The following is a 57,671-nucleotide window of genomic DNA, read 5'->3' on the forward strand; positions in this document are numbered from 1 at the left end:
TACAGTTAAAATACTGACTTACAGATATTAATATTCTTAAACTTTAAGATTGGTGAATAATTCGGGTTAAGTCCTGTATTAGACAATACAAAGAAGAACACTTTCACTTTTATTTAAACTAAATGTTTATTAAAAACTACTCAAAGAGTGGACAAGCGCTTTTTGAACGTGGACCTCTTCTACATCCGCTAAACTGTAATGAGATTTCATGTGTATGGTAATTCCCACCTCGAATGTCTGATGTTATAAAGTCGAAGCTATATCCTAATGTGAACTGTTTAATATTCACTTTCAGGAATCCAATAAATGCATCTACATTTCGATAGCCAATACCCAGCATGAATTTGTTTTTAAAATCAAACATAGCATTAATATCAAAACTAACTGGACCTGCGGGAGGAATGCGTATTAATAAACCTGGAAGTATTGAATTGTCATTTTCGAATGTAAACTTTGTTCCTGTTTGTATTTTGGTATGTAATCTAAACCGGGAAGCAAAACCAACATCTTCCCATTTGTTTTTGGCAATTTGATCTACCGCAGCACCAAAATAAAAATGATTAGAATTGTACCAACCTCCTAGTCCTAGCAATGGAAACATCATTTGATTACTTGATTGTGCAACGGCTGGATCTGCTTCAATTGTGGTGGCTACGGTATGGTCAAATCCAAACTGTTGAAGTCCGGCTGAAACTCCAAAACTTAGGCGTTGATCTCTACCAATTGGAAAATGTAAAGCATAAGCCATACTGATGGAGAAATTACTGAACGCGCCAAAGGCATCTCTTTCAATTTTACCTCCTAATCCATGAAATGAAGCGTTCAATCTCTTTTTTTTCTTATTTAATGGAGCGTTAATGGTAAATAAACCTGAAACGGGTGCATTTTCGAAGCCAGTCCATTGTGAACGAACAGCTGTACGTACATCCAAACATCTTTTAACGCCTGCTAAAGCCGGATTAATTGCAAATTGGTTAAAAGACCATTGGGAATATTGTGCTATCTGCTGTCCAAATCCCGAAAAGGAAACAAAGATTAATATTATGGTTATTAAATTTCTCATCTGATTAATGATACTGTTCCTTTTATGGGTTTCTCGTAGGCATCGTCTCTTAGATTAATCACATAATAATATGCACCTGAGGCCATTTTTTTACCCGATTTTGATTCACCGTTCCACCTTTTATCTTTTGAATAACCTGTTGTTTGGTATACCAATTGTCCCCAACGTGTGTAAATTTGAATATTACAATCTGGAAATTTCTCTATGCCTAAAATTTCCCATGTATCATTAATATTATCTCCATTAGGTGAGAATGTATTCGGAATCTCTAAACCATCTTCAACAAACACAGTTACTTCGTCTGTTCGGGTACATGTTCCATTATCGGCCGTTAAATAGTAGGTAGTTGTTTGTTCTGGATTAACCACAGGGTTAATCACATTTGGGTCACTCATATTATAACTAGGTGACCATTCAAAGTTTGCTTCACTGGTCTGTCCATCAAGGTTGGCACTTTCTCCTTTTTGAAGACTAAAGTTTTCGCCTGCATCAACTAAAAAATCGAGAACGGTTAAAGATACGGAATTACTAACTAGGGTGTCAGCACATTGTGAAAAACAACTTACTTTAGCCGTTACGACATCTCCTTGTTCAAAATTTGGATAAATAAAAACAGAATCGACTGTTGTTCCAATTAAATTCCCGTTGGCAAACCAATCAATTTTACCTTGGTCGTCACATCCGATAGTTGATGCATAGAAAGTAGTGCTATTTCCCTTGCATATTGTATTTGAATTGGTACCTATTGATAAACTTGCATTGCGATCAACCGCACTTCCATTTAACAATACATCAAAAGAAGCTTCTGCATTATCTGTCGTTCCCATTGCGCCATTAACTACAACATAATAAGTTGTGTTGGGAGGAAGTGCTGTGGCAGTTAATGAAAACATACCTGTTCCGTTAGCAATACAATTAGAAATTAGTGAATAGGAAGAGGAAACACATGGTACATTTACTTCAAGAATTGCAGCCTCTAATTGATTTCCTTGACCGGTTAAATTTTCAAATGTAATATTGCTGAAGTTAATTAAAGCATCACCGCCTATATCATTCGTTGTGAATGTCATCCAGATTGTGTTTTCTCCAGAGAAACAAAAGGTAAAATCATCTTCGCAATTACTGCATACAGTTGCATTAGCAGAAATATTATTGAGGTTGACTGTTTTATTTGGGCATAATTCAAACGCATCCGCACAGTTATTATACACTTCCTGACTAAATAGTGCAGGGTAGTGAAAAATAGAAATGGTGAAGAAAAGAATCAAAATTCTCATCATTGAATGTGCGTTAGTTTTAATAACAACGAATATAAAATTAATTTATGTTATAGACCTTACTATCTATCAACGAATTTTAAATGGATAAATTACTTGGCGATCAGTTAAACTTAAAATTTATTTGCCACCTGCTCTGGAAATATCGCTAAAGAACATATCTTTTCATTAAGCTTTTAATACAATAAAGATTATTCAGTAGTCTATCTATCACAAACTGAAATCTTATCAAAAGAATGCTTAAATTTGAAGAACAAAAGAATTGAATTACTTTTGTGAAAAAAAATGGTATTCAAGTTTGGCATAAAATCTGTCTTTGATTTTATCAAACGAAAAATTCACTGCTATGATTAGAAAATTACTTATTTCATTTTTTATTTTAAGTTTGACTTTCGGAAGTCAAGCCCAAAGGTTTGATTATGATAGTAACTCAAAACTATTTTTTGGATTAAACATTGGTAGAACCTGGCATAGTTCAGATGTGAAAAACGTAACGAAGCGTTTCCCTTTAGGAGCAGGATTCATTCTTGGAGGCTCTGTTAATCAGGATTACGGTAAAGCAGTTTCTTTTGATATTCGTTTGCGCTATTTAGGTGGAAACTGGTACGGACAAGATACAGATACAACTTCATCAATTCAAGATAATCAAGCGGTTAATGCTTTGTATGATACGTTAGGATATACCGTACAGAATTTTAAAGCTACTCAGCATCGTTTGGCGTTAGAACTTTCTATTCATGCGAACCGATTTAAGGAAAATACAGGGTTTGATCCATATATTTTCGCTGGAATTGGTATTACTGGTACACGAACTAAAGCTGATTTGTTACAAAAAACGGATCTTCTTGGTGGAACGGCTATTTATCCATATCAAGAAACACCAAATGGAAATATTATTGATCAAGAGTATAATTCGTTTTTAGACAAAAATGAGGCGGGTGATCCCTATCAAGAAGAACAATTCGAGACTAATATTATGCCGAGTTTAGGTGTGGGAATTGGCTATTATTTTAATAGTCGTTTTTCTTTGGGAATTGAACATAAATCAACTTTCTTCATGGGAGATTATTTTGACGGAACAACACTCAACCAAGAAGGAGGGAAGAGTAGTTTTTCTGAAAACGATATTTATCACTATTCTGGAATTTATCTTAAGTGGTATTTAAAATCTAGTAAGGACCGAACTACCCTACGAACAGATAATGATGTTCAAGTTCCCAACCAACCTGTCACAGAAGATCGTCCGAATACAGGAGCTACAGGTCGTAAGAACCCACCGGTTGTGAAGTTTACTAATCCATCTAGTACGCCCACAACAACGAGCAGGACATCTTTTACGATTAGAGCGAGAACAGAACACGTAAGTAAAGCAAGTGATTTAACATTTACGAGAAATGGAGTGGTTCATAACACTTTTATTTTTAACCCGATGAGCAGAAGCTTTGAAAGTAAAGTTCAATTAGAAAGGGGTGAAAACGTCTTTAAATTAGTGGGTAAAAATGAAATCGGTACTGATGAAGATCAGGTGGTGATTATTTATAAAGAAAGAGAAGCAAATGAAATTCAACCACCAATTGTTAATGTGGTAGATCCTGCTGTAAGACCAAAAACAGTAAATCAATTGAATTATATTGTTCGTGCGGATATTCAAAACATTCAAAATAGAAGTCAACTTCAAGTGTATTTGAATGATGAGGTATTCACCAATTATAGTTTTACACCTAACAAGAGCATCAATTTTAGTGCGAATATCACCTTGAAGTCAGGTTTAAATACACTTAAGATTACCGGTACAAATCAGGCGGGTCAAGATACCGACGATGCTGTTTTGGTTTATTCAAGAGCTGCAAATGAAGATACTGGATATCCGCCAACGGTTAACATTCTTCGTCCGCGAACAAATCCATTTACGAGTAATGAGCGTATGCAAATGGTAACTGCAAAAGTTGAGCATGTACAATCTAAACAGGAAATAAACGTAAGTGTAAATGGTGTTAACACAACCAATTTCACCTATTCAAATGCATCAAAACGTGTTGAATTTAATGCCAATTTGACTGCAGGAAGTAATGAAATAGAAGTGAAAGCGTATAATTCATTTGGAAATGCAAAAGATAAAACGATAATTGTTTACAAACGAAATGGACAATCTGAAACAACAGACTTACCTCCGCAAGTGAAGATTTTAACACCTGCTAGAGATCCGTATCGTTCTAGTGATAATACAATCAATGTTATTGCAGAGACCAAACATATTACGCAGAAAAATCAGATTGATGTGCGTATTAATGGTGTACCAACACAAACTTTTACATTTAATCCAGGAACGCGATTGATACAGTTTAACCCTAACTTAGTCGCAGGTAATAATATAATTGCAATCAATGCGACCAATAATTTTGGTGTAGCAAATGATCAAACTACAGTTGTTTATAGACGAAATGGTGATGGTTTAGGAGATGATAGCAAAGAATTACCAAAGGTGGAGATAACTACCCCAAACAGTAATCCTTATTCTTCTAGAAATGCTGTGGTAAATGTGGTTGCTGATATTAAAAATATTAGTAACGCGTCTCAAATTGATGTAAAAGTAAATGGTCAACGTACTTCTAATTTTTATTACAATGGTATGACAAAAAAGGTTAATCTAAACGTTAACTTGCGTCAAGGTAGTAATGAAGTAAGCATCAAAGCAACTAATAATTATGGAAACGATATAGAGTCGGTTCAAATTATTTATCGTAAAGAAGAATCCGATCAAGGAGAACGAACACCGCCAAAGGTGAGGTTTGTACATCCTCATAAAAATCCATTTACAACGGGTGAACATTCAATTGACTTTATTGCGGAAACAGAGCATATTGAACAAGCGAATCAAATTGAGGTAAAAGTAAATGGCGCATTAATATCGAATTTTAATTATACTACAACTAATCAGCGTATACAATTCAACTCTCCACTTATTTTGGGGAATAATGTTGTTAGCATTAAAGTGAGGAATGCCTATGGATATGATACTGCTGAGACCCATGTTGTTTACCGTAAAAAAATGGAAGGTAACCCGCCAAAGGTAAACTTTATCGCACCAGTAAATCATCCTCAGGTAAAGTCTGAAAATTATACAATGATTGCCAAAGTTGAGGGTGTAAATGATGTCTCTCAGATTGATGTGTATCTTAATAATCAAAACGTTGCCAAAACAGAGTTAAGCTACAATAGACAAACACAAACACTTCAATATTTGAGTCGTTTAAAATTAGGTGATAATACATTCCGTATAAATGTTAGAAACAATTTTGGTGCACATCAAGCAATGGCAAGAGTTAAATTCGTACTAGCTTCGATTGATACGGATCATGACGTTACCCCTAAGCCTTGTCCTCCTCCTAAAATTAGAATTACTCAGCCTAGTGAAGTTGATGTTGTTTCAACAAAAGAGACTTTTTCAATTAGTGCAATGCTAGAAAATGTAAGAGACAGAAATGATATTGAAGTTTTTATAAACGGAAAGTCTAATTCTTCTTTTGTATTTAACTTATCGAAAGCATCTTTTTTACATAAAATACAGCTTCAAAAAGGTAAGAATTTTTACAAGATTGTTGTGAAGACTTTATGTGGTAGAATTGAAAGAAAAATAACAATCAACTATACACCTGTAGATAAATGTGGTGTTGAAATAGATTTAGGATCTTCAGAAACTGATTTCTGTTTTACAACAGATAAAGGAACCATGTCTCAAAGACTATTGACTTCAAATACCAATTTTAACTACTATGGAAAAGCTTCGTCAATATATTTTAAAGCAAAAAAGAAAGGTAATGCGACAGTGGGAGGAAATTTGTATCCCATTATTGCTGGAAATTATTATCACTTCAAAGGGAACTTAACGGTGAACTTAAAAATGAGAAATGGTGAATGGGTATTATGTGTTGATGCTGATACTTCACCTTTGTTTGGAATAGGTCGATCGAAACCAAGAAGTCCATGTAAGACTTCAGAAGGTGGGAAAGGAATTGTTTCCCCTCAGACCAAGCCAAAACCTGAGGTTGGAAGTGGAAAAACCCCAAAAATCAATACACGTCCTAAACCTTCAAGTAGAAAGCCAGGAAGACAGAAAAGCACACGTCCTTCTAACTCGCGAACAAAGCCTGAAGGAAGATAATACAGAATTATGAATGAGGTATAAATAATTCTATATAGGGTGAATCGTGTTTTATTCACGTTAGTCTTAGGTTTGCCTATTTGCGATTTCACATTTTGATTGCTTACATATACGGAGATAGATGATCTAAACAATTGAATTTCCATATTGAAAATGTAATGTGACATACAAGGCTGTAGCTGCGAAGGTGTCGATGGTCAGTTTCCAAATGAAATCGCATTTTTATGCAAAATAACTTCCGTGTAGCGTGATTATTTCGGCGAATTAATGAATTGCATGGGTGTTATTAAAGCGCATTACTTTAAGAAAAATGTAGTGGTTAATCGGAAGGCTTGGGATTCTACAACGGTAATTCGCTATTTCACCATTCGTCATTCCCTTATCTCTTTCAATTAAAATGCTTAAATTTGCAAACTGCAAAATAAAGGCAAATTATGAGCGTAAAATATCCAGAATATAAAGGGTTGAACTTACCCGAATCAGCAAAGAAAGTTGCTGAAAAGTGGAAACAAGAAAATGTTTTTCAAGCTTCCATTGATTCGAAAGATGATGACAAGACATTCGTATTTTTTGAAGGTCCACCTTCAGCTAACGGATTGCCTGGCATTCACCACGTAATGGCACGTTCCATTAAAGATATATTTTGTCGCTATAAAACACTAAAAGGTTATAAAGTTAACCGAAAAGCAGGTTGGGATACGCACGGTTTACCCGTTGAATTAAGCGTTGAAAAAAAACTTGGAATTACCAAAGAAGATATCGGAGATAAAATTTCTGTGGAAGATTATAACGCTGCGTGTAAGAAAACAGTAATGCGTTATACCGATGTTTGGAATAACCTTACCGAAAAAATGGGGTATTGGGTAGACATGGAAAATCCATACATTACTTATGAATCAAAATACATGGAAAGTGTATGGTGGTTGCTGGGTCAATTGTATGAGAAAAACATGATTTACAAAGGTTATACAATTCAACCCTACTCTCCAAAAGCGGGAACAGGTTTATCTTCTCACGAAATTAATCAACCTGGATGTTACCAAGATGTAAAAGACACTTCTTGTGTAGCTCAGTTTAAAGTGATTAAAGATGAAAAGTCGTCACACATCCCCCTTTGGAGGGGGAACGAGGGGGAGGATATTCACTTCCTCGCTTGGACAACCACTCCATGGACTTTGCCTTCTAACACAGCTTTAACAGTTGGTCCAAAAATCGAATATGTTGTCGTAAAATCTTTTAACCAATATACTTTTGAACCAATTAATGTTGTTGTTGCGAAGCCTTTATTGAAAAAGCAATTCAACAAAAAGTTTAAGCAAGTTGAATCGGTTGAAGACCTAAAAACATACAAAGCAGGAGACAAAAAGATACCATTTTTCGTAGGAGAAACTTTTACAGGAAAAGATTTAGCGGGAATCCGTTATGAGCAGTTATTGCCTTATGCTCAACCAATGGAAAATCCAGAAAATGCGTTTCAGGTAATCTTAGGAGATTTCGTTACAACGGAAGACGGTACTGGAATCGTGCATACTGCGCCAACTTTTGGTGCTGATGATGCCATGGTGGCAAAGCAAGCAAAGGTTCCAGGAATGTTGGTAGCCGATGAAAATGGAAACCCTGTTCCTTTAGTAGATTTACAAGGTAAGTTCCGTCCAGAAATGGGTGAGTTTGCTGGAATGTATGTTAAAAATGAATATTATGACGAAGGAGAAGCTCCAGAGAAGTCTGTTGATGTTCAAATTTCGATTAAACTAAAAGAAGAAAATAAGGCTTTTCGTGTTGAGAAATACGAGCACAGTTACCCACATTGTTGGAGAACAGATAAACCGATTTTATATTATCCATTAGACTCTTGGTTCGTGAAAGTAACGGACAAAAAAGACAGAATGATGGAATTGAATAAAACCATTAACTGGCAGCCAGAATCTACAGGAACAGGTCGTTTTGGGAAATGGTTGGAGAACTTAAACGATTGGAATCTTTCTCGATCACGTTATTGGGGAATTCCTATTCCAATTTGGAGAACAGAAGAAGGTGAAGAATCTATTTGTATTTCTTCAATCAAACAACTGAAAGAAGAATGTCAAAAAGCCGTTGAAGCAGGAGTAATGGATGCAAACCCTTTAGCTGATTTCGATGTAAACGACATGTCGAAAGAGAACTACGATAAAGTAGACTTACATAAAAATTACGTTGATGAAATCACCTTGGTTTCTGCATCAGGAAAGCCAATGAAGAGAGAAGCAGACCTTATTGATGTTTGGTTCGATTCAGGCTCTATGCCTTATGCACAATGGCATTATCCTTTTGAAAATAAAGAATTAATCGACGAAGGAAAGGCTTTTCCTGGAGATTTTATTGCTGAAGGAGTAGACCAAACAAGAGGTTGGTTCTATACTTTGCATGCTATTGGAACCACTGTTTTTGATTCAGTAGCTTATAAAAATGTTATTTCCAACGGACTTGTTTTAGATAAAAACGGACAGAAAATGTCTAAAAGTAAAGGAAATACGGTTGATCCATTTGAAACGATAGAAAAATTCGGACCGGATGCAACACGTTGGTATATGGTAACCAATGCTGCACCTTGGGATAACTTGAAATTTGATACTGAAGGAATTAAAGAAACACAACGTAAGTTCTTCGGAACACTTTACAATACCTATTCCTTCTTCTCTTTATATGCGAATATTGATGGATTTGCTTACAACGAAGATAGAATCGCAACGAAAGAAAGACCTGAAATTGACCGATGGATTATTTCGAAATTGAATTCTTTGATTCAGGATGTGGATCATGCATTTGATACTTATGAACCCACAAAAGCAGGTCGTTTAATTCAAAGTTTTGTAAACGATCAGCTGTCAAATTGGTATGTACGTTTATGTAGAAGACGTTTCTGGAAAGGAGATTATTCGGCAGATAAAATTTCAGCTTATCAAACTTTGTACGAATGTTTGGAAGCTGTCGCGATTTTAAGTGCGCCAATTGCACCGTTCTATACAGACGAATTATTCTCTGACCTAAACAAGATTTCTGGTCGTCATGCGGCAACTTCTGTTCATTTAGCAGATTTCCCAACGGTTTGTGAGGAAGACATCGACAAAGAACTGGAAGCACAAATGGAAATTGCACAACAAGTTTCTTCTATGGCTTTGAGTTTACGTAAGAAAGAGCGCATTAGAGTACGTCAGCCTTTACAAAAAATCATGGTTCCTATTTTAGATCCAAGTTTCAAATCTAGAATTGAACACGTAAAAGATTTGATTCTTTCTGAAATCAACGTGAAGGAATTGCTTCTATTAGAAGATACAACAGGCGTTTTAACGAAGAAAATCAAACCGAATTTCAAAACCATTGGACCGAAGTACGGAAAACAAATGAAATCTATCGCCGGAATGGTAAAAGATTGGGGCGATGAAGAAATTGCTGCTGTTGAAGCCAATGCTGGATGGAAAGGTGAGGTAAACGGTGAAAACATCGAATTAGAACTCAATGATTTTGAAATCGCTACCGATGATATCCCTGGCTGGTTGTTGACTTCGGAAGGCGGAATTACCGTTGCCATGGACATCACTATTTCTCCAGAACTAAAGCAAGAAGGAATTGCCAGAGAATTGGTGAATCGTATTCAGAATTTTAGAAAAGAAGCAGATTTTGAAGTAACAGATAAAATTGAAGTAACTATAGAAACAACTGAAGAAATTCAAAAAGCAATCTTGGAAAACAAAGCATATATAGCCGCCGAAGTTTTGGCAAAAGACATTGTCATGAGCGAAGCCAAAGGACATGTTTATGATGCAGACATTGTTGAAGAAGGTGATGCGAAGATAGGTTTGGAGAAGATTAGTTAGGATTTTTCAGGAAATTACATATTTAATAAACCAAATAGAATATGTATTTTTGACACATGACTAAATTTAAAGTAGCTTTTCAATCTTTTGTTATCATTGCTTTTATAATCGCTTTTCTAACAAATTGTGAATCAAATTCCGTAGAAAAAGAGGTTAAAACGAATGAGAAACTGACTAAAAAAGAAGAAAAGGTTTCTATTGAGAAGATAGAAGAGGGTATAAAATCATATATCGATAAAACAACTGCGAAAGCTGGAGGTACTTTTCGTATAAAAGATGATTCTTTAGATCTAGATTTGAGATTAGTGCGTGTGCATACAGAATACTTATCGCATTTAGGCCCGGGGAGTTATTTTGCATGTGTAGATTTAGCAGATGAAAAGGGCGACATATATGATGTTGATTTCTTTTTGGAAGGTACAGCAGACAGCATGGATGTAGTTCGTACGAATATTCATAAGTTGAATGGACGACCCTTTTATACATGGAAGCAAAATAAGGAAGACAAAACTTGGTATCGAGTTCCTATCGAAGATGCGGGAGATGAATTGTTAGGTGTGATTGAAGGTAAGGATGAATTTGAATTTTATTATCAAGTTGAGCTTCCAGAAATTGATGGAGAAGGAGAAGTATGGATTCCAATTGCAGAAAGCAATGATTTTCAAGAGGTCGAACTTTTAGCTGTTAATTCTCCTGTTAAAGAACAGTATATTACCGATGATCAGTTTGGAAACAAGGCTTTGTATCTTAAATTAAATAAAACACATAGTGGTGAGCCCATTCACCTTTCATATCACGTTCAACGAAAAGAAAAGAAACCATATTTAGCTGATGCAGAAGAAGATTTGAAACAATATTTAGGCTCAAACACCCTTATACCTGTCGGAGAAAGATTTAAAAAGATTGCTTTAGAAGCGATTGGTAATAAAACCAAAGATGATCCTTTAATTAAAGCACGTGCCTTATACGATTATGTTATCGATAATATGAAATATATTAAAAATGAGGAAGGTTCATACGGGACTGGAGATGCTGTTTATGCTTGTGATGCACAAAGTGGTAACTGCAGTGAATTTCATTCTTATTTTATTGCATTAGCTCGATCTGTGGATATTCCCGCGCGTTTTGCCATTGGTGCTTCCATTCCATCTGACCGTGATGAAGGTGGTATAAACGGGTATCACTGTTGGGCTGAGTTTTTTGCAGAAGGTAAATGGTGGCCAGTTGATATCAGTGAAGCGAACAAATATACTGCATTGGCTACATATTACTTTGGACATCATGGTGCAAATCGTGTAGAATTATCTAAGGGAAGAGATATAAAGTTCAATCCTGGACCAGCCTCTGGTGCAATTAATTTTCTAGCTTATCCAGTATTGGAAATTGATGGATTCGTAGTTCGTCCAAAAACAACTTTTACTTTTGAAAGAAAAGTTACCTCATAAGTTTTTATGAATTAAGGTTATATATTTCCATTCATTTTTGATTAATAACTAATGAATCAGCTTTTAATTAGCCCGGATTCCAAAACAGGGTCTTTTGTAACATAAAATAGCTAACTTCATCGATTAAGTCGGATTTTTTAGATTGAATTACACCTGACGCTGAAGGTGTCAAGTAATTATAGCCCCGTGTAAGCAAAGCGCAATGCGGGGCTATAAATATCGGTATAATTCTTTTGGCGGCATTTTTGTCGCGTAGCAAAACAAAAATGATGACAAAAAAAATCGTGAATCAAAATATTACCTGTATTCTAAAGTAGCGGGGCTTTTGTGATATAAAATAGCTGATTTTAGTAACTTAGTCAATTTGTTAATAATACGGGTTAGATCATAAGAAATGACATTTCTAGTTTTGCAGCTGCATATTTAGTTTTAAAAAGATAAGCTTTTGATATGCTATAAAAAAACGGTCTCCATGTAGATTACATAAAGACCGTTCTAAAAAAAGCTAAAATATTTTATTGCACCTCTTCCGAAGCTTAAAAAATTCTATTCTTAGTTTGAAGGATGTTCTTCGCTTGCTTCTTCTGCAGCAGCAGGGTGCTCCTCTGTTTCTTCTTCCGCAGCAGGATCAGGATGTTCAACTGAATCTACCATTGCTCCTTCCTCTGCAGCAGGATGTTCTTCTGTAGTAGGATGCTCCTCTACTTCTGTTTCAGTCTCTTCTTCAACAACCACTTCTTCAGTTTGAGCTTCCTCTTTTTCTGTTGCTTCTGCTTCAGTACATGCTGTTAAACCAGCTGTTAAACCTAAAGCCATTGTTGCCATTAACATGGTCTTTACTTTTCTCATCGTTAGTTTCATAATAATAATTTTCTATAAAAATAATGTTTCAAAATATTTAAAGAAGGTTTTTTCTGTTTTTTTAATTCATTATTTTCTTTAACAAGGTATTCACCTTTTCGGAAAAAGCTTCTGCATTGTTTATTTTCCCTTGAATAACTGTTGCTTCAGCAGTCTTTCCTTCAGCTTCTAATTGCTCACTTTCCTTTGTTAACGCAACAATAGTTTGGTCAACTCCTTTTTTAAGATTCATAACACTCATGGGTAATACCGCCATAATGTAAGCACCTCCATTTTGAGATAACTGATTAAAGACATGAAAATACCCTTCTTGGGTTTTAATATCCTGTTGCTTAACAGCCGCTGTAAAGTTAAGTAAAGCCCCAATGGCATCATATCCAGAAATATCACCACTGAGAATTGCATTTGCCATAAAATCGAGATGTGTAGCATCTCCATGGTTTTTATACATTCCGATAATTTGTCCTTTTAAAGCCGAAGAACGTTCTTTTTCTAACGTTTTTGCCAACTTAAGTGCTGTGTTTATATCTGATGGCTTACCTTTGGTTAAGCCGTTTAAACCACGAGCAATTGCAAAATATGAACTGTCCTTTTCAATAGTTTGTAATAAAGTGGACCTAGTTTTATCTTCGAACTCTCCTTTAAAATAGTCTTTAGATAATTTAGACAAAGCCGCTCCTCGTACCTTAGAATTAGCATCGGTTTTCGCTAAATTTACTAGGTGGTCAAATACCATTTGTTTCTGATCTGAACCTAATTTATCTAACTTAGAGATAGCTAGCTTTCGTATATACCAAAAATCATCGGCCAAAGCATCTACAATCATTTTTCTACCTGCCTCTGTTCGCAATCTTGATCCGTAAACAATAGCTTGTTCTCTGTCTTTATAACGTGGCGCATTATAATATTGATGAACATACCATTCACGAGGTTTGTCATGACTAAATTTCCCTAAAATTGTTCGGTCTTCATCCACAACAATGTTTTCTAACTCCCCATTATATTTAAAGGTAAAAGTGTTTATGTTTTTATCTACAACAACCTGGTAGGTTTCTTTTTCTCCTCCACTATACACTCCAATTTTTAGTGGTAGCTTATATAAAGGTGTTTTTTCTAAATCCTGATTTTGAGAAATTCGAATGGTAACTTCATTATTTTCGAAAGTTTGTGAAATTTTAATTTCTGGATGTCTTGAAGAAAGAAACCATTGATTAAAAAACCAATTTAGGTCTTCTCCAGAAACTTCTTCAAAAGCTAGGCGTAAATGATGAATTTCCGCTGCTGTATATGCGTTGTCGTTAAGGTATTTTCTCAATCCTGTATAGAATGCATCATCGCCTAAATAATAGCGCAACATGTGTAATATTCGACCACCTTTGTTGTAAGAATGCGCATCAAACATGTCTTCTTTTTCATCATAATCATACCATATCATATCATGGTGCCCTCTTTGGGCAGAGGATTGAAAATATCCTTCAGCTTCTTTTTCTGCAACATAATCTGCATGATCACGACCATTGTAATGTTCATCCCACAAATATTGTGAATAGTTAGCGAAAGCTTCATTCAAAGGTAGGTTTGCCCAACTTTCACAGGTCACTAAATTTCCAAACCAATGATGAAATAACTCATGCGCTATAATTGAATGATCATCAGCGTCAATTAATTCACGTTTCGTCTTGTAAACGAAATCGCCAAATACGACAGCTCCTGTATTTTCCATTGCTCCAGAAACATATTCTCTGACTACAACTTGGTGGTATTTATCCCATTTATAATCTACACCTAATAAATCAGAGAAAAAGGTAATCATTTCAGGTGTTTCCCCAAAAATTGCTTGTGCGTGTTCCTCCCATTCTGGTTCTACATAATAATGTACTGGAATAACTGTTCCGTCTGGCTTTGTATATGTGTCCTTAACAACAGCAAACTCTCCAATTGCCATCATAAAAAGATAAGGTACATGTTTTAATTCTTGTTTCCAATAATCTGTTCGGGTACCATCTTCATTGTGTGTTGATGAAACAAATTTTCCATTGGAAAGTGTTTTGTATTTATCTTCTACGGTTATGTATATTTCCTGTGTTGTTTTTTGATTTGGTCGGTCGATAGTAGGAAACCAAACTGAACTAGCTTCGGTTTCACCTTGTGTCCATATATGTGGCATTTGATTTTCATTTTCTCCTTTTGGATTAATAAAATACAAGCCCTTATCGCTACTTATGGCGCTAGACCCACCAATTTCTTTCTCTTCTGGTTTCGCGATGTAGTCAATTACTACAGTATATTCTTCATCTCTTGTATATTTTTTATCAAGTTTAATTCTCAAGAATTTAGCATCATTGTATTTGTATTGTAGTTTCTTACCATTGAGTTGAACAGATTTTATTTCCATCGCTTTTGCATCTAAAATAAGACTATCGGTAGGATAGAAATGTGGAGAACAGGTAAGTGTAGCGAGTCCTTTTAATTGAGATTTATCCCAGTCAAAACTTACTTCTAACTTGGTGTGTATTAGTCCAGTTTTAATTGTAGCCGAAGGGTTGTAGTTTGGACGGGTTATGATTTCTTCAACTTCTTCCTGAACTGGATCATTTTCCTTAATTACACCTTCTTTCACCGTTGCTGATGATTGTTCTTCTTTTGTTTCGCTCACCTGATCCTTTGATTGTTGATCTTTCGTGGTTCCACAAGCGCAAAATAAACCTAAAGAAAATATAATTGTAAACAGTCGCTTCATAACTAAAAATGTTTTTTTGAATAACAAAAATGGGAATTTTATTCGAATTATATATCAATTTATTCGTTTATGCTAGAAATGTATGCTTGAGTTGTTTACTCATTTCATTTAGAAAAACTATATTTGTGGCGATTACTCATTTTAATAAAAGTAAAATTTACCATGGCGGAAGCAAAGTTTTTGATTGACGGAGAAGCAAGTAAAGGTGAGCAGGGAATAAGTTCAGTTGAATGGATAGATGATACTTATTTCACTTTATTCTTCATGGGTAAAGAATTCCATGGTGAAGTTGTTGCGTCAAATACTGAAGATCAGAAAATGACCATTAAGATTAATCACCGAACTTTTGAAATTAAAAAGGATCGTCCAATTGATGCATTAATTCGCGAAATGGGGCTTGACAAGAAAAAAGTGAGAAAATTACACCAATTAAAATCACCAATGCCAGGACGCATACTTAGTTTTGCGGTTGAAGTTGGAGATGAGGTTACATTAGGATCTCCCTTACTTACCTTAGAAGCCATGAAAATGGAAAATGTTATTAAAGCTGAAGGAGAAGGAAAAGTGAAATCAATCACAAAAGCTAAAGAAACGGTTGTTGAAAAAGGCGAGCTGATAATTGAGTTTGAATAAACTTCACTTTATTAATTGTCTTGAAGATATATTTCCGCCAATACGCTACTTTCGTGTTCCCAGTTCTCAAGATTAGCTGCTTTTTTACAATTTTCTTTTAATTCATTTAACAAAATCTTATTATCCAATACTTCATTTATTGTTTTTGCAATTACCGAAGGTTCATGTGATTTTATTATTCTGCCTACATTATGTCGTTCGATAACCCTCTTTAATTCTATTAAATTAGAACTTATGATGGGTGTGGTTGTATGTAAATAATCAAAAATTTTGTTGGGTAAGGAATACTTATAATTAGAATTGGTATCCTTATCTAAACTTAAACCTAAATCGGCATGATACGTATAATTCATCATTTCATCATAGGGGACTCTTCCAATAAATCTCACTTTTGCAGATAATTTTTCTTGCAATACTTGTTTTTTTAGGTCGGGAATTACATCGCCACTACCCACAATTAGAAAAAGTGTATTTTCAATGTCTTTCATTGCCATTACAGCCTCTTCCGCACCTCGATCTACATTGATTCCTGCACCTTGAAGTATGATAATGTTTTGATTTTCAGGCAAACCTAATTCTTTCTTTGTCTTAATTGCTTTTGGTTTCCAAAGTGGAGATACGTTTCTAACCACTTTTACTTCCTTATTGTATTTTTTTTCATAGATCGAAGCAATTGATTTGTTTACTGTATAGACGGTTTTTACTTTTGGAAAAATCCATTCTTCTATTTTTAACCAGACTTTTCTTACCCGTGGTCTACTGGTTAACTCGGGTACTTCAGTGAAAAGTTCGTGGGTATCATAAACCAATCTTCGCTTGCCTTTTAGTTGGTTTGCACAATAATTTCCCAATAATGTATCTAAATCATTACTAAGTAAAACATCATATTTTTGAAAAAGTAAAAAAATAAATAATCGCAAATTAAAGAAAGCATAAAACAATGCTCCTTGTGTAAAAACGATTTTAAAACGTTTTATTTCGTATTTCCTGTCGTTTATTGGCTTGCTATTTTTGAGTAATCTTCCTACCAGTAAAACGTTATATCCGTTTTCATGTAAAAAAGAACAAACTTTATGTACACGCTGATCGGTATACAAGTCGTTAGTGACAGAAACGATTATTTTTTTGATTTCATGGCTTACAAAAATAGCATTATTCTTTCATTTGATATTAAAATTGATGTGTGGAACAGACAAAATATAATCTATAATGATTATAGGTTAAAAAAGGAAGACTTTTCGTATTTTTGAACAAAATTTTTAACTATGAGAATTATTTTAACACTTATAACCCTCTTATTTTTTGCAACTTCAGCTTTCGTTCAATCTCAAGATCTTGAATTAGAAAAAGGACTTTACGCAAAAATAACGACCCAAAAAGGAGAGATTATCCTTGAGTTGTTTCCTGAAAAAGCACCATTAACAGTGGCTAACTTTGTCGGTTTAGCACAAGGGAAACTAAAAATAGGAGATTCAATTCGATACAAGGAACCCTATTACGATGGGCTGGTTTTTCACCGTGTTATAGATAATTTTATGATTCAAGGCGGTGATCCTTCCGGAAATGGTTCTGGTGGGCCTGGTTATCGTTTTTGGGATGAGGCTGATAATGGTGTAAATCATCAAAAAGGAAGCTTGTCAATGGCCAATGCAGGTCCACATACCAATGGCAGTCAATTCTTCATTACACACGTTGCAACACCTCATTTGAACGGAAAACATACTGTTTTCGGTCAGGTTTTAGCAGGTCAATCAGTTGTTGATGAAATATCACAGGGCGACACCATGCAACAGGTAGAGATTATTGAAAAAGGATTAAAATACAAATGGTTATATAATCCATCAAAAACATTTAAAAAAGAATATGCACGATTAGCTGTTGTAGTAGAGCAGAAACGTTTAGCTGAAGAAAAAAGAAAAGCCGAAGAAAAGGTAAGGAGAATAGAAGCAAAAGCTAAAACTGAAAATGAATATAAGGAGTATTTTTATGATTTGGTTAAAAAGAAAGCACCTAATGCTGTTCAAACACCGTCAGGATTAGTATATGTTCTTCATGAAGAAGGTGAGGGTGAAACGGCACAAAAAGGTGACACTGTGAAATTACATTATAAAGGAACATTTGTTACTGGAGGCAAGTTTGATTCGTCTTATGATCGTGGTCAGCCTTTTGAATTTCAATACTTAATTAATAACCTTATCCCCGGATTTAACGAAGGTGTCGGTTTAAGTAAAAAAGGAACGAAAATCGATTTATATGTTCCATATTTTTTAGCCTATGGCGTTTCAGGAAGAGGCAGACAAATACCCCCTTATTCGGATTTATTATTTGAAATAGAAGTTTTAAACCTCGGAAAATAAAATGAAAACTACACTACTATTTACAACACTTCTTTTTGTTCATTTTTTCGTGAGCAGTCAAAAGACAACTGTTCAAGTTCTTGATGTAACCTCAGAGAATCCCATTGCTTTTGCTAAGGTAAATGACGGAAAAAGTCTTTCTTTACTTACTGATATTGATGGTAAAGCAACGATTAATATCGTGAAAGAAAACATGTATTCTTTTCGCTTTTTGATTACAACGACACCCTCGTTTCAGGTGCGGAATTAATTAATAATCCGATTGTTTACATGTCTTCCAATGCTCAAGTTTTTGATGAAGTTGTCATTACACCAGGAGAGAATCCTGCGCATCGGATTATTCAAAATGTGATGGATAATAAAAAACAAAACGATCCATTACGCAATAATTCTTTCGAATATGACTCGTATTCTAAACTATATTTAACAGGAGAATTACCAGAAGGGGTAAATAGAGATACGATTACTGATACCACCATGATCAATGCTTTTGAATTGCTCGATAGACAGTATCTTTTCTTAACCGAAACGGAGGCAACGCGAACTTTTAATCCACCCAACTACGATAAAGAGGTTGTAACAGCCTATAATGTTTCTGGATTTAAAGATCCGATGTTTGCTACCTTTGTTAATCAATTTCAATCATTTTCTTTTTATGATAACAATTTCGTTTTAAACCAAAAGGAATATATCAATCCCATTGCACCTGGAGGACTTAGGCGTTACCTTTTTATATTAGAGGATACATTATTCCATAAAGAAACCCAGGATACTACCTATACGATAAAATTTAGACCACGAAAAGGGAAAAATTTTGAAGGTGTAGAAGGTTACCTTTATATACATTCTAAGGAATGGGCCATTGAGCGAGTGATTGCATCCCCTCATAATCAACCGGGATCCTTGGTTTCCCCACGAATTATTCAAGAGTACGAAATAACCAATGGCAAAAAATGGTTTCCTAAAAAAATCAGTACGGAATTAGATTTTGCCATTGATTTTAATGGATATGTCAATATCATTGGCCGAAGTTCCTTGTATATTAAAAACGTTCAATTTGATATTGAAAGTAAAAAAGGTTTTAACCCTGTTTCGGTAGAAGTACAGGAAGATGCTTTGGCGGATTCTTCTAGCATTAATGAAATTCGTGGAAATACATATACAGGTAAAGAAGGTCGAACTTATGCGAAAGTCGACAGTGTAGTAGAAGAAAATAATTTAGACCGTTTACTTGATGTTTTTAAAATCGCTTCTACAGGAAAAATTCCAATTGGTGTTTTTAGTGTTCCAGTTCAAGAAATTGTTTACTTTAATCGACAAGAAGGGGTTAGACTTGGTTTGGGATTAGAAACGAACCGAAGACTAAGCAAGATTTTTCAAATAGGTGGTTATTTTGCTTACGGTTTAAGAGATCATAAATGGAAGTGGGGGGGAGACCTTAATTTCACATTGAACCAAGCCCGTTTAATACGCTTAAATCTACATTATAGTGACGATGTTTATGAACGCGGTAGCACTGATATGTATGATGATAATTTCAATTTAGTTAATCAAGGAATTTATAGAGATTTCTTTATTAATTTAATGGATAGACAACGTTTTGCTGGGGTAAACTTAAGTGGTTTAATTCGTCAAAATATGAAGTTGCAATTATTCGGTAACTATAAGCGATTTACATTTGTTGATGATTATCAATACACACCTTTATTTACTTCAAATGGAACCGCAGAGCAGTTTGATATTGCTGAGGTTGGATTTATATTTAACTGGAATATCAGAGAAAAAGTAATGATGCTTGAAAATAATCGTGTTTCTTTAGGTACGAAATGGCCAAAATTAACACTTAAAGCAACGCGAGGACTTGGAGGTGTTTTTGAATCAAACTATGATTATTATCGTTTAAAATTCACCGTGCATCAAACCTTTAAGATTCGAGGAGCAGGAAGTATCAGTTTGGTAAGTAAAAGTGGATTAACCATAGGTAACGTACCATTAACATTAAGTCATGTGCAAGAAGGAACAGGGATTAATTTTTTGTTATCGGTTGCCAATACTTTTGAGACCATGCAACCAGCTGAGTTTTTTAGTGATCAGCAAAGTTCTTTGTTTTTTAGATATACATTTTTACCGATTAAAACAGGTGAGGACTGGACAGAGCCGACTTTTGTGATTCATAGTGCAGCTGCATTTGGCACCATGAAAAATAGAGTCGACCATACAGGATTTTCTTTTAAAACACCAGAAAAAGGTTATTATGAATCAGGTTTAATTGTAGATCGGTTAATTGTTAGTAATAATATTCTTGGACTTGGTGCTGGTATGTTTTATCGATACGGCCCCTATGAACTGCCAAAGACCAAGGATAACTTTTTCTATAAAGTCTCTGTACGATTAAATTTCTAAATGTCTATTGTTTTTGTTTGTCTTCCATTACCTTTGCTTTGGCATGTGGAAAGACCAATTAAACATATTACAAAAGCTTTCACTTAAACGAATTTTAAATATTTCGCTTCTATATGGCTCCTATTTTTTAGCTAAATATTTTAAGCGCTTCATGGTTCGGGGAATGCCTTATGCCGCTAGTATAGAGCCAACAACAGCGTGTAACTTAGGTTGTCCGGAATGTCCTAGTGGACTCAAACAATTTACCCGGCCAACAGGAAAACTGGATTTGGATCTACATAGAAAAATGCTCGATGAATTAGGTAGCCAGTTATTTTACATTAATTACTATTTCCAAGGAGAACCATTTTTGCACCCACAATTTCTCTCACTAATTAAGGAAGCCAATCAACGTAAAATATATACTGCTACTTCAACAAACGCTCATTTTATAAATGAAAATACAGCTGAAAAGATTGTGAATTCAGGATTAGATCGATTGATAATTTCTATTGATGGACTAAGTCAGGAAACGTACGAACAATACCGTAGGAAAGGAGAGTTAACTAAAGTTATAAAAGGAACAAAACATTTAATTGCGGCAAAAGAGAAGTTAAACCGTACAACACCCCATTTAATATTTCAATTTTTAGTGGTAAAGCCCAATGAACATGAGGTAGATGATGTTTTTTTACTCGGTAAGCAACTAGGTGTTGACGAAGTGAGATTAAAAACAGCACAATTATATGATTATAAAAATGGGAATCCATTGATGCCTAGCAATGAGAAATATGCCCGTTACAAAAGACAGAAAGACGGTACATATAAAAGTAAATACACTATTCAAGACCATTGTTGGAGAATGTGGTCTTCAACTGTTTTAACTTGGGATGGAAAGATTGTACCCTGTTGTTTTGATAAAGACGCAAAACATGTTTTGGGCACATTAGGGAATAGTACCTCTTTCACTGATATATGGTACGATCAACGATACCAAAACTTCCGTAAACAAGTATTTACAGATCGTTCACAAATTGATATTTGTAAAAATTGTTCCGAAGGTGCAAAAGTATGGACATAAACTGCTTTGTTTCTGTTTGTATTTAAGTTGTATTATTAACTTCGTTGCGAGCTCATTTCGGTAAGCTCAATCCATCACAACGCAATTAATATTTCGGATTAGTTTGAACATTAGTTTCTGCTTATGCGGTGTTAAAAAGGTTAAGCCCGCTATACCTAAAGGAGATACTTGTATTTTAGTTCTCGAAAATGAAAAGAATAAAACTAAAACACATTGTATTTTTGATTAGTTCTGCGCTAATTGTGCTTGTGTTTTTGCAGCTATATCAGGCTTTTCAGCTGTATGAGAAAAAATCAGAGGAGCTCAACAATCACATTGAAAATGTTCTTTCTAAGGTTGCTATTCGACATGAGAAAGCTTCTGATCTTCAAAGATATACTTCATTTTTTGGAAGTGACTTTAGTGGACAATATAAAAAGGCACTAAAACAAGAATTTCAAAATCTAGTTCCCGTAAGAGAATCTGTTTCCATTACAGACACCATCATTTATGAAAATGGTACAGCAGTTAAGTATCTTCAAATTACGGGCGACTCCTACGACTCTTTATCTCATGTTTCAGCAAAACACAGTGTGCTCGCGCGTGATATTAGTGAGTTATCTTCTTACATAAAAAAAGGAACAAAAAATCAATCTAAAGACAAGGACGGGGATAATGATTTAGCTTTTCAGTTAGACAAACGAGTAATCAACAGTTTGTTTAAGAAGTCAAAATACATTAATGATTTAATGATAAATGCATTCAGGAGTAGTGGAAATATTACTCCCACAGATCGTGTTAACCTTGCATTTTTAGACTCAATGATTACCAAAACTTTTGAAATTGAGGATTTGGCAACGAAGTTTAATTACGCAATTTTTGATGAACAGGGTGATGTGGTCGAATTCCCAACCTATACAGATCGATATAATCTGAATATTGATACGCAATCCTCTAAGCAGGTAAGAATGTTTCCAGGTAATATTTTTGATAAAGAATTGACTTTACATGTCTCATTTCCCCAAACGAATATTGTTCTGTTTAATGAAATGTGGCTTACTTTACTTGTAAGTGTATTGTTGATTAGTTTGGTTGTTCTATCATTTTATGTCATGTTTAAAACCATCTTGAATCAAAAGCATTTAGCAGAGGTAAAAAGTGATTTTATTTCGAATATGACCCATGAGTTTAAAACACCAATAAGTACAATATCTTTGGCTTGTGAGGCTATGTCGGATTCCGATATGAACCAAACTGAAGCAAGTAACTTGAGTCCTTTTATTAAAATGATTGACGAAGAAAATAAAAGATTAGGTGGCCTTGTGGAGCAAATACTAAAGAGCGCAGTTTTAGATAAAGGAGATATTAAGATGAAACGCGATGAATTAGAATTAAATGAAATTGTTTCTCAAGTTGTTGGTAAAGCTAAAATTCGTATCAGTAATGGTGAGATTCAACTTGATCAAGCAGTTGGTTTACTTCCTTTTATCGGTGATCCTGTTCACACAAATAATTTGATTTCTAATTTAGTAGATAATGCTATTAAGTATAGCAAAGAGGAGGTTTTAATTAAAATTAAAACAGAGAAACTGAAAAATGGAGATTATAAATTTATAATCAGCGATAAAGGCATCGGAATTAAAAATGATCATTTAGATAAAATATTTGATAAGCTTTATCGTGTTCCTACTGGAAATGTACACGATGTTAAAGGTTATGGTTTAGGACTTAATTATGTAAAAGCAATTGTTGATCTTCAAGGTTGGAAAATCAACGTCAAAAGTAAATACGGAGAAGGAACAACCTTCACATTAATCATTAAAAACACACAAGATCATGAGTAAGAGTATAAAAATTTTATTGGCAGAAGATGATAATAACCTTGGTTTATTATTGGAGTCATTTATAAAAGCTAAAGGCTTTAAGGTTGATTTAGCAAGAGATGGTAAACAAGCATTAGAAAAATTTAATCAAGACACATACCATTTTGTTATTCTAGATGTTATGATGCCAGAAATGGATGGATTTACAGTAGCAAAAGAAATTCGAGAAATTGATAGCCAAATTCCTATTCTCTTCCTTACCGCAAAAAGCATGAAAGAAGACAAATTAGAAGGCTTTTCAATAGGTGCTGATGATTATCTTACAAAGCCTTTTAGTATGGAAGAGCTTGTCGCTAGAATTGAAGCTATTCTGAAAAGGTCACAAGGAGAAGACACACCTTTAGATGACACATTCACTATTGGTAGATTCAAATTTGACCCGCTAACTAGGGTAATTGATATCGATGGAGAAGAGAATAAACTAACAACAAAAGAAAGTCAGTTGTTAAAGTTACTAGCCAAGAATAAAAACCAAGTACTCGATAGACAAGCTGCTTTAAGAGCAATTTGGGGAGATGACAATTACTTTAATGGTAGAAGTATGGATGTTTATATCGCAAAATTGCGTAAAATTCTCAAAGCTGACGAAGATATTGAAATTATGAATATACACGGGAAAGGATTCAAGCTGATTGATCAATAGGCTTCGGCTTACTTTTAGGTGTTGCTTTAAGAGGAAAGAAAAAGTACATTTCTTACCTTAAACTTAGGGAAAACCCTTGTTATTTATAGTTAACAAATATTTACATTTACGACTTGCTAGGATAACCATTAAATAGACATTTTAAATCTCAAAACTAAAGTGTTTAATTGCAGTTTTTAGTTATACCTTTTTGCAGAGTCGCTTAATAAGTGATGATTTTCATAATGTAAAACCTCTTGGATTTAACCGAGAGGTTTTTTTATTTCCATATAACGGTCGCCTATACTTTACGGCAGAAACTACAGTCGGGAATACAGAACTGTATGAGTCTGATGGTACAGCTGCTGGAACTAAGAAGATATCTCCCGCTATAGCTCCAATTCTAGATCCATACTACGGTTCTACTCAATTTTATAATTATGATGATGCCTTGTATTTTAAAGCAAATTTTACAAGCAATGGTTATGATATGAATTATATAGGGTGAGAGACACTACTCTTTTTATTGACAAAGAAGCTCAATTAATAAATTTTCGAGCTTATCCGAACCCAACAAGTGATAGAATAATTATCACCACAGAGGAAAACACTTCATTTTCTCTACTTGATTTAACAGGAAAAGTTTTAAAATCATTTGAAGTAAACCAAGAAAAAGAAATTTCGATCGCTGAATTAAATAGTGGAGTTTATATCTTAAAAGAGCAAAATTTTGGGACGTGTTTAAAAATTGTGAAAGAGTAACATCTACGTGTTTATGTGTTAAATATTAATCTAATAAAAAGAATTTTTTTGATAAAAACTGAAGGTTTTCTGTTTTCATCCTTCAAAAATATACCACTGTTAAAACCAACATTTTTATGGTTGTAAAATATTGAAAGGCTAAATTACTAAAACGTTAAAAAAACCTACCGAAAAACTAATGTAAGGAGTTGAAGGCTATGGATTTGCTTAAATCTATTGATGTTTAGTTAATGGCTTTTTTTGATTTCATCTCATCAGATTTTTTTTCTTATCTATATTTTTGTTAACTTGGTCGTAAACATAAATACTACTAATGTCAAAATTTGAAAGATTTGACAAAAAGACATCTTATGAAATACACAATGTTAACATCTATAAAATCCATTCTTATTTTTGGGTTTGTTTTTGGGGCAAATTTGACGACCAATGCACAGCAAGGTGATATTATACCTCCAGCATGTGCAAACGATACATATACTTTAGATCCAGGTACAACTATTCACTTTTATGATGATGGTGGTCCTGGCGGAGATTGTAATAATGGAGGAAATGTATCGGATGGTAACTTTTCAAACGCCAACTGTGAAACGATAACAACGATATGTCCAGCGGCTTGTGAGTCTTTAGATATCGAATTTCTAACTTTTTCTATGTACAATACATCGTCAGGATGGGATTGGATGGTAATCTATGAAGGAACAGGAACTAGCGGCAACATTATTTTTGACAATAGATCTGGAAGTCCAGATAATCCGAGAGGAACAGATTGTGACTTTGTTAACAATAATGATGTTCTTGATATTATTTCCGCTCAAGATCAATGTATAACTTTTCGGTTTTTTGCAACCAGTGTGGTTAATAGAGAAGGATGGGATGCCAGAGTGACCTCAGTTGCGGTTCCAGGTGCAGGAGTCGTGGATATTGATGTTACAGCTCCTACCTGTACCGCTGATGGAAGTGCTGTTATTTCGAATTATGACAACAGCTCAACATATACTTTTACACCCACAGGACCTTCAGTAGGAACTGGAGGGGTTATTACTGGTGCTACTTTCGGTCAAAGTTATTCCGTAGAAGAAAACGCTGCGGGTTGTCCTACTAGTTTTCAAATCGATGCGCAAGTTCTACCTCCAGATGTGCCAAGTTTTAATATTACAGCGCCCACTTGTTCTGCCGATGGTTCTGCCGAGATAACAAATTACCTTTCAGGGGCAACATACACATTTACTCCACTTGGTCCTTCGGTTAATACGTCTGGTGCAATTACAGGAGCTAACTTTGGGCAAAGTTATACAGTGGAAGTAGAAAACGGAGGATGTACCGAGACGGCAACTTTCCAAATTGAAGAACAATTAGTATCTCCAGCAATACCGAACTTTAATATTACAGCACCAACTTGTTTAGCGGATGGTTCTGCTGAGTTGACAAATTATGATAATACAATGTCTTATACATTTACACCTGCTGGACCTTCAATTGGAAGTTCTGGAGAGATTACAGGTGAGACCACTGGGCAAAGTTATACATTAGAGGTTGATAACGGGAGTTGTACCGAAACAGCTGTCTTTCAGACTGACGAACAACTGGAAACCCCCGATGAACCTGTCTTTAACATTATAGACCCTACTTGTCAGGCTGATGGTTCGGCGGAGATATCAAATTACGATGCTACTTTAACATATACATTCACTCCGGCAGGACCTACATTAGGTAGTTTAGGCGAAATAACAGGAGTAAGTTTCGGGCAAAACTATAATGTAGAAGTTGATAACGGAGGTTGTAGTGCAACTTCTGATTTTCAAGTCGAGACACAACTAGAAACTCCAGTTCCAAATATTTTTGCTGATACAACAATTGGTTGTACACCTCAAACAATAACTTTTGTTGACACTTCAGGATATGTTAACGTAACTTGTTCATGGGATTTTGGTGATGGAAGTACTAGTGAAATATGCGATACTGTTGAACATGTGTATGATGAGGAAGGTATTTATGATGTAACATTAACATTAGAAAGTGCTGAAGGTTGTGTTGGTGATACAACTTTATATAGTTATATTGAAATTGTGGAAAGTCCAATTGCCGATTTTACAGCCAATCCTATGATAACTGATTTTAATAACACCCAAATAATTTTTACAAATGAATCTATGAATGACACAACTTATGTTTGGGATTTTGATGATACATCTTCACAAGTTAGTAATGTTGATCCAATTCATACGTATCCAATTGGAATAGCTGATGATTATAACGTTATGCTTTATGCATTCGGAGATTTTGGGTGTGTTGATTCAACAAGTTTAACGATAGTTGTAAATAATCCTGATGTTGAAATATCTGTTCCAAATATATTTACTCCTAATGGAGATAATGAAAATGATTTTTTTGAATTAATCAACGTTGATAATATTGAAGATTTAGACCTTATTATTTTAAATCGTTGGGGTAATGTTGTTTTTGAAAGTAACGACCCAAACTTTAAATGGAACGGATCAATTCAGAACAATGGAGCAGAATGTACTGACGGAACTTATTTCTATAAAATTAAAGTGAAAGACTTGATGGGAGAAGAAATCTTGAAGCATGGCTTTGTCCAATTAGCGAGAGGAAAATAATATCAGTTTAAACGCTATTTCTGTTTAGCTGATTACTTTTCTGTGTATGTCTTATAACATCAGCTTAATAAGCAATTTATTGATAATGGCTAACTAAAGTAACGTTGAAATGTTCTTTAAATTGGGATTATCCAGCGTTTGCCGAAATGTCACCACTACAAAGTCGAGTTTGTGTAGCTTTTTAACTCCTATTTTTTATAATCATATCATCTCTTCGGGAATAATAGAAATTCAACTTGATAAGCAAATAAAACAGTATTAATCTCTCCCCAACTTTGAGACTAACCCATAATTAATTTATGGGCTTCAATGAAAGTTTAAGGTTTTTGTTCAATCTTTTATTAAATCCCTTCTTGGGTGTAAGTTAGTATACTTTATAAATAAAAGATGGTATAACTACTTTTAAAAGACTTGGAACACCGAAAGTGAAGCATTTATTCCAATAGAATACTGACTAAATCACAAAACCTTCTAAGATCTGAATAAACGTTAAATTATTCCTCTGTATCTTGATCTTTCCGTACTGTTGTTATCTTAAATCTGTTAATTGTGTAACCTGTAGCTGAAGCGATCTCTTTAAAATTTTCTTCAGTATATGATATTTTTGAGTCGATATAAAAAACACCTTCTTTTATATATTGGTCTGATTCCTCTATGTGTTGAGTAAAATCAGATAATACTTGTTTTGGAGAATTGTTATTAAATGATGATACCTCAAAAGAATAAGTGTATTGTGAAAATGATACAAAAGAAGCACCAATAAAAAATGAGGTAATAATGAAGTTTTTTAAGTTCATAATGAATAGTTTCTAATATTGTTTACTAATTTAATAAAAAAAATACGTTTTTGATATTTTGCCAGTCAATATAACTTATCTAATAAGTTTTGAATTCTTCCTGATGTTTTTCGATTGGATTCAACGGTAACCCGGTATTGTTAAATTCGTTGAGATGTGTTGAGTCTATCATAATGGGATCAAAAGCCTAGTTCATGAGATTATTTTTGAGATTAGATGAGGTTCACAATTTACAGATAATGGTAAACAACCTGTTTCAGAAAATTAACTTGCTTGTTTGAACTTAAAAAAATTATCTTTGCCCTTTCAAAAACCAAACAGCAAGAAGCATGAGTTACGATTTTAACGCAATAGAGAAAAAGTGGAGAAAACACTGGCAGGAAAACAATACTTACCAAACTAAAGTTGAAACTGACCAACCAAAATATTATGGTTTAACAATGTTTCCTTATCCTTCTGGAGCTGGACTGCACGTTGGACATCCGCTAGGGTATATCGCATCGGATATTTATGCACGTTATAAAAAATTGAAAGGCTACAATGTTTTGCACCCAATGGGATACGATTCTTTTGGATTGCCTGCTGAACAGTATGCTATTCAAACTGGACAACATCCTGCTGTAACCACAGAAGAAAACTTAAAACGATACCGAGAGCAACTCGATAAAATTGGATTTTCATTTGACTGGTCACGAGAAGTTCGAACTTCAGATCCGCAATATTACAAATGGACACAGTGGATTTTTAAACAATTATTTGCTGCTTACTATTGTAATGATGCCGATAAAGCTTTGCCAATTGAAAATCTAATTGCTGTTTTTGAAAAAGAAGGAAATTCAAATGTAAACGCTGTTAATGCTTGCGAAATTGAGTTTTCTGCTGAAGAATGGAAGGCTTTTGATGCCAAAAAACAAGCAGATATCTTAATGGATTATCGCTTAACCTATTTGGCTGATTCATGGGTGAATTGGTGTCCAGCTTTGGGAACTGTTTTGGCCAATGATGAAATCGTAAATGGAGTTTCTGAGCGTGGCGGACATCCTGTAGAACAAAAGTTAATGCGCCAATGGTCCATGAGAATTACGGCTTATGCTGAACGTTTGTTGAAAGGTTTAGACAAGCTCGATTGGTCAGATGCTGTAAAAGACATCCAACGCAATTGGATAGGCAAATCTGTTGGAGCATCGCTCCACTTCCCCCTATGGAGGGGGGTTGAGGGGGAGGATATTGACCCTAAAATCTCAGATGATACAACAATCGAAGTTTTTACAACTCGTCCCGATACAATTTACGGCGTTTCTTTCATGGTTTTAGCACCAGAACACGACTTAGTAAATCAAATTACAACAGACGAATATAAAGATGAGGTGGCTGCATATCAGCAAAAAGCTGGATTGAAATCTGAGCGCGACCGTATGGCAGATACCAAAACAATTTCTGGTCAATTCACAGGAGCTTACGCTGTACATCCTTTGAGTGGAGAGAAAATTCAAATTTGGATTGGAGATTACGTACTGGCTTCTTACGGAACAGGTGCTGTAATGGCGGTTCCTTGCGGAGACCAGCGTGATTGGGATTTTGCTAAGCATTTCGAAATTCCAATTAAGAATATTTTCGCTGACGTTTCGATTGAAGAAGGCGCCTACACAGAAAAGAAAGGGAAAATCGCTAATTCTGACTTTTTAAACGGATTAGAGGTTGATGAAGCCATCAAAAAAGCAATTGAAGTACTAGAAGACAAGAAAATTGGAAAAGCAAAAACAAATTACCGTTTAAGAGACGCTGTTTTTTCTCGTCAACGTTATTGGGGAGAGCCGTTCCCTGTATATTATGATAAGGGAATTGCTAAAACAATTGATGATCAATATTTACCTATTGAATTACCTGAAGTAGATAAGTATTTACCTACCGAAGATGGTCAGCCGCCACTCGGAAACGCATACAATTGGTTTTGGGACAGTGAAAAAAACGAATTAGTTGGAAAAGATAAATCGGAAGAAGAAAACGTTCATCCGATGGAATTGAACACCATGCCAGGTTGGGCAGGAAGTTCTTGGTATTTCTTGCGCTACATGGATCCGCATAACGACAAAGCATTTGTTGCTAAAGAAAAAGTGGAGTATTGGAACAATGTAGATTTATACATCGGAGGAGCAGAACACGCTACGGGGCATTTATTATACGCTCGTTTTTGGTCCATGTTCTTGCATGATTTTGGACATATTCCTTTCGAAGAGCCTTTCAAAAAGATGATTAACCAAGGAATGATCTTGGGGAGAAGTAATTTTGTTTACCGCGATAAAGAAAGTGGGAAGTTTGTAAGTTTCGGAAAACGAAAAGAATATAAAACGTCGAGAATTCACGTTGACATCAACATAGTAGACAACGATATTCTTGATACATCGGCGTTCAAATCTTCACGAGAAGAATATGCCAATGCAGAATTCATTTTGGAAGACGACGGAACTTATCTCTGCGGACACGAAGTTGAAAAGATGTCTAAATCGAAATTTAATGTTCAAAATCCAGATGATTTAGTTGAAAAATACGGTGCGGATACCTTGAGGATGTACGAGATGTTCTTAGGTCCAATCGAGCAAGCAAAACCTTGGGATATCAAAGGAATTAACGGAGTAAATAATTTCTTACGTAAACTATGGAGGTTGTTTCATGACCAAGACGGAAAAGTTGTACTTTCCGATGAAAAACCAACTGCAGATGCTTTAAAAACCTTGCATAAGACCATCAAGAAAGCCCAAGAAGACATGGATCGTTACGTGTTCAACACTTCTGTTTCTGCAATGATGATTTGTGTAAATGAATTAACAGAGCAAAAATGTAACAACAAAACAATTCTTCAAGATTTAGTGGTGTTGTTAGCGCCTTATGCTCCGCATATTTCAGAAGAACTTTGGACAATTTTAGGCAATGAAGCAGGAACTGTTTCTGAGGCAAAATATCCTGTTTGTAACGAAGATTATTTAGTTGAAGACACTTTTGAATATCCAGTGAGTTTTAACGGAAAAATGCGTTTCAAAGCAGAATTAGCCAATGATTTATCAAAAGATGAGATAGAAAAAGAAGTTCTTGGCATGGAGAAATCACAAAAGTATTTAGAAGGAAAAACACCGAAAAAAGTGATTGTTGTTCCTGGAAGGATAGTCAATATTGTGGTTTAGAAGTTTATGATTGGAGTACTTCCCGAAATAGTTTAGACATTTTTAAATATATGTTTTGAGCAAGAAGTAAAGTCTATATATACTGTTCGTTTTTAATAAATAATACCATGAGTAAGTTACAATCCTTTTTGAATGACTTATCTCATGCTGAGTTGGTCAGTTTTTAGACTTATCGCTAAGAACAAAAATTAAAGTATAAAAAAATAGGCTTAATGTAAAGAACGGTATGTAAAAAATCTATTTTTGTTTATATAAACATTTATTAAAACCTTATGTACTATGAGAACTACAATTTTTATTTTAATCTTTTTACCTATTCATTTTTTATTTGCGCAAAACAGTATTCCTTTGGAAAGCAAGCACCAGAATAACTTTGGGTTATCATTCGACTTAGGTGGAGGTATGGAAAAAGCCAATGATATAAATACTACAATGAATTTTGAGTCAATCGGGGGGTATGCTAACCCCATTGGAAAACCAAACTTAGGCTTGAATATATTTTGGGATCATCAGTGGAGTTTTTATAAAAAACATGGTTTGACTTTTGGCTTAGGTGTATCATTCACAACCTTTAGTTATGATGTTGCATTTAAAAATATTGAATTTGATGAGAATAAAACTAGAGAACATATACTAGGTAATGGATTTAGAAGTAGTTTTTTTAGTTTGGATTTACCACTTTATTATACCTATACTTTTAAAACTAAACACGGGAATATTAACCCAATTATAGGTATAAATATTCGAGAGTTATCTTATATGTTTAATTCAGGAAGAAATAGTGGTGGCGTTAGTGGGAGTTCATCAGAGCTTTCAGGAAATGATACAATTTATTATAATAATTACAACTTTAAATTTGGTACTCAAAGCATGGAACCAATTCTCATGCCATCAATAGGTGTTAAATACAGTAAAATAATGTCGAATGACGACATAATTACTTTTCATCTTACAGGTAAGTTACATTTAAATACTTCAAATAGTCCTGAGGTTTACTTAAATGATTTTGACAATACAGAGAATGGAATTAAATACAATTATTATATAGTCGAGAATGAGAATGGAGCGTCGATGAATAATTCATCAAATTCAATATATTACCGTATAAATATGTCGAGTATAAATCTCGGTATTTCATATTCTTTCAAATAAACTTAGCCATTCTGTGGAATAGTTAGTTTTAATGTTTTTATCCCTTACGTTACCAATTCCATGAAAACCGCTAACTTTATAAAAAACTCCAATCATGAAACGTCGCGATTTTTTTAGAAACTCTTCTTTATCTGCTGCTGGTATAGCATTATCTCCAGTATTATTTGCAAGTCAAAATCATACAGATTTAAGGTTAGCCGAGCTCAAAAATGAAGCTAAAAATATAATCTTTTTGGTTTCCGATGGTATGAGTGCTGGAACATTGACCATGGCAGATTTATATGCTAAAACAACCAGAGGAAAACACACTACATGGATTGAAAATTACAAGAACGGACGGTTTAGAAGAGCAATGATGGATACAGCTTCGGCAGACTCATTAGTTACCGATTCTGCTGCAGGAGGTTCAGCTTGGGGTGGCGGAAAACGAGTGCCCAACAATTCTTTAAATGTAGGTTCGAATGGAGAATTGCACAAGCCTATTTTGCAAAAATTTAAAGATCAAGGAAAAAAAGTTGGCTGCGTCACTACTGTGCCAATAACCCATGCTACACCAGCTTCATTTTGTATCAATAATAAAAGTCGCCGCGATCAAGAACAAATTGCAGAACAATATGCTCAGTTGAATTTTGATGTTTTAATGGGTGGTGGAAATAAGTATTTTTCAGCAGATTTAAGAAAAGATAAAAAGGACATTTATGCCAACTTTGTAGCAAAAGGTTATGATGTGGCAAAATCAAAAGCAGAGCTTAAAACCGTTATTAGTTCTAAAGCACCTTTGTTAGGTGTTTTTGATGATGATGCTTTGCCTTATACAGTGGATTATATGAGCTCAGAAAAAGCTCAAAATAACATTCCGAACATTGTCGAAATGACTGCAGTTGCCATTGAGAAAATGAAAAACCATCCAGATGGATTTGTTTTGCAAATAGAAGGGGGTAAAGTTGATTGGGCAGCACACGCCAACGATGCACCTGGTTTAATTTTAGATCAGATAGCTTTTGATCAAGCCCTTAAGGTTGCTTTGGACTTCGCTATAGAAGATAAAAATACCTTGGTAATTGTAACTACAGATCATGGAAATGCTAATCCAGGTTTGTTCAAAGGAGCAAAAGCAGATGAGAATTTTGCCCGTTTTCAAAGCATGAAAAAAAGTAATACATGGGTAATGAGTCAATTAGAGCCTTCTCTTTCTCAAAATCAATTAATAGAAATGATTAATGAAGCACAGGGTTTTGCCATATCTAAGGACGAAGCAAAGACACTGCTCAATCATATTAAAGATTTTAATGCTGAAGAATTAAAGGATTATTACAAACAGCCATTTGAGAAATTTTCTCGTATTCAAAAAAGATACACTAATGTGGGATTTGGTGATATGAATCATTCAGCAGATTATGTTGAATGTGCCGCTTTTGGACCTGGTAGTGAGTTACTGCCGCCATTTATAGAAAATACGTTTTTGCACGATATGATGCTAAAATCATGTGGCGTGTCGGTCAACGAATAAATCGGATGTGGTATGAAAGATTATTATCTTTTATCAATAATTTGAAAGCATAGGTTGCTTAATTTTTCCTTGAAAATTACTTATTATCTAATTTGTCTAGGTCTTCGGTGTGCTTTTCCCAAGCTATCATTACCTCATCCATTTCTGTTTTAAGTGCATCATATTCTTTCAGTGTATGCGCAGCTTTTTCCTCGTCAGAATAGTCTAACTCTGCAACAATTTTATCCATTGCTTTTATGTCAACCTCTAATTTTTCAATATGCTGTTCTGCCTTTCGAATGGCATTTTTTAAGCGATTTATATTTCTTTTTCGGTCCTTTTTTTCTTCGTAAGATAATTCTTCTTCAGGTTCCTTTGGTTTATCTTCTATTTTCTGTGTTTTTTGTGCTGTCTTTTTACTCTTTCCTAATTGTTGAGCCTGTTGGAACGCCTCGGATTTTTTACTTAAATATTCTTTTACAGTATAGTGATGAATTTTTAATTGCCTATCTTCAATGTCCCAAATTCTATTGGTTAACCCTTCTAAAAATTCCCGATCATGTGAAACAATAATAAAAGTACCTTCATACTGTTGTAATGCTTGTTTTAAAACTGCCTTGCTTTGTATGTCTAAATGATTGGTAGGCTCATCCAAGATTAAAACATTCGAGGGACTAAGCAGCAATTGGCATAATGCCAAGCGGGTTCTTTCTCCTCCTGAGAGTACGCCAACTTGTTTGTCGACATCTTCACCGCTAAATAGAAACGCACCAAGAATAGATCTTAGCTGTTTTCTAATTTCACCTTTAGCAACTAAGTCAACTGTTTCAAATACGGTTTTTGTTGGGTCTAATTGTTCTGCTTGATCTTGCGCAAAATAAGTAACTTCAACATTATGACCATAAGTAACCTTACCTTCTCCATCCTCAGTTTGCATGATTCTTTTAAGGAGTGTAGATTTACCCACTCCGTTAGGCCCCAATAAGGCAATTTTCTCACCTCTTCCTACCGTCAAGTTGATACCAGAAAATAAATGCAAATCACCATAAGACTTACCCAAATTTTCTATGTGTAAAACAGATTTACCGGGTTGAACGCTCAAAGGAAAAGAAATTTTCATTTGTGCAATTTCATCGGTTTCAACTTCGATGAGTTCTGTTTTTTCTAATTTTTTCATGAGCGATTGAGCAAAAGAAGCTTTACTGGCCTTCGCCCTAAACTTATCAATTAGTTCTTCGGTTCTTTTAATCTCTTTCTCTTGTTGTTTTTGCGCATTGAGTAGCACTTCGATTTCTTCAGCCCTTCTTTCCTTATAGATTGAATACGGATAAGGAAAATTTAGAATTTTCCCGTTTGTAATTTCTAAAGTTTGCTGCGTTACATTATCTAGAAAATATCGGTCGTGTGATATTGTAATCAATGCACCATCAAAGCGTTTTAGATAGCTTTCAAGCCAGCCTATAGAAATAATATCTAAATGATTTGTAGGCTCATCTAAGAGTAAAATAGAGGGGTTGTTGATCAGTATCTTTGCTAATTCAGCCCGCATTTTCCAACCTCCAGAAAATTGATTTAACGATTTTTCGAAAACACTTTCTTGAAAACCTAAGCCTTTAAGTGTGGAGACTATTTTTTCCTCCCATTGGTAGCCTTCAAACAAATTAAATTGTTCGTTAGCAAAGTTAAGATCGTCTAATAATTGCAAATAGGAGTCGCTTTCATAGTCTGTTCGGGTGGTCAATTGATGATTAATATCCTCAATTTGATTTCTGATTTTATTGAGTGCGTCATTTGAAAAATCAAGATAATCAAAAACACTTTGATTGGTATCAATAACTATATCTTGTGTTAAATAGCCAATTGAAACGTCTTTAACTTTATGAATAGCACCTTCCGTAGGTTGTTCTCTACCATAAAGCAATCGGAGAAGTGTCGATTTTCCAGCACCATTTTTTCCAACTAAACCGATCTTATCGCCAGCATTAATTTGTAAACTAACTTCTTTAAATAAAAATCCTTGAGGTAAGTGAAAGCTTAAATTATCAATATTAATCATGCGGGCAAAGTTAGTAAAAGATGTTGAAAAACCTTTACCTTCTTTGTGCTGTGCTCATTTAATAATATTAGTAACGCTAACTATTCTTAGTCGTTCTCAAATTTATTACTTTGAATAAAATTAAGAGGTTGTTTTATATATTTTACTTGGCTGGCAATGTAAATAAAGGAATTTTTAAACGCTGAACGATTTGTTTAGATAAACTTTTCTTAAAAACTTGTGTGAAAAAATTGCGTTTTCTAGGCTGAATAGCAAGAATATCAATGTTTTTCTCTGCATAAAGCTGACAAATAGCTTCCTCGAAATTGTTACCCGTTATTACGTAAGAGTTTAGATTTGTTGTATCAACAATCAGTTTGTTTTTCCATGCTTGCATTTCTTTTTCAGATAAATCATCGACTTCTTTTTCAAAATGAATGCTGCATGTTGTGGCGTTAAAATATTTCGCAAATCGATAAACCTCGTTAAATGAAACGACCTCTTCATCTTTATAGTTTGTCAGATAAGCCACTTTTTTAATTGTATCTTGAAGCGAAACCTCTTGTGGTATAGAAAGCACATTGCAAGGTGCGTTGTCAATTACACCAGAAGCAACAGATCCCAAAAACACTTCCTTTAATCCTGTTGCACCAGTTGTACCCATCACAATAAAATCAGCTTCCTCTTCTTTGGCAATATTTACAATTCTTGGAACAATCTGACCTTCCGCCATGAGGTGTTTAAATTCAATATTGGAAAAACCTTTTTGTGTTGCTTTTTCACGCAACTCGTTCACAGACTTCTTGAAATTCTCCAAAGTCTCCATCTCCATAATTTCATATACCTCTTTCGAAGTATTGTGTAGCGCTCTACCTAAATCAGGTAATTCATAAACATGTACTAAAACAAGTTCTGCTTCTAATTTCATGGTCATTTGCAAAGCGTAAAAGAAAGCAGTCTCTGCCGCTTTAGAAAAATCTGTAGGAAAAAGTATCTTCATCATCGCTGCGTGTTTTATAAATAAATCTGACTACGAAGTTACCATTTTATTTGATTCGAAATTGACATAAGAATATGATTTTTAAAAAGTCTAAAAAATGTTAGAACCTCAATAAAGAAGTTTATAGTCAGAATTACATTTTGCAATCTAACGTTCATCTTTAGTTGAAGTTGAGTGTAGATTTAAAATATATCGTAAAATATTAATTGGCGTCTGGTTTTTTAGTCGGATTAAAAGTTGTTTGATAAAAAAACTCAATGAATTCAGGTTGAATCCTCTCAAAAGTTTTAATTTTGAAATGTTTATGGAGCATAACCATCTATATTCTATTTATGAAATGTTTTTGTCTTATTCTTTTATTGATGCTATCATTCTGTGTTCAAGCTCACAGTGACAGTTCCTATATCAAAGCTATTGAAAATGCTAGTTCTAATGAAGAAAAAGAGGATGGATTTATAGAATGGATCGATGTGTTAAGTCAGAAAAACACAAAGCACTGTGATTCAATTATAAGAAATTATAAGGCTTATGTTCCAGAGATATCACAAGATGGCACATTGTTTCTGATAATTACTTTTCTGAATAATTCTCGTTTAGGTGGCTTTTATACGATACCACAAATAGCTGACTATAATGTCAATGCATCAGACCGACTATTAATTGGCGGAATTCTAAAATGTTTTCAGTTTGAAGCTATCTCCAAAAAAGAATACGAATTAATTACTTCAAATTCACATCACTATAAGGATCCTACCCGAAAGAGTTTATACTATATACTTTCAACATGTGTTGAAAACATAAGTGAAACAAAAAAAACGATTCTTTTTAAAAAGGCTTTGCGACATGCAAAAAGAAGTTCTTTAAAAAGTATCTATTCCACGATTCTTAATGCCTTTTCTATCTATCACGCCGAAAATGAAGATTTTGAAGAAGCAATTTTATATCAGCAAAAAGGAGTTTCATACAGTAGAGAACATGAGTTAAAAGCCAATTTAGTAGTCCATTTAATCGAAATTGGAAAAATTCATTCTCGATTAAATCAAACTACTAAGTCTGAGTATAATTTGAATAAAGCATTAGATTTAAGTAAGGATTTAAAGATTGATTTTATAAAGGGTGAAATCTATAATGAATTGGGTATTGTAAAGTCTAAGCAAAACGAAATAAAGCAAAGCATCAAGTTCTTTCAACAATCTTTGCTTAGTTTTTATAAAGTCAACAATCATAAAGGTTTGGCGAATACACATAAAAATATTGGTCGTGTTTTTTACAATCGGAATGAATTAGATCTTGCTGAGAAAAACTATAAGCTAAGTTATGAATTTTTTAATGAATTTGAGAATAACGTAGGATTAGGTGAACTTGAATTTTTTTTTGCAGAGCTATATTACAACAGAAAAAAGTTGTCTTTGGCAGAGAAACACCTTAAAGAAGCTTTTAAACATTGGTCAGATAATGGATTACTTATTCCAATAAATGAAGCTCAATTTTTATGGGCAAAAATAAAGAATAAGAAAGGTGAATATGAGAAAGCCTATCAAATCTTGGAGGATTATTCAGAGTTTAATGATAGTCTACATCGTTTAGAAACGAGCAAAAGGATTGCCGAATTAAGTGAAATGTTTAAATCGGAGCAAAAGGAACGCAAGATTCTTGAACAAGAAAAGCAACTAGAAGAAGAGTTAATTCAAAAAATGCTGATTAAATCAAAGCTAGAAAACTTAAGACAAAAAAATCAATTTTATATCATCATCATTGTTATTTCCATTTTGTTCTTTGCCGCTATTATTTTATTGATTCGAAACAAGAATAAACAAGAACAATTAAAAAAGAAACAAAGAGAGATTGAACTACAACAAGCGCTTTTACGATCACAAATGAATCCTCACTTTATCTTTAATGCAATGTCGGTAATTCAAAGTTATATTTACGATGAAGATGCCAAAAACTCCTCTAAGTTTTTGATTCACTTTTCAAAGCTTATGCGTTTAATTTTAGAGAACAACACCAAGGAGTTTATAAGTTTAGAAAAAGAATTTGAAATTATTCATCGTTATCTGATCTTGCAAAAAATGAGATTTGAAGATCGTTTTAGTTTTACTATAAATAATGAGTTTATTGCCGACTCTTCGTCTATTTTAATTCCACCAATGTTGGTGCAACCATTTATTGAAAATGCTATCGAACATGGGTCATTAGACACAATTGAAGATGGAAAGGTAGAGGTAAACTGCGAAATAGAAGAAGATTTATTTATATTTACCATCCAGGACAACGGTGTTGGTAGAAGCGCTTCAGCAGCAAAACAAAAAGTGTCAAACAATGAACATTCTAGTATGGCTATTAATTTAACGGAAAATAGAATAGCATTACTCAATAAAAAATATAAGAATAATGGTTTTTTAAAGATTGAAAATCTCAATGTTGAACAAGCAACAGGTACCAAGGTAATAATCGCAACACCATTTATTCGCAAAATCTAAATGTATGGCATATAGAATAGTAATTATTGATGATGAATCGCGTACGCGGTCTTTATTAACTAAAATGGTTGAACAAACTGATTTTCCAATCAAAGTTGTGGGAGAAGCCGATGGTGTTGAGTCTGGACTAAAGATGATACAAAAACAAGAGCCAGATATTGTTTTATTAGATATCCAAATGTCTGACGGTTCTGGTTTCGATTTACTTGATCGTACAAAAAAGAGAAATTTTGAGGTGATTTTTGTTACTGCTCACCAAGAATTTGCTATTCGAGCAATTAAATTTTCAGCCCTTGATTATATATTAAAGCCTGTAGAAATTGAAGAATTAGAAAGTGCTGTAGAAAATGCGATAGATGCTATTGAAACCAAATCAGATCTTTCCGTTCGATATGAAGAACTACTCAATAACCTAAAAAATAACAATAAGCGCATTGTTATTAGAACCAAAGGGTCGATGTATGTTTTCGATTTAAAGGAAATTGTTCATTGTCAGTCTGATCGAAACTACACTTACTTTTATTTAAACGATGGTAGAAAAATATGTACTTCTCGTACATTAAAAGACTATGAAGATACTTTAGGTTTACCTGATTTTATTCGGTGTCATCGTTCTCATATTATCAATCTTAATTACTTAGATAGATATGAACGTGGCGACGGTGGTACAATCATTATGAAAAATGGAACTGAAATTCCTTTGTCAAGATTAAGTAGAGAAAGATTTTTAGATGTGTTGGATAATTTATAGTCGGGTCTTGGTTACAATCAGCTGAGTTTTTTGGAGAAAATGATGGTGAGTTCTCTGTTGGAGCAACTGGAGGAACGCCAGGGTATAGCTATGTCTTTGATAATTCAACTCCGCAAAACTCAACGGTTTTTGATAGTTTAGCAGCTAATCAATATACGGTTGTTGTTATTGATGATAATGGATGTACAGATACGCTTATACAAGAGATTACTGAGCCTGCTGCTCCAATAACGGAAATTACAACGACGCAAACAGAGTATTGTGCCACTGGTAGTATTCAAATCACAACTTCAGGAGTGGGGAATGGTACATTTTCTTCGACTCCTTCAGGTTTAGATTTAACTACTTCGAATGGACAGATAGATTTAGGTAGTTCATCAGTAGGGACTTATGATGTTTTTTATGCCTTCACCGAAAATGGATGCGATTACCAAGATTCAATAACAATCGAATTGCTTGAAATACCTGAATTAATTTTAGAAGATTCAATCGACTTGTGTTTGGGTGAATCTTGGACACCTAATGCATCAGGAGATTTTGATAGCTATAGTTGGAGCTCTGGACTCACGCAAGGAGTAGACACATTAGGTCAATTGGGTAATGAAACCTTTTATGTAACGGGGGTTTCTGCAAATGGTTGTGAGGTGTTAGATAGTGTAGTGGTTTCAACCTTTGAACAACCCAATGTAAGTTTTACAGCAGATCCAACTGAAGGATTGCCACCTTTAAATGTTACCTATACGAATACTTCAGACGGTGTTGCCGATACTTACACATGGGATTATGGTGATGGCTTTGATGAAAATACAGGCAATAACACCAGTCATATTTTTGAGTCTCAAGGAATATACTTTACCAATTTAATAGGAAGCACAATAGAGGGCTGTTTTGATACGGCTACAGTTCAGATTAATGTGTTATTTCCAGATATGATCTATGAAATTCCTAATATATTTACACCAAATGGGGACAATGAAAACGATCTGTTTAAATTGATTAATCCTTCTAATATCGAAGCTTTGGAGATTATAATTTTAAATAGGTGGGGAAATTTGGTTTTTGAATCAAACGATGTACTTTTCGAATGGAATGGAAAGATAAATAACACTGATGCTGAATGTACAACTGGAACATATTTCTATAAAGCTAACCTTACAAACTTGTCTGGAGAAAATGTTGAGGTACACGGTTTTGTTCAATTAGCAAGGGATTAGTATTACAAAATAAACAAAACCAGAAGTTGAACTACTTCTTGTTTTGTTATATGAAACGATTGCTTTTTTTACCTGAGATCAATTTGTAGCCTGGTTCCAACTTGCATTTAACCTAGTCAAGTGATGACTTCTTTCATAAACAAAAGAAATGCGCTGAACTGATCTTGTGTGCTCATTTCGACAAGCGTAACACATCTCAACGCAGCAAAGAATGTTAGCTAAATCGTTAGACCTACCCATACCAGCAGGAGTCCAAGGATAACGCTTAGACTTATATATAGCATGGCTAACGCATAATCTTGGTGTTGAAACATTTGCAAACTTTCCAAAGCGAAAGCTGAAAAAGTGGTGTACCCTCCACAAAAGCCAATGACAAACAGGAACCTTAAACTATCTTTTTCTTGAATATTCAAGCCTGATTTTCCCAACAAAATACCGATTAAAAAACAGCCCAACAAATTAACAATAAATGTTCCTAAAGGAAATTGATGGAAATAAAACTTTGTGGTGAGTAATGAAGTTAGGTAGCGTAAAGCACTTCCTATTCCGCCACCTAATCCGATTAATAAAAGTTGTTTTAGCATTTTAAATATGAATTTTGTCCTTACTCATCAAGTGAATTATAAAATTATAGATTTAAAATTAAACAAAAAAGAGCAGTATAAAATCATTATAACTTGATGTTATACCGCTCTATTAATTAAAATATTACTGTGTGAAATAAGTTCGCATTTCGTCTCTTGATTCAGAAAACTTAAATAATTTAAGTAATTTATTTGCATATATTTTGTCTGTCATACGATCGTAACAGAACTTTGCAATTTCCATTCGGTCATCATCAAAAGTAAATATTTCTACAATTTTATAAGACTGGTCTGAAGTTACGCATTTATTACGTAAAGCTTCTTTTGCATATTTAAGTTGTTCATCAGAAAAATTCATTTCTTCCAATTCATCTATTATGGGTTGAATAGTTGAAATAGGTTGGTAACAATTGTTTCCTTGATGCGGAAAATTTACATTTGGAGGTTGCTGATTTCCTGGAAAACCACCATGTTGACCACCAAAGTTTGGATGTTTACTACCATCTTGATGATAATGAAAACCAGGAGTAGTTGGTGTTGTACATAAAAAACACGGTTGATTATACGGAGACACATATTCTATTACTTCGAAATGCAGACCTAATCCACCATGTTGACTATTACTCACATTAACCCATTGTATCTTTTTTAACCCATTTTGCCAGTTTACATGTGCGGTATATCTTTTATTAGGTAAAAGGTTAACATTTTCAGAGAGTAACATTCCTGAACTTGTAGCGTACATTAATTTTATCTTGTGATAGGTTGCCGGAACCCCCATAATTTTTAAGTTACTGCTTGGCATACGATTTTGAACAACACCATCTATAACTAGATAAAATTGTGTATTCGTTTGATCGACAATCACCAATTCAGAAGTTGAAGTGTTGTATTGCCCATTTAAACCAAATATTAAAATGACGAATAAACCTGTAAGTATGTTTCTCATAACGCAAAAGTTCAGTTAATAATAATTTGTTCTTTTTCAAGAACAATGCCAAACCCAATTGTTTTTATGATAGGCATTTGAAAAAATAGTTCAAGATAAAAGCGATACAATATTAGTGAAAATTAATTATTGGTAACATAAGTATAATCTGTTTTCCAACAAAATTAACCCATTCGTTCCTTGCGCTTCCTTTCTCGATAACTCGATCTTGAAATCATAAAAACACCAGCAAAAATCATCAACATATATAGGGTCTTTTCAACGCTTATTGCACCTATAAAGCTCTCTGTCCAACCGATATATGCAAATAAAAATGTAAAAATCATTACCAAAACAGGTTGCGTATAAATGTAACTTCCACTGACGCTCGGTGTGACTTGTTTTAATGCGAAAGTGTTTAATAGATAGGTGAAAAATGTTGCTCCAACTACAATGAAGGTGATTTTAGACCAAATTTCAGGCGGGAATATATGAAAGTTTGCTTCGAAAACATCCGTCCAAACAGGTGGATACATCATAATAAAAATCAATCCGAAAATAAAATTGTAAGTAATGACCGTTAGCGGGTTGTATTTATTCATTAATGGTTTTACAACGACCAAATACACACCAAAGGACAGTGCATTGATGAAGATATAGAGATCTCCTATTGACGAATCAAATTCTGGTTGTTGTCCAATAGTTGTTAAGGCAATAGCTCCGACAGCTCCAACTAAAACTCCTATAGCTTTGAGTTTAGTAATTCTTTCTTTTAGCAAAAAGTAAGACAAAATAACCACCAAAATAGGGGTGGAAGTCATAATAATACCTACATTCATTGGAGAAGTTAATGCCAACCCATTGAAGAAAAATAATTGATTGAGACAAACTCCAAAAAGTCCTGTAATAGCCAGTCTTGGTAAATCTTTTTTATCTACTTTCTCCCGAATAAAAAGTAAAAAAAGCAGAACAAAAAGTATAGTGGTTATGGCACCACGTACTAAAATTAAGCCACTTGGACCGAGATAATCAGGAGTTACGCCTTTAGCCAATAAATGGTTTGCACCGTAAATTGCATTGAGCGCAAACAATGCAAAATGAGCTAGGATTACTTTATTCATCTAAGATTAATTCCCGTGATAAGCTTTTCTTGCCGCTTCAACAGTTTTCTTGGAATTCCCAATAAAAACCTCATCATCGAATATAATAAAAGGCCGTTTTAGAAATGTATACTCTTCCAACATATACTTCTTGTAATCTTCTTCAGAAAGATTAATTTCATTGAGTCCCATAGAGCGATATTTCATAGCTCTTTTTGAAAACATAGCCTCATAAGAACCTACTTTTTCCTTGATGAAATCTAATGTTTTCTCGTCGATGTTCTCTTTTTTGATGTCTTGTAGTTCCACATCATCACCCAATTCTAATTCTTTTAGAATGCGTTGATTGGTATTACATGATGAAAGATGATATATTTTTTTCATGATTATTTACTTTATGTAAGTTGCAAAGGTAGGGAAATGATGGAATGAAAGCAATTGTAAAATTATTTTGTATTAATTGCTTGCAATCGGATACAAAACGAGTAATTCTCGTAATTACAAGTGGTTTTATACCCATTAAATTAAATGTCTATCGGATACTTTACTAGTAAATATATCTAAGTCGTCGATCATGTTAATATACGGTTAACCCACAAGATCCTTCGCAAATTCCACTTTCCAACCAGTTGAAAAGAGAAATTTACTTCTTTCCTCTCGATTGCTTTTCCAACACCCAAAACTGTCATCCTTCCATATTGAAAACTAAGATTTTCAAATATGGAAGGATCTTGTCAAGTTGAAAAGAGACTCCTCGTCATTTCACTCCGATAGTTGATAAAATATTAGATTTTAACAACTGAGGAGTTCTCAAGCCTTCGACTGAATCCCTTCTTCCTTTTTTTGATAGAAGAAATAATTACAGAAACGATTCAATAAACATTCGGAACTACGCTAAAGCCATAAATTAAAATGTTCAGTATCGCTGCAAATGCATTTAAACTCTAGATGTTTCACACCACTTCCAAAATCTGACTCTAATCAAAAGCTTTGTTTTTCAAAAGTTAACAACACATTACACGTCGTTAAATATGAATAAGGGCCTCCGAGTGTTTCAACGAACTCATTGCCTTTTTCACCATATCTTTTGAACCTACATAATACCCACATCTTTGGTGTAGTTCCTGTGGGTCAATCTCCATGATTCTTTGATGCCCATCTGTAGCTAAACCTCCAGCTTGTTCAGCTATAAAGGCTAAAGGATTACATTCATATAATAACCTTAATCGACCTTCTGGCCAATTATTAGTGGTTGGGTATACATAAACACCACCTTTGAGTAAGTTTCGATGAAAATCTGCAACGAGAGATCCGATATATCGACCGGAATACGGACGACCAGTTGATGGATCTTCTGCTCGGCAATATTGAACATAATCTTTTAGGCCTGGATCACATCGGTCTAGATTTCCTTCATTTATTGAGTAAATACGTCCTGTTTCTGGAGATTGAATGTTGGGATGTGACAAGCAAAACTCACCTATTGATGGGTCAAGCGTAAATCCATTTACACCGTTTCCAGTAGTGTAAACCAACATAGTTGAAGAGCCAAATAAAACATAGCCAGCAGCAACTTGTTCTGTTCCCTTTTGTAAGAAATCTTCTTTTGTGGCCATTGTTCCAGGCTCCGAAACTCTTCTATAAATAGAGAAAATAGTTCCTATAGAAACATTCACATCGATATTTGAAGAACCATCTAGAGGATCGAAAAGAACAACATACCTTCCTTGCTTTGATATTTCATCATCGAAAACAACAAAGTCGTCATTTTCTTCAGAGGCAATTCCACAAACTTCTTCACCTGTCTTAAAAGCTCGAATGAAAGCGTCATCGGCAATTACATCTAGTTTTTGTTGTTCCTCACCTTGTACATTTGTTTCCCCTTTGGCACCTAATATATCTACCAATCCAGCACGGTTTACGTCTCTATTTACAATCTTTGAAGCGACTGAAATATCCGTTAATAGACTAGAAAGCTCTCCGGTGGCGTAAGCAAAATCTTTTTGACGATCTAAAATAAAATCGTGTAAAGTGATGATTTTCGACATAATGTTTTCTTTATTTTGCAAATATCGTTAATTGAATTGACTTCTCCACGATGAATTTAAAAAACCCTAATCAATTAATGATTGAAATGTATAATTTTCGATTATTTTTGGAATATGGAAATTCTTGATAAATTTAAATATACTTTTGAGGCACCACTTTTGGAAGAGTTTAAAAATGTTGCCAAAGAAGTTTCAGTAAAAGCAGGTGACGTTATCCTTGATTATGGTCAGATTGTTAGAAGCATGCCTATCATAGCGTCTGGTACAGTGAAAGTTTCGCGTATGGATGATGAAGGAAGAGAAATATTGCTGTATTATGTAAATTCACAAGAAAGTTGTGCAATGACTTTTACTTGTTGCATGGAACAATTTCCGAGTGAAATAAAAGCAGTAGCAGAAGATGATGTCGAAATGCTTAGTGTTCCCATTACTGTTATGGATGAATGGTTGGTGAAGTATTCAACTTGGAAGAGCTTTGTGATGGGAACAATACGTGACAGATTTAACGAAATGCTGAATACGATAGATCAAATTGCTTTTCAAAAACTAGATGAACGTTTAAGGTATTATCTAGAGCAAAAAGCCAAACACACTGGGTCTAAATTATTGAATTTATCTCACGAAGAAATAGCTAGAGATTTAGCTACTTCTAGGGTGGTTATTTCACGTCTTCTTAAAAAACTTGAAAATGATGATTTGCTGTTGCTATACAGAAATCAAATTAAATTGCTGAATGCATTTGAGTTAAAATAAATAACCTGTTAAACGAGCAGAAATTGTAATTGACAATTCGTTATTAAATATGATTACAGTAGAAAATATTTCGAAGTATTATCAAAGACAAACTATTTTACATGACGTGTCTTTCTCCTTAAATGAAGGAGAGATTTTAGGTTTGCTTGGCCCTAATGGTGCAGGAAAAACCACTTTAATGCGAATCATTAATCAAATTGTCGTTGCTGATAAAGGTCATATTACTTTTGAGGGAAATCTGATGCAGGAAAAGCATTTGCTAGAAATTGGGTATTTACCTGAAGAACGCGGACTGTATCAGTCTATGTCTGTTGAACATCAAATTTCTTATATTGGTCGATTACGCGGCATGAGTAAAACGGATACAAAATCTCAGCTCAATTATTGGTTAGAAAAATTTGGAATTCAAGCGTGGAGAAAACTCCGAATAGAAGAACTTTCCAAAGGTATGGCTCAGAAAGTTCAATTTATTTGTGCAGTACTGCATGAACCTAAGGTTTTGATTCTTGATGAACCTTTTAGTGGTTTTGATCCAATTAATATTGAGTTGATTCGGCAAGAATTACTTGAATTCAAGAAAAAAGGTCATGCAATTATAATTTCTACGCACAACATGAATAGCGTAGAAGAAATCTGTGACCGAGCAATTTTAATTAATGAAGGACATAAATTACTTGAAGGTAATGTTCATGAAATTCGTGAAAATCATAAAGAAGGCATTTATAAAATTTCATTTACCGGAAATATGATTGCTTTTGCGAATGCCTTGTGGGCAGGTTATGAAATTATAGATAAAGAAATTCATGGTGATGATGATTTTAGTGTTTATTTAAAAATGCGACAAGGAAACGAAATTAATGACTTGTTGAATGCTGTAATTAATGAAGTTAAAATAACCGGAGTAGAAACTGTTATGCCTAGCATGGAGAAAGTATTTGTTAAAACAATTAACGCAGAAAAAGAAATCCCTCATGAATAAAATAATCCTGATAGCGAGAAGAGAGGTTCTAGAACGTTTTAGTACACGTTCTTTTAAATGGCTGATGATAATTGGGCCTTTATTGATTTTAGGATTGGTTTATTTGTTTTTGTCCACAACTACCTCGAGTAAGAAGAACTGGAAGGTTTTGATTATGGATAAAAAAGAAATTTTTGACGGTAAATTGACACCAAGTAAACCCAAAAACTTAACGTTTGACTTTATTAATGCATTCGTTGAATATGATGATTTTGCACAAAATGAAAAATATAAAGATTATGATTTGGCTGTTCAAATCAATGAGAAAATATTAAGTAATAAACATGTCATTGTTTCCTATAAAGAACGTCCGCCAGAAAATATACAACGACACTTAATTTATTTTGTTGAAAGACGACTTGAAGAGATTTTGGTAGATCAATTCACTGACTTATCAGTAGACAGATTTCGTGATATTAAGCAATCTTTAAAGTTTAATTTAAAAGATGCTAATGACCCAAGAGATGAAAAGTCAACTACTGCGAGTTGGGTTGGATTCGGTTTTGGTTTACTCATTATTCTTTTCGTTTTTATGTTTGGTATGACTGTGCTCAGGAGTATGGCCAGAGAAAAATCGAATCGTATTGTAGAGGTGCTCTTGTCAAGTGTTAAAGCGCGACAATTACTAACAGGGAAAATGTTAGGAATTGGGTTTTCTGCCTTGATTCAATTTGCGGTTTGGACAGCTATCATTGGTTTTGGATTGTATGTTTTTAGATTAACATTGTTCCCCGATATGTTTAGTGCCGGTTTTGTTGCAGACGCAGTAGAGCAAGAAAGTTTGATTAGTGAGCTTTCAAATCAGAGTCCGTTCGTAGAACTCATTTACAGCCAAATACATTATACAAACATGTTAATTTTCTTCACTTTGTTTTTTATAGGTGCATATTTGTTTTATGGTTCTTTCTTTTCAATGATTGGCGCATCCATGGGGTCAGAATCTGATGGTCAACAATTTGTAATACCCATCACTATGCTGTTATTTATGGCAGTATTGTCTGGATATTACCATGTTTATTATCCAGGTACAGTTTTGAGTGACTGGCTTAGCTTTATCCCGTTTACTTCACCGATGGTTATGATGATTGAACTTTCAAATGGATTTGAAGATGGTAGCGCATGGCAATTATTCTTAGCCTTGTTGATTCTTTTTGTCTCGGCGATTGGAATGATGGGATTGGCTGGACGTATTTATAAAAATGGGATTCTCAGGTTCAACCATCGACTCAAATTGAAAATGCTAATCAAATGGACTAAAAAATAGCAGATGCGTGGAGCTGTAATTGATTTGGGCACAAATACCTTTGGATTAATTGTATTCGAGATACACGGTTCAGGTTTTAAAGTGTTGTTAACAGATAAATCTTTTGTAGATCTTGGTAAAGGTGGAATAAATTCCAATTACATCGCAGATGAGGCCATGGAACGTGCGATTTTTGCATTAGACCACTTTATCGATAGTTGCCGCGCATACGAAGTGTATCCTAATATGATTCGTGCTTTTGGAACTTCAGCATTGCGAGATGCTAAAAATGGACAGGTTTTATTAAAACACATGAAAACTTACCATCAATTAGATATTCAACTTATCAATGGAGTACAAGAAGCAAATTTAGTTTATGAAGGTGTAAGAGCTATTCATGATTTTTCTGAAGATTCTTCCTGTATAATGGATATTGGAGGTGGAAGTACGGAATTTACCGTTACCAAATGTCATAAAATTGTAGATCAGAAAAGCTTTAACATTGGAATTTCTCGAATTATTCAGCTTTTCGAATTGTCTGATCCTTTATGTTCTAATGATATTAAAAGAATAAAGTTGTTTTTAGAAGTTCAAACCAAGGATTATTTTAAAACACTTAAAGTTGATGAGCTTATCGGTGCGGCTGGTAGTTTTGAAACCTATTTTTTGCTGTTGAACAAGACTTCTGCCTATGACAATTATAAAACACATCTACTTCCCCTTGATGAACTCAATAAAATGCTCGATTACTTAATCTTTTCAACACGTGAAGAACGAAATAATGATTATTGGATTGCGGATTACCGGAAAGACATGATTAATGTTGCCGCTTACAAAACCAAATGGATACTCGATCAAATTGGGGCAAGTGCATGTTGTTTCTCTCCTGCTGGAATTAAGGAAGGAGTCATTGCTACGGCTTTTAAGAGATAAATAATCGGCCTTTTAACTTCATAAGTTAATCTATAGTTTTTATTGTCCTCCCTCTGAATCTACCTCCATAATGGATAGCTGCTCCGATTCACCATTTTTAATGAAAAAAATCCACTTTGCTTTACACATGAGCTTTCAACATCAATTAGATTTTCTATTTACTGAAATTGTCTTCGACTGGCTAAGTCAACGAAGAGAGGACCCGGTGGCTGAGTCAGTCGAAGGCACGGTTTAAAATCACCTTACCTCAGCGCCTATTTCCATATCCTTACCTGGAGCAATAAAGTTTAAGTTTCCTTTGGCATCTTCAGCCATTAGAATCATTCCATTAGATGTTACTCCGCGTAGTTTTCGTGGAGGTAAATTCATCAAAACCGAAACTTTTTTCCCAATAAGCTCATCAATTTCAAATTGCTTTGCAATTCCAGAAACGATTGTTCTTTGATCAAGACCAGTATCTACTAACAATTCTAATAGCTTATCTGCTTTTTTTATCTTTTTAGCCGAAAGAATTTTCCCAACGCGGATGTCCATTTTCAGAAAGTCTTCGAAAACAACATTTTCTTTTTGTGGAGCAATTACCGCTTCTATATCTTCTTCAGTTGCAACATCATTTTCAGCTTTTGAAGCCATTAAGATTTCTTTTTCTTTGTCCACAAACGCATCATCTATTTTTTGAAATAGAATAGAGGGTTTATTTGTTTGTGTTCCTGTTGGAAGTAACGTTATTGATCCAGCTTGAGACCAATCAAACTCATTCATATTTAGGAAGTTTCTTAACTTGGTGGCGGTTGCAGGAATGAAAGGATCGAAGAGAATAGCTAGGTTCGCTGTAATCTGCAAGGCAACGTGTAAAATCGTTTCTACACGCTTTGGATCCGTTTTAACAACCTTCCAAGGTTCTGTTTCAGCTAAGTAACGGTTACCTATTCGGGCTAATCCCATCACCTCGCTTTGCGCTTCTCTAATTTTATAATTGTAAAGTAGTTCTTCAACTTTAGATGGAATTTCTTTTATTGCATCAATGACCTTTTGATCCTCAGCTTTTAATTCCCCTAATGCAGGAACTGCTCCATTGTAATATTTATTATTCAATACTAAAGCACGATTCACAAAATTCCCCAATACGTCTGCCAACTCATTATTCACACGAGATTGAAAATCCACCCAGGTAAATTCACTGTCTCTACCTTCTGGTGAAATAGATGTCAATGTATATTTTAATTCATCCACTTTTTCAGGATGTCTTTCAAGGTACTCATGTAACCAAACCGCCCAGTTTCTAGATGTAGAAAATTTACTTCCCTCTAAATTTAAAAATTCTGAAGCGGGAACGTTATCAGGTAAGATAAACTCACCGTGTTCTTTCAATAAAATTGGGAAAATAATGGCATGGAAAACAATGTTGTCCTTTCCTATAAAATGAACTAATTTCCGATCTCCTGTCCAGTAGTCTTTCCAATTTTTATTTACCGATTTAGCCCAATCTTTTGTCGCCGAAATATATCCAATTGGAGCATCTAACCAAACATAAAGTACCTTCCCGTCAGCTCCTTCAACAGGGACAGGAATTCCCCAATCTAAATCTCTTGTCATTGCGCGTGGTTGTAGTCCACCATCAATCCAAGAAAGGCATTGTCCAATCACCTGATTTCTCCATTTTTTAGGATCGTGTTGTTTTACACCGTTTAGTTCTCCGTTTTTAATCCACTCCCTCAGCCAATCCTCATGACGCTCCATCGGCAAAAACCAATGAGAAGTTTCTCTCAATACGGGTGTTTTACCACTTAAAGTTGAAACAGGATTAATTAAATCTGTTGGACTCAATGCGCTTCCGCATTTTTCGCACTGATCTCCATACGCTTCTGCATGTCCGCATTTTGGACATTCTCCACTGATGTATCGGTCTGCTAAAAACTGTTCATTGTCTTCGTCGTAATATTGTTGGGTTGTTTTTTGCGTGAAAGCTCCATTTTTTTCAAGTTGTTTAAAAAAGTCTTGAGCTGTCTCTTTATGTGTTTGTGTTGTAGTTCGATCAAAAATATCAAATTGAATATCGAAATTTTTAAAAGCATTGGATAGTATTCCATGATATTTATCTACAATTTTTTGTGGTGACACCCCTTCTTTTTTAGCACGTAAAGTAATTGCAGCACCATGTTCGTCACTTCCGCAAATAAAGGCTACATCGTGCTTTTTATGCTTTAAGAAACGTACGAATATATCCGCAGGTAAATAAACGCCTGCTACGTGTCCAAGGTGTAACGGTCCATTTGCATAAGGAAGTGCCGCGGTAACTGTATATTTCTTATTCTCCATTGAGTTCTTTGTTTCTATTTGCAAAGATAAAAAATCAATTATGAATTATGAATGTTTAATTATGAATTGAAAAAAAGTGTACTACCCTAAATAGGGTTGACCGTTTTGGTTAATATTCATCATTCATCATTCATAATTCATCATTCATAATTACCCAACCCATAGTTTTTTCCTTTTTCGATTGCAGGAACTCCTTTGATTAACCACTCTGGAGCAGGTTTTCCTTGTAAAAAATGATCAAAGAATTGTCTCATACGAATACTTAAATCCATGCGGTTTGCATTTTGCATTAAATTATGTTTATCTCCGTTGTAATTAAGCATCCATACGGGTTTATTTAGTCTTTTCATAGCGGTGAACATCTCAATACCTTGATACCATGGTACCGCACCATCATTGTCATTATGCATTATTAACAGAGGTGTTTCTATATGAGGCACTCCAAACAATGGTGAGTTTTTTACGTAAAGTTCAGGAGCTTCCCAAATAGTTTTGCCAATTCTGCTTTGTGTTCGTTCGTATTGAAAAGCTCTATTGAGACCACTTCCCCAGCGAATACCACCGTAAGCTGAAAACATATTGCTCACAGGTGCACCAGCCATTGCTGCCGCATATCGATCGGTCATGGTTATTAATTGAGCGGTTTGATATCCACCCCATGATTGACCTTGCAGCCCCATTCGTGTGCTGTCAATGTTAGGATATAGTTCCAAGACTTTATCTGTTCCACTCATTATGCTATTATATGCACTTTGTGCTGGTTCTCCTGGAGTGTATCGGATATCTGGAATAAAAACAACATAACCCGCCGAAGTGTACTCTGTTGCGTAAATAATTGAAGCAGTCGGCTTCGGTATATAGTGATAGTGTTTTTTATCACTATACAATTCATAAAAATATACCATCAATGGATATGATTTCGTTGTGTCAAAATTCTCAGGCTTGTATAGTAACCCTTTTAATTTTGTACTATCATAAGCAGTCCACGTTACTTGTTCCACTGTAGGCCAAATATAATTCTCCTGTTGTGGATTAGCGTTAGATATTTTTTTAGGTTGCTCAAAAGAAGTGTTTGTGAGATAAACATCAGGATAATCTTTAACATTCATTTGTCGGAAAATTAGATGTGCATCGTTTTTAGCCTTTTGAATTCCTAATATTTTATGGTTACTTGAATAAACTGCTCGTAAAGTAGGTTGCTCCTTTTTATTTATAAATTTGAATATACTTTCATCCATTGTTTCTTGATTAACTCCGGTCACCAATGAATTATTCAAATCTATATATGTACTGTCCTTTTCCAGGCGTTTGATGCGAAAAACAAATTCTTGTTGATTGATCTCATTTGTTGAATTACTCAATAAGGAAAGCTTTTTATTTATTAGATCGTATTGATAAATGTGATGTTCTGCATATAAAACGATTGTTGAAGGGGTAATATATCCAGGTGAACCGAAGGAATGTGCCTTAAAAGGCATTCCGTTGATATCTTGCTTCCAGTTTATACTTTCTTCGGCATCGCAAGTTATACAAAATGTATTTTGATTTTCAATATCCACAGCGTAATAAGCGTTTTCATCACTGAGGAAATAAATAAAATAAGCCCCATCAGGAGAAAGTCCTTCACTATAATTAACTTTTGACTTGATCAGTTGCTTGTTTCCTGAACTTATATCAACACGGTAATAATCACTGGGCCAAGGATAAGTCCAATTATACCTATGAGCATAACTTTCATTTGAAGAGGCAAGGGCAAAGTCTGCATTTCCTTGGTCAATTAATCTTACCTTAAGCGTGTCATTTTCTAATTGGGTTAGTTTATTTTCCGCTAAGTGGAAAACACTCAAAAAAGAGGCGTTTTGGTCTTTTTTGAGTTCTTTTAATTGTTGCGGTTGAAGGCGTTTGTTTTGATAATGCCAAATATCTAGTTTTGCTTTTTCACTTTTCAAAAGCGTATCCTCTTCTTCTTCAACGGGCATTTCACGCAATCCAAAGAATAGTTTTGTTTCATCTAAAGAAAATTCCAATTTTGCTTTAGGTGAAAGTGTTAATTTTTGCTCTTGCGATTCAATTTTTTCAGAAACTAATTCCTGTGGTGTGGCTTTGTTTATGCTCCACAGGTATAGCTTGAACTTTCTTGTCTCTTTTATAGTGTCTGTAGAAGAAATAAAAGCCAATTGCTTTCCTTTTTTACTGAATTTTACATTTTCTATGGCTGTAAATGAGGTCTCAAATTGAAAATTAATGTCTTTTGTAAGATTAAACATGTTCATTTTATAGGTATCCGCATCGTTAATTTTTTGATGCGTTACATAATATAGGTGTGTTCCCAATTGGTTAATGCCGTATTTAGTGACATTTTTTAATTCAATTGTGTCACCTGAAATGAAATTTTGTACCACCAAGGTGTTTCCTTTGCTTTCAATCTTGTCTTTTTTCTTTTTTTTCTTGAAAAGTCTCCATTTTTTTGAGTAGGTTTTTCATCAGGTCGATCAACCAAATATAAAAGATGGTTTCCATTCTTTGCAATTTTGAAATTGAGTAGATGAGGTTCTTTTATCAAGCTATCTTTTGCTGTCCAAAATATACCTAAAGTGTCTTTCACCCATTTTTTCTTTTCAACTTTATTGAGTTCTAAACTTCTCAAAGTATCAAATCCTGGGGTGATGGTAAATACAAAAACGTCTTCCTTTTGACTAAAATATGCATCTTTACCCCTTTCAAAAAGATGTTTTTTGTGCGACTCATTGTTAAATAACATTAAAACTCCGTCTCCTCGATGTGGTTGTGTAAGGTAGGTTGTGAAGTTTCCTTGTGGAGATATTTTGACGTTCTTTAGAGATTTCCAATCATTGTAAACGGTGTGGTTAATAATTTCTTTTTGCGCAAACAGCTGGCTTTTAAAGGTTAGTATTAGGCTTGATAAAATTAATATTAAAATTTTTAGCATGTTAATCTGATTTTTTTAAAAGCTGAAAGATAATTATTTTCCAACCAAATATCATTTTCTTACGTTTTATAATTAGAAACAGAACATTGGAAAATTGACATTTTATTTTTACATTTGTTCGCAAACAAAAAAATATATTATGAAAAAGATTTACGTTATGGCGGCTTTTCTTGGAGCAGGTTTATTTGCTTCAGGACAAATTGCTGAGACTGGAGTTGCGAAACTCAATACACAGCCGTTGAAGGCATCAAATTCAAATCAAGGTTATGAAAAAGCATTGGGAGCAACGCTTTACCATGAAAACTTTGATTCTATTATGACAGTAAATACAACAGTTAATCCAGCTGATACAAACTATACTCAATCAAATGGGCAATGGACAATTGATAATGATGGAGAAACAGCTGATGAATTTGGTTGGACAATTGGAACAACAGACAATGGTTGGTTTGGAGTAGGTGATGCATTTACATCTAGTTCAGGAAATAATTATGCCCAGTTGAATAATGGTGATGCAAGCGCAACCCCTGGTACTCAAAAGCTAGATAAAGTTTATACAATGACGAGTGGTCCTATTGACATAGCATCATTAACAACTTCAAGAGATTTAATTTTAACTTTTGAGCAGTTTGGAGCTTTATTCAATGACAAGCAATACCTGGAAGTTAGTACAGATGGTACCACTTGGACAGAGGTATACAATAATAGTGACAAAGAGGCATTAACAGCTACAGGAGGATCTGCATATCCTAATCCAGAAATTGTAGAAGTAGATATCTCATCAGAGATTGCAGGTCAAGATGATTTATATTTACGTTTTGGATGGACAACAGACCTTCCTACTCAAGCAACTAATGCAAATGTGTGGGTTACATACGGTTGGGTTATAGATGATATTAAAATAGCTGAGAAATCTGATTTTGATTTACGTTATGTTTCATCAGATCACGAGTTTACTGGGTATCAATATTCACAAGTTCCAGATGACCAAGTTTCTGTTTTAACAGTTAAATCATTATTTGAAAATAGAGGTAAACAAGATTTAACAAATGTTGAGCTTTATTTAATTGAAGGAACTGATACTATTGCAACGTCAGCAAACCTTGCTTCATTGCCAGCTGGTCAACTAGATTCATTAGAGATTACTTATACTCCAGATAACACAATGGGTGTAAATACTTATACCTTAGGTTTGGGTATGACAGAAACTGATGATAATCCTGGGAATAACTCAATTCCTTATGAAATTAAGTTTGATGTAAATGATTTCACGTATGCTGCCGATCAATTAAACTTTGGTGAAACAGCAAGTGACTATTCTCTTGAAATCGAATTAACTACAGGGTCCGTAATTTATAATTCTGTGGGTATTGGATATGACATGTTCGGAGACAAACAGCTTACAGGTATTGACGTAAGAATTGCTGCCGGTGAAGGAGAAGAAATCAGTGTAGGTGTAGAACTTAATGATGGCCAAGGGGGGTATAGTTATGTTGCTGCTTCTGATTTGTATACAATTCAAAGTTCTGATATTGGACAAGTTATAACTATTCCATTGGAAAGTCCTGTAACTTTAAACTCAGGTAATACTTATAGAGCTTATGTTGATGCGTTTGGAAACAATTTAATTGAATTAGCTGCTGCTGGTACAACCACTAGACCAGCTCAAATTACGTTTTTTGATGGAGCAGATTACTCTTATATTGGTAATTTATATAGAGTTCCAGTTATTCGCTTAAACTTTGATCCTACAGTTGGAATTGAAAGCAATGAAATGTCTAACATTAACATTGCACAGAGTTACCCTAACCCATTTGCTAATGAAACAAAAGTTGCATTTAACTTGAAAGAAGCTGCTGAAGTTTCTTATACAGTTGTTGATGTTGCTGGTAACGTTGTAGCGAATGTTAATGAAGGTAACGTTATGGCTGGAGAGCATGAATTAACAATTGACGGTTCTACTTTCGCTAACGGTG

40 protein-coding genes (1 of these 40 running past the window's edge) are annotated in these 57,671 nt (G+C 34.4%); 24 read left to right on the forward strand and 16 right to left on the reverse strand.

Annotated features, from left to right (window positions below):
• Window positions 1–136: 136 nt before the first annotated feature.
• Both CW751_RS02835 and CW751_RS02840 read right to left on the reverse strand, forming a co-directional pair.
• The gene (locus CW751_RS02835) at window positions 137–1,063 is read right to left on the reverse strand and encodes a PorP/SprF family type IX secretion system membrane protein (protein WP_101333468.1); all 927 of its coding nucleotides are present in this window, start codon (window positions 1,061–1,063) and stop codon (window positions 137–139) included.
• Window positions 1,060–2,343 (reverse strand): gliding motility-associated C-terminal domain-containing protein, encoded by a 1,284-nt coding sequence (locus CW751_RS02840; RefSeq protein ID WP_101333469.1) that lies wholly within the window; start codon window positions 2,341–2,343, stop codon window positions 1,060–1,062. Before CW751_RS02840 ends, CW751_RS02835 begins: the two co-directional genes overlap by 4 nt.
• A gap of 343 nt (window positions 2,344–2,686) precedes the next feature.
• On the opposite strand from CW751_RS02840, the gene CW751_RS02845 reads away from it, so the two are divergent.
• The 3 genes from CW751_RS02845 (at window position 2,687) to CW751_RS02855 (ending at window position 11,801) form a co-directional block, all read left to right on the forward strand.
• Window positions 2,687–6,502: a hypothetical protein gene (locus CW751_RS02845; RefSeq protein WP_101333470.1), complete on the forward strand. Its 3,816-nt coding sequence runs from the start codon at window positions 2,687–2,689 to the stop codon at window positions 6,500–6,502.
• 434 nt (window positions 6,503–6,936) lie between these two features.
• A complete protein-coding gene (gene ileS / locus CW751_RS02850) occupies window positions 6,937–10,356 on the forward strand; it encodes an isoleucine--tRNA ligase (RefSeq protein WP_101333471.1) in 3,420 nt (1,139 codons plus the stop codon).
• A gap of 56 nt (window positions 10,357–10,412) precedes the next feature.
• Window positions 10,413–11,801 (forward strand): transglutaminase-like domain-containing protein, encoded by a 1,389-nt coding sequence (locus CW751_RS02855; RefSeq protein WP_101333472.1) that lies wholly within the window; start codon window positions 10,413–10,415, stop codon window positions 11,799–11,801.
• A 552-nt stretch (window positions 11,802–12,353) separates the two neighbouring features.
• Here the strand turns inward: CW751_RS02855 and CW751_RS02860 are convergent.
• Window positions 12,354–12,662 carry a hypothetical protein gene (locus CW751_RS02860; protein ID WP_101333473.1) on the reverse strand — a complete coding sequence of 103 codons (309 nt, stop codon included), beginning with the start codon at window positions 12,660–12,662 and terminating at the stop codon, window positions 12,354–12,356.
• A gap of 61 nt (window positions 12,663–12,723) precedes the next feature.
• Complete coding sequence (locus CW751_RS02865; protein ID WP_101333474.1) at window positions 12,724–15,402, reverse strand: M1 family metallopeptidase; 2,679 nt, start codon at window positions 15,400–15,402, stop codon at window positions 12,724–12,726.
• 162 nt (window positions 15,403–15,564) lie between these two features.
• Here CW751_RS02865 and CW751_RS02870 point away from each other — a divergent pair, with 162 nt between their 5' ends.
• Window positions 15,565–16,035, forward strand: coding sequence for an acetyl-CoA carboxylase biotin carboxyl carrier protein subunit (locus CW751_RS02870; RefSeq protein ID WP_101333475.1), 471 nt, complete (start codon window positions 15,565–15,567; stop codon window positions 16,033–16,035).
• A gap of 11 nt (window positions 16,036–16,046) precedes the next feature.
• Here the strand turns inward: CW751_RS02870 and CW751_RS02875 are convergent, their stop codons facing one another.
• Entirely contained in the window at window positions 16,047–17,132 is a 1,086-nt protein-coding gene (locus CW751_RS02875; protein WP_101333476.1) for a glycosyltransferase, read from the reverse strand.
• 168 nt (window positions 17,133–17,300) lie between these two features.
• Here CW751_RS02875 and CW751_RS02880 point away from each other — a divergent pair, with 168 nt between their 5' ends.
• From CW751_RS02880 to CW751_RS02920, 9 genes are all read left to right on the forward strand, one after another.
• The gene (locus tag CW751_RS02880; protein ID WP_101333477.1) at window positions 17,301–18,392 is read left to right on the forward strand and encodes a peptidylprolyl isomerase; all 1,092 of its coding nucleotides are present in this window, start codon (window positions 17,301–17,303) and stop codon (window positions 18,390–18,392) included.
• A gap of 1 nt (window position 18,393) precedes the next feature.
• On the forward strand, window positions 18,394–18,642 hold the full coding sequence (locus CW751_RS02885) for a hypothetical protein (RefSeq protein WP_101333478.1): 249 nt from the start codon (window positions 18,394–18,396) through the stop codon (window positions 18,640–18,642).
• Between the two features lie 20 nt (window positions 18,643–18,662).
• Window positions 18,663–20,795 (forward strand): DUF5686 family protein, encoded by a 2,133-nt coding sequence (locus CW751_RS02890; RefSeq protein WP_101333479.1) that lies wholly within the window; start codon window positions 18,663–18,665, stop codon window positions 20,793–20,795.
• A 151-nt stretch (window positions 20,796–20,946) separates the two neighbouring features.
• Complete coding sequence (locus CW751_RS02895) at window positions 20,947–21,855, forward strand: radical SAM/SPASM domain-containing protein (RefSeq protein WP_240612522.1); 909 nt, start codon at window positions 20,947–20,949, stop codon at window positions 21,853–21,855.
• Between the two features lie 188 nt (window positions 21,856–22,043).
• A complete protein-coding gene (locus tag CW751_RS02900) occupies window positions 22,044–23,678 on the forward strand; it encodes a sensor histidine kinase (protein ID WP_101333481.1) in 1,635 nt (544 codons plus the stop codon).
• Window positions 23,671–24,360 carry a response regulator transcription factor gene (locus CW751_RS02905; RefSeq protein WP_101333482.1) on the forward strand — a complete coding sequence of 230 codons (690 nt, stop codon included), beginning with the start codon at window positions 23,671–23,673 and terminating at the stop codon, window positions 24,358–24,360. The genes CW751_RS02900 and CW751_RS02905 overlap by 8 nt, the downstream gene beginning before the upstream one ends.
• Window positions 24,361–24,550: 190 nt before the next feature.
• A complete protein-coding gene (locus CW751_RS02910) occupies window positions 24,551–24,847 on the forward strand; it encodes a hypothetical protein (protein ID WP_165779197.1) in 297 nt (98 codons plus the stop codon).
• Window positions 24,844–25,101 carry a T9SS type A sorting domain-containing protein gene (locus CW751_RS02915; protein WP_101333484.1) on the forward strand — a complete coding sequence of 86 codons (258 nt, stop codon included), beginning with the start codon at window positions 24,844–24,846 and terminating at the stop codon, window positions 25,099–25,101. Before CW751_RS02910 ends, CW751_RS02915 begins: the two co-directional genes overlap by 4 nt.
• A gap of 350 nt (window positions 25,102–25,451) precedes the next feature.
• Window positions 25,452–27,719, forward strand: a complete 2,268-nt coding sequence (locus tag CW751_RS02920) for a T9SS type B sorting domain-containing protein (protein ID WP_101333485.1) — start codon at window positions 25,452–25,454, stop codon at window positions 27,717–27,719.
• Between the two features lie 494 nt (window positions 27,720–28,213).
• Here the strand turns inward: CW751_RS02920 and CW751_RS02925 are convergent, their stop codons facing one another.
• Window positions 28,214–28,516, reverse strand: a complete 303-nt coding sequence (locus CW751_RS02925) for a hypothetical protein (RefSeq protein ID WP_101333486.1) — start codon at window positions 28,514–28,516, stop codon at window positions 28,214–28,216.
• A gap of 329 nt (window positions 28,517–28,845) precedes the next feature.
• Between CW751_RS02925 and leuS the strand changes: the two genes are divergently transcribed.
• The 3 genes from leuS (at window position 28,846) to CW751_RS02940 (ending at window position 34,357) form a co-directional block, all read left to right on the forward strand.
• Window positions 28,846–31,695 (forward strand): leucine--tRNA ligase, encoded by a 2,850-nt coding sequence (leuS, locus tag CW751_RS02930; RefSeq protein ID WP_101333487.1) that lies wholly within the window; start codon window positions 28,846–28,848, stop codon window positions 31,693–31,695.
• 279 nt (window positions 31,696–31,974) lie between these two features.
• On the forward strand, window positions 31,975–32,847 hold the full coding sequence (locus CW751_RS16100) for a hypothetical protein (RefSeq protein ID WP_101333488.1): 873 nt from the start codon (window positions 31,975–31,977) through the stop codon (window positions 32,845–32,847).
• A gap of 94 nt (window positions 32,848–32,941) precedes the next feature.
• Window positions 32,942–34,357, forward strand: a complete 1,416-nt coding sequence (locus CW751_RS02940) for an alkaline phosphatase (RefSeq protein WP_101333489.1) — start codon at window positions 32,942–32,944, stop codon at window positions 34,355–34,357.
• A gap of 76 nt (window positions 34,358–34,433) precedes the next feature.
• On the opposite strand, the gene CW751_RS02945 is transcribed toward CW751_RS02940, so the two are convergent.
• Window positions 34,434–36,392, reverse strand: coding sequence for an ABC-F family ATP-binding cassette domain-containing protein (locus tag CW751_RS02945; protein WP_101333490.1), 1,959 nt, complete (start codon window positions 36,390–36,392; stop codon window positions 34,434–34,436).
• 142 nt (window positions 36,393–36,534) lie between these two features.
• Entirely contained in the window at window positions 36,535–37,374 is an 840-nt protein-coding gene (locus tag CW751_RS02950) for a universal stress protein (protein ID WP_101333491.1), read from the reverse strand.
• Window positions 37,375–37,733: 359 nt separating this feature from the next.
• Here CW751_RS02950 and CW751_RS02955 point away from each other — a divergent pair, with 359 nt between their 5' ends.
• From CW751_RS02955 to CW751_RS02965, 3 genes are all read left to right on the forward strand, one after another.
• Window positions 37,734–39,854 (forward strand): tetratricopeptide repeat-containing sensor histidine kinase, encoded by a 2,121-nt coding sequence (locus CW751_RS02955; RefSeq protein ID WP_165779198.1) that lies wholly within the window; start codon window positions 37,734–37,736, stop codon window positions 39,852–39,854.
• Window positions 39,855–39,858: 4 nt separating this feature from the next.
• Window positions 39,859–40,605: a LytR/AlgR family response regulator transcription factor gene (locus tag CW751_RS02960; protein WP_101333493.1), complete on the forward strand. Its 747-nt coding sequence runs from the start codon at window positions 39,859–39,861 to the stop codon at window positions 40,603–40,605.
• A gap of 296 nt (window positions 40,606–40,901) precedes the next feature.
• Window positions 40,902–41,819 carry a T9SS type B sorting domain-containing protein gene (locus CW751_RS02965; protein ID WP_101333494.1) on the forward strand — a complete coding sequence of 306 codons (918 nt, stop codon included), beginning with the start codon at window positions 40,902–40,904 and terminating at the stop codon, window positions 41,817–41,819.
• Window positions 41,820–42,037: 218 nt separating this feature from the next.
• Here CW751_RS02965 and crcB read toward each other — a convergent pair whose 3' ends face one another.
• From crcB to fbp, 5 genes are all read right to left on the reverse strand, one after another.
• Complete coding sequence (gene crcB / locus CW751_RS02970) at window positions 42,038–42,403, reverse strand: fluoride efflux transporter CrcB (RefSeq protein ID WP_101333495.1); 366 nt, start codon at window positions 42,401–42,403, stop codon at window positions 42,038–42,040.
• Between the two features lie 124 nt (window positions 42,404–42,527).
• Entirely contained in the window at window positions 42,528–43,352 is an 825-nt protein-coding gene (locus CW751_RS02975; protein WP_101333496.1) for a DUF4476 domain-containing protein, read from the reverse strand.
• A gap of 164 nt (window positions 43,353–43,516) precedes the next feature.
• On the reverse strand, window positions 43,517–44,452 hold the full coding sequence (locus tag CW751_RS02980) for a DMT family transporter (protein WP_101333497.1): 936 nt from the start codon (window positions 44,450–44,452) through the stop codon (window positions 43,517–43,519).
• Between the two features lie 6 nt (window positions 44,453–44,458).
• The gene (locus tag CW751_RS02985; RefSeq protein ID WP_101333498.1) at window positions 44,459–44,815 is read right to left on the reverse strand and encodes an arsenate reductase family protein; all 357 of its coding nucleotides are present in this window, start codon (window positions 44,813–44,815) and stop codon (window positions 44,459–44,461) included.
• Between the two features lie 641 nt (window positions 44,816–45,456).
• A complete protein-coding gene (gene fbp, locus CW751_RS02990) occupies window positions 45,457–46,479 on the reverse strand; it encodes a class 1 fructose-bisphosphatase (protein WP_101333499.1) in 1,023 nt (340 codons plus the stop codon).
• A 114-nt stretch (window positions 46,480–46,593) separates the two neighbouring features.
• Between fbp and CW751_RS02995 the strand changes: the two genes are divergently transcribed.
• Genes CW751_RS02995 through CW751_RS03010 form a run of 4 tightly spaced genes read left to right on the forward strand, consistent with a single transcriptional unit; the run spans window position 46,594 to window position 50,426 of the window.
• Window positions 46,594–47,232, forward strand: coding sequence for a Crp/Fnr family transcriptional regulator (locus CW751_RS02995; RefSeq protein ID WP_101333500.1), 639 nt, complete (start codon window positions 46,594–46,596; stop codon window positions 47,230–47,232).
• Window positions 47,233–47,281: 49 nt separating this feature from the next.
• On the forward strand, window positions 47,282–48,211 hold the full coding sequence (locus CW751_RS03000) for an ABC transporter ATP-binding protein (protein ID WP_101333501.1): 930 nt from the start codon (window positions 47,282–47,284) through the stop codon (window positions 48,209–48,211).
• The gene (locus CW751_RS03005; protein ID WP_101333502.1) at window positions 48,204–49,514 is read left to right on the forward strand and encodes an ABC transporter permease; all 1,311 of its coding nucleotides are present in this window, start codon (window positions 48,204–48,206) and stop codon (window positions 49,512–49,514) included. Before CW751_RS03000 ends, CW751_RS03005 begins: the two co-directional genes overlap by 8 nt.
• Window positions 49,515–49,517: 3 nt before the next feature.
• Window positions 49,518–50,426, forward strand: a complete 909-nt coding sequence (locus CW751_RS03010; protein ID WP_101333503.1) for a Ppx/GppA phosphatase family protein — start codon at window positions 49,518–49,520, stop codon at window positions 50,424–50,426.
• 237 nt (window positions 50,427–50,663) lie between these two features.
• Here the strand turns inward: CW751_RS03010 and metG are convergent, their stop codons facing one another.
• The 3 genes from metG to CW751_RS03025 all read right to left on the reverse strand — a co-directional run bounded on the left by metG (window position 50,664) and on the right by CW751_RS03025 (window position 55,695).
• A complete protein-coding gene (metG, locus tag CW751_RS03015; protein WP_262484516.1) occupies window positions 50,664–52,769 on the reverse strand; it encodes a methionine--tRNA ligase in 2,106 nt (701 codons plus the stop codon).
• A gap of 116 nt (window positions 52,770–52,885) precedes the next feature.
• Window positions 52,886–55,147, reverse strand: coding sequence for an alpha/beta hydrolase family protein (locus CW751_RS03020; RefSeq protein WP_101333505.1), 2,262 nt, complete (start codon window positions 55,145–55,147; stop codon window positions 52,886–52,888).
• Window positions 55,108–55,695 (reverse strand): hypothetical protein, encoded by a 588-nt coding sequence (locus tag CW751_RS03025; RefSeq protein WP_101333506.1) that lies wholly within the window; start codon window positions 55,693–55,695, stop codon window positions 55,108–55,110. Before CW751_RS03025 ends, CW751_RS03020 begins: the two co-directional genes overlap by 40 nt.
• A 139-nt stretch (window positions 55,696–55,834) precedes the next feature.
• On the opposite strand from CW751_RS03025, the gene CW751_RS03030 reads away from it, so the two are divergent.
• Window positions 55,835–57,671 carry the 5' portion of a T9SS type A sorting domain-containing protein gene (locus CW751_RS03030; RefSeq protein WP_101333507.1) on the forward strand. 65 nt of this gene lie beyond the right edge of the window, so the window shows 1,837 of its 1,902 coding nt (coding positions 1–1,837); it begins with the start codon at window positions 55,835–55,837; its stop codon lies off the right edge, out of view.

Source organism: Brumimicrobium salinarum, from assembly GCF_002844555.1.
Classification (GTDB): Bacteria; Bacteroidota; Bacteroidia; order Flavobacteriales_D; family Crocinitomicaceae; genus Brumimicrobium; species Brumimicrobium salinarum.

What these genes read in the sequence shown, in the direction of transcription:
- CW751_RS02940 (WP_101333489.1), top strand. Translation starts at nt 32,942, where the DNA reads ATGAAACGTCGCGATTTTTTTAGAAACTCTTCTTTATCTGCTGCTGGT.
- CW751_RS02860 (WP_101333473.1), bottom strand. Translation starts at nt 12,662, where the DNA reads ATGAAACTAACGATGAGAAAAGTAAAGACCATGTTAATGGCAACAATG.
- CW751_RS02845 (WP_101333470.1), top strand. Translation starts at nt 2,687, where the DNA reads ATGATTAGAAAATTACTTATTTCATTTTTTATTTTAAGTTTGACTTTC.
- CW751_RS02880 (WP_101333477.1), top strand. Translation starts at nt 17,301, where the DNA reads ATGAGAATTATTTTAACACTTATAACCCTCTTATTTTTTGCAACTTCA.
- CW751_RS02885 (WP_101333478.1), top strand. Translation starts at nt 18,394, where the DNA reads ATGAAAACTACACTACTATTTACAACACTTCTTTTTGTTCATTTTTTC.
- CW751_RS02905 (WP_101333482.1), top strand. Translation starts at nt 23,671, where the DNA reads ATGAGTAAGAGTATAAAAATTTTATTGGCAGAAGATGATAATAACCTT.
- ileS (WP_101333471.1), top strand. Translation starts at nt 6,937, where the DNA reads ATGAGCGTAAAATATCCAGAATATAAAGGGTTGAACTTACCCGAATCA.
- CW751_RS02995 (WP_101333500.1), top strand. Translation starts at nt 46,594, where the DNA reads ATGGAAATTCTTGATAAATTTAAATATACTTTTGAGGCACCACTTTTG.
- CW751_RS02920 (WP_101333485.1), top strand. Translation starts at nt 25,452, where the DNA reads ATGAAATACACAATGTTAACATCTATAAAATCCATTCTTATTTTTGGG.
- CW751_RS02865 (WP_101333474.1), bottom strand. Translation starts at nt 15,402, where the DNA reads ATGAAGCGACTGTTTACAATTATATTTTCTTTAGGTTTATTTTGCGCT.
- CW751_RS02895 (WP_240612522.1), top strand. Translation starts at nt 20,947, where the DNA reads ATGGTTCGGGGAATGCCTTATGCCGCTAGTATAGAGCCAACAACAGCG.
- CW751_RS02855 (WP_101333472.1), top strand. Translation starts at nt 10,413, where the DNA reads ATGACTAAATTTAAAGTAGCTTTTCAATCTTTTGTTATCATTGCTTTT.
- fbp (WP_101333499.1), bottom strand. Translation starts at nt 46,479, where the DNA reads ATGTCGAAAATCATCACTTTACACGATTTTATTTTAGATCGTCAAAAA.
- crcB (WP_101333495.1), bottom strand. Translation starts at nt 42,403, where the DNA reads ATGCTAAAACAACTTTTATTAATCGGATTAGGTGGCGGAATAGGAAGT.
- CW751_RS02900 (WP_101333481.1), top strand. Translation starts at nt 22,044, where the DNA reads ATGAAAAGAATAAAACTAAAACACATTGTATTTTTGATTAGTTCTGCG.
- CW751_RS02960 (WP_101333493.1), top strand. Translation starts at nt 39,859, where the DNA reads ATGGCATATAGAATAGTAATTATTGATGATGAATCGCGTACGCGGTCT.
- CW751_RS02950 (WP_101333491.1), bottom strand. Translation starts at nt 37,374, where the DNA reads ATGATGAAGATACTTTTTCCTACAGATTTTTCTAAAGCGGCAGAGACT.
- CW751_RS02835 (WP_101333468.1), bottom strand. Translation starts at nt 1,063, where the DNA reads ATGAGAAATTTAATAACCATAATATTAATCTTTGTTTCCTTTTCGGGA.
- CW751_RS16100 (WP_101333488.1), top strand. Translation starts at nt 31,975, where the DNA reads ATGAGAACTACAATTTTTATTTTAATCTTTTTACCTATTCATTTTTTA.
- CW751_RS02945 (WP_101333490.1), bottom strand. Translation starts at nt 36,392, where the DNA reads ATGATTAATATTGATAATTTAAGCTTTCACTTACCTCAAGGATTTTTA.
- CW751_RS02955 (WP_165779198.1), top strand. Translation starts at nt 37,734, where the DNA reads ATGCTATCATTCTGTGTTCAAGCTCACAGTGACAGTTCCTATATCAAA.
- CW751_RS03010 (WP_101333503.1), top strand. Translation starts at nt 49,518, where the DNA reads ATGCGTGGAGCTGTAATTGATTTGGGCACAAATACCTTTGGATTAATT.
- CW751_RS03025 (WP_101333506.1), bottom strand. Translation starts at nt 55,695, where the DNA reads ATGCTAAAAATTTTAATATTAATTTTATCAAGCCTAATACTAACCTTT.
- CW751_RS02980 (WP_101333497.1), bottom strand. Translation starts at nt 44,452, where the DNA reads ATGAATAAAGTAATCCTAGCTCATTTTGCATTGTTTGCGCTCAATGCA.
- CW751_RS02890 (WP_101333479.1), top strand. Translation starts at nt 18,663, where the DNA reads ATGTCTTCCAATGCTCAAGTTTTTGATGAAGTTGTCATTACACCAGGA.
- CW751_RS02975 (WP_101333496.1), bottom strand. Translation starts at nt 43,352, where the DNA reads ATGAGAAACATACTTACAGGTTTATTCGTCATTTTAATATTTGGTTTA.
- CW751_RS02985 (WP_101333498.1), bottom strand. Translation starts at nt 44,815, where the DNA reads ATGAAAAAAATATATCATCTTTCATCATGTAATACCAATCAACGCATT.
- CW751_RS02870 (WP_101333475.1), top strand. Translation starts at nt 15,565, where the DNA reads ATGGCGGAAGCAAAGTTTTTGATTGACGGAGAAGCAAGTAAAGGTGAG.
- leuS (WP_101333487.1), top strand. Translation starts at nt 28,846, where the DNA reads ATGAGTTACGATTTTAACGCAATAGAGAAAAAGTGGAGAAAACACTGG.
- CW751_RS02925 (WP_101333486.1), bottom strand. Translation starts at nt 28,516, where the DNA reads ATGAACTTAAAAAACTTCATTATTACCTCATTTTTTATTGGTGCTTCT.
- CW751_RS03005 (WP_101333502.1), top strand. Translation starts at nt 48,204, where the DNA reads ATGAATAAAATAATCCTGATAGCGAGAAGAGAGGTTCTAGAACGTTTT.
- CW751_RS02840 (WP_101333469.1), bottom strand. Translation starts at nt 2,343, where the DNA reads ATGATGAGAATTTTGATTCTTTTCTTCACCATTTCTATTTTTCACTAC.
- CW751_RS03000 (WP_101333501.1), top strand. Translation starts at nt 47,282, where the DNA reads ATGATTACAGTAGAAAATATTTCGAAGTATTATCAAAGACAAACTATT.